This window comes from Phenylobacterium sp. (assembly GCF_965284355.1).
In the GTDB taxonomy this organism is placed as follows: Bacteria; Pseudomonadota; Alphaproteobacteria; order Caulobacterales; family Caulobacteraceae; genus Phenylobacterium.
The window spans coordinates 3536811-3590634 of sequence record NZ_OZ260078.1; the positions used below are offsets into that span (position 1 = coordinate 3536811).

The following is a 53824-nucleotide window of genomic DNA, read 5'->3' on the forward strand; positions in this document are numbered from 1 at the left end:
TCGCAGTTCGGCATGCGCTCCACCGCGAAGGAGGTGGCCGCCGGCCACGACCTGACCGGCGTCAACGCCATCGTCACCGGCGCCGCCTCGGGCATCGGGGTCGAGACGGCCCGGGCGCTGGCCGTGGCCGGAGCCGACGTGCTGCTGGCCGTGCGCAACACCGACGCCGGGCAGGCGGTGGCCGACGACATTAATCGGGCCGGCAAGGGCGTCGCCACCGTCGGCAAGCTCGACCTGTCGGATCTGGCCTCGGTGGGGTCGTTCGCGACGTCGTGGGGCGACCGGCCGCTCAACATCCTGATCAACAACGCCGGCGTCATGGCCTGTCCGCTGGGCTACACCGCGCAGGATCTCGAGACCCAGGTCGGCACCAACCACTTCGGCCACTTCCTGCTGGGTCTGCTGCTGGCTCGGGCGCTGATGAACGGGGCCGACGAGGGCCGGGCGAGCCGGCTGGTGTCGCTGTCGTCCATCGGCCACCGCCGCGGCGGAGTGGTGTTCGAGGACATCCACTATCGCAACCGCCCCTACGACAAGTGGGAGTCCTACGGCCAGTCGAAGACGGCCAACGCCTTGTTCGCCGTGGGCTTCCATGACCGGTTCGCCGACCTGGGGATCACGGCCAACGCGGTCATGCCGGGCGGCATCCGCACGCCGCTGCAGCGCCACCTGACCGACGACGAGATGCGCGCGTTCGGCTGGATCGACGAGCAGGGCCGCGTGAACGACCGCTTCAAGACCCCCGAACAGGGCGCAGCCACCAGCGTCTGGGCCGCGCTGGCGCCCGAACTGGAGGGCGTGGGCGGCCTCTATCTGGAGAACTGCAACCAGGCCCTGCCGTGGACCGAGGCCAACCCCTTCGAAGGCGTCCTGCCGCACGCGCTGGACCCCGAGGCGGCCGAGCGGCTTTGGGCTGTGTCGGAAGAGACGACGGGCGCGCGGCTGTAGCCGCCCCGGCGGCGAGCGCCTAGAACTGTGACATGAGCGTGAACGTGGAAAAGCGGGTGAAGGTGCGGGTGGCGACGCCGGCGGACATTCCGCTGATCGTGTCGTTCGTCCGCGAGCTGGCGGAGTACGAGCGGCTGCTGCACGAGGTCGAGATGACCGAGGCGGACGCGCGCCGCGACCTCTTCGGCGAGAACCCGCGCTGCTTCTGCGACATCGCCGAGCACGGGGGCAAGCCCGTCGGCTTCGCGCTCTGGTTCTACAGCTACTCCACCTTCCGCGGGCGGGCCGGAATCTATCTGGAGGACCTGTTCGTGCGCGAGGAGGCCCGTGGGCTCGGGGCCGGCAAGGCGCTGCTGCGGCGGCTGGCCGAGCGCTGCGTCGACGCCGACCTCGGCCGGCTGGAGTGGGCGGTGCTCAACTGGAACACGCCCTCGATCGAATTCTACGACAGCCTGGGCGCTACGCGGAAAGACGACTGGACGGTCCGGCGGCTGGACGGCGAGGCGCTGCGGCGTCTCGCGGGCGCTTGAGCGCCCCGCCAAAGACCGTCATCCACGCCTCGCCCGAGGCGGCCGAAGCGCTGCGCGAGACGGTTCGCACCGTGGATGTCGCGACCCTGGGCCCGCATCGCGAGCGGGCCGAGATGAAGCATGTGCCGGGGCTGGTGAAGCTGCTGTCCGACCCCAGGGTGGCCGGGCCCATCTACGACCTTCCCCGGCCGATCACCGAGGACAGCGTCACCCGCTGGGTGGCCGAGAGCCAGGCTCAGGCGCTGGCCGGCGAGGCGCTGCTCATCGTCTCGCTGGACGAGGCGGGCGAGGTCGCCGGCTACTCGAAGATCACCGTTTGGCCCGAGCACCTGTCGGCAGAGCTTGCCGGGGCGGTCCGCGCCGACCTGCAGAACAGCGGACGCGGCGGGGCGGGCATGGCGCACAGCTTCGGCTGGATCTTCGAGACCCTGGGCGTCGAGCTGATGTGCCTGACCGCGGCGCTGGACAACGTCCGCGTCCAGAAGGGCATCGACGCGGCGGGCTTCGTGCGCATGGGCGAGCGCGACGCCGTCCGCGCCGACGGGACGGTGCGGAAGTCCGTGTACTGGGAGATGACGCGGGAACAGTGGCGCCAGCGGCATCGGCTGTAGGCCGCTCGCCAACTCGCCGATCGTCATGGTCGGGCTCGTCCCGGCTACAACGTTCAGATGTGGGTGCGTTGAAGTGCTAGGCCGCCCAAGCGGCCGCGAACCTGCGCAGCAGGGCGAGCGCGGCGCTGTCGGCCATGCCCTGCGTGGCGGTCAGGCGGACGAAAAGGTGGCCGGCGGCGCGGCGGCCGCGGGCCGGCAGGCCTTCGCCATCCACGCGCACTAGGCCGCGCTCGGCGGCCTTGCGGTCGATCCAGACGCTGCGTCGGCCGATAGGCGTGTCCAGGCTGATGCGGCCGCCCTTCTTCAGCACGGCCGGGGCGACCTTGACGGTCATCCAGAGATCGTCGCCGCGTACGATCACGCCGTCCTGGGCGCGGATGTAGACGCAGAGTTCGGCGCCGCCGGCCCGGACCTTGTCGCCCGAGCGCAGGCCGGGCGGCAGGGTGATGCGGATCAGCTTCCCGTCGGGCATCCGGTGGTCGACCTCGCCGCCCTCGAGCGCCAGCAGCGGCGAGATCTCGAGGTCGGGGTCGGGGTCGGGCTTGGGCCGCGCGGGCGTGGCGGTGAAGCGGTCGTCCAGCGGATCCTGCAGGCGATGGAAGGCGTCCACCACCTGGCGGAAGGCGCCCTCGTCGCCGCCGGCGTCGGGATGGGCGCGCTTGGCGGCTTCGCGAAACGCCTGGCGGACCTCCGCGGGGGTGGCGGCGGAGGTCACGCCCAGCACCTCACGGGCGTACTTCAGGCTCATTTCGGCGGCGGCCGGAGTCATGAGCCGGAACGTTATGGTGAACGCCGTCAACGCTCCGTTAAGGCGCGAAGGCAGGGCGCGTAACCCGAGCCCTCCTCACCCGTAGGGGGAGGGGGACCGCCCGAAGGGTGGTGGAGGGGGCGCGAGATCAGGGCTCAGCGGGTGGGCCTCTCCCCTTCCACCATGCTGCGCATGGTCCCCCTCCCCCTACGGGTGAGGAGGGTGCGGAATGCGGCGGGCCGGGCTATATGCCGAGCGTGACCGATCAGACCCCCATCCCCCCGTCGCCCAGCGAGGACGATTACGTCCGCCAGGTGGTGTCCGCCGAGCCGCCGCCGCTGCTCAGCGAGACCGACCCCATCGCCCTGTTCCAGGAATGGTTCGCCGAGGCGGTGGCGAAGGAGATGAACGACGCCAACGCCATGGCGCTGTCGACCGTCGACGCCGACGGGATGCCGGACGTGCGCATGGTGCTGCTCAAGGCGGCCGACGCGGATGGGTTCGTGTTCTACACCAACCTGGAAAGCGCCAAGGGCTCCGAGCTGGCGGCCAACCCCAAGGCGGCGCTGCTGTTCCACTGGAAGTCGCTGCGCCGGCAGGTGCGGGTGCGCGGCGTCGTGACCCGGACCACCGACGAGGAAGCCGACGCCTATTTCGCCACCCGGGCGCGTCCGGCGCAGATCGGGGCCTGGGCCAGCGCCCAGTCGCGGACCTTGCCGGACCGGCTGGCGCTGGAGAAGAAGATCGCCGAGGTCGGCCTGCGCTTCGGCCTGGGCAAGGTGACGCGTCCGCCGCACTGGTCGGGCTTCCGCGTCGTGCCGCAGTCGATCGAGTTCTGGCGCGACCGGCCCTTCCGCCTGCACGAACGCCTGCTGTTCGAGACGGCCGAGGATGGGCGCGGGGGCGCGGGCTGGACCACCCGCCGGCTGTTTCCTTGAGCTGGAGCGCGCCTGCCGGTCTCGAGGCCGAGCTGATCGCGTGGTTCGCCGGCCGATCCGAACGGACAATCGACACCGCCTGCGCGCACGTCTTCCTGGCGCCCGAGGCCGCGTGGAAGATCAAGCGCCACGCCGACCTGGGCTATGCCGACTTCTCGACCGTCGAGCGTCGCAAGTGGGCGCTGGATCGCGAGCTGGAGTTCAACAAGGCCGCGGCGCCCGACATCTATCGCGCCGTGCGGGCGGTGACGCGTGAGGCGGACGGCAGTCTGGCGATCGACGGCGCCGGCCCGCCCGTCGAGCACGTGCTGGAGATGCGCCGGTTCGATGAGACCCAGGTGCTTTCGGCCCGGCCCGAAGCGGTGGACGGCGACGTGGCCGAGCAGCTGGGGCGCACGATCGCGGGGTTCCATGCCACCGCGCCGCTGCGGCCTGCGGGCGGGCTGACGGCGCTGGCGTTCACCGTGGGCTCGAACGCGCAGTTGCTGCGCGAGACCTGCGAGGGCCTGGATCAGGACCGGGTCGAGGTGATGATCGCGCTGACCGAGGAAGAGCTGGAGCGACAATCGCCGCTCCTGGCGCACCGGGCGGCGAGCGGCTTTTCGCGGCGGTGCCACGGCGACCTGCACCTGGGCAACATCCTGATGGAGGGCGGCCGGCCCGTCCTCTTCGACTGCATCGAGTTCAACGACCTGCTGTCGGACCTGGACGTGCAGTACGACCTGGCGTTCCTGCTGATGGACCTGGACTTCCGTGGGCGGCGCGATGCGGCCGTGCGGGCGCTGTCGGGCTACATGGACGAGGCCGCGCGGCGCTTCCCGGCCGAGATCTGGCACGGCCTGGCGACGATGCCGCTGATGCTGTCGGTGCGGGCCGGCGTGCGCGCCCACGTGTCGGCCCACTCGGGCGATCCGGCGACCGCGCGGGCCTATGTCGAGGCGGCGATCACCCACCTGTCGCCGCCGCCGCCGGTGCTGGCGGCGGTGGGCGGACTGTCGGGGTCGGGCAAGTCGCGGTTCTCGCGCGTGATCGCCCCGGCGCTGGGCGCCTCGCCGGGCGCGGTGATCCTGCGGACGGACGAGGTGCGCAAGCGGCTGCTGGATGTGGCGCCGACCGAGCGCCTGCCGCCCGAGGGCTATGCGCCCGAGGTCCATGCGCGGACCTACGACGCCCTGTTCGACAACGCCCGGACGATGCTGCAGGCGGGCCGGGCGGTGGTGCTGGACGCCACCTTCATCGACCCGGCGCTGCGGGCGCGGGCCGAGGCGCTGGCGGCGGAATGCGCGGTCCCGTTCCACGCCGCCTGGCTGGATGCGCCGCTGGAGGTGCTCGAAGCCCGTGTCGCCGGCCGCCAGGGCGACGCGTCGGATGCGACGGTGGACGTCCTGCACGAACAGGCGGCACGCCTGAAGACCCAGACGATGGCCTGGCCGATGGTCAGCACCGCGGCGCCCAAGGAAGCGGCGGCTCGGGCGTGGCTGGCGGCGCTAAGTTGAGGCTTTCGTTGCGGAACCGGCATCCGCTGGCTAAGCGTGCGCGGTAAGTAACAAGCGATAAGACGGGAGCGGATACGCCATGCTTGGCCTCATGCAGAACTGGCCGTTGACGGTCGACAAGATCCTCGACCACGCCAAGGCCTGGCACGGGGACCGCGAGATCGTCAGCCGCTCGGTGGAAGGGCCGATCGTGCGCTCGACCTACGCCCAGTCGCACGAGCGCGCGAAGCGCCTCTCGAACGCGCTGAAGAGCCTGGGTGTCCAGCACGGCGACCGCGTCGCCACCCTGGCCTGGAACACCGCCCGTCACCTTGAGGTCTGGTACGGCATCATGGGCATCGGCGCGGTGTGCCACACCCTGAACCCGCGCCTGTTCGCCGAGCAGCTCTGCTACATCGTCAACCACGCCGAAGACCGCATCATCTTCACCGACCTGACGTTCCTGCCGATCCTGGCCGAGAACGCCGCCAAGATGACGAGCGTGAAGCACTTCGTGGTGCTGACCGACCGCGAGGGGATGAAGGGCGTCAGCCTGCCGAACGCCCTCTGCTACGAGGACCTCATCGAGCAGCATTCGCCGGACGTGACCTGGGGCGGCTTCGATGAGACCTCGCCGGCCGCGCTCTGCTACACCTCGGGCACGACGGGCAATCCAAAGGGCGTGCTCTACTCGCACCGCTCGAACTTCATCCACACGCTGGCGACGATGAGCGTCGACGTGCTGGGCATCTCGGGCATGGACACCGTGCTGCCGGTGGTCCCGATGTTCCACGCCAACGCCTGGGGCCTGGCGCTGAGCTGCCCTGCGGCGGGCGCGAAGATGGTGATGCCGGGCCAGAAGCTGGACGGCGCTTCGATCCACGAGCTGCTGGAGACCGAACGCGTCACCTTCTCGGCCGCTGTGCCGACGGTCTGGCAGATGCTGCTGGCGCACCTGCGCGACACCAGGGGCAGCCTCACCACGCTCAAGCGTGTGGTCATCGGCGGCTCGGCGGTTCCCGAAGCGATCGTGCGCGGCTTCCGCGACGAGTTCGGCGTGGACGTGACCCACGCCTGGGGCATGACCGAGACGTCGCCGCTGGGCACCATCGCCCAGCCGTCGGGCGCCATGCTGGACCTGAGCCCGGAACAGCTGCTCCAGGCCAAGCTGAAGCAGGGCCGCACGCCGTTCACGATGGAGATGAAGATCACCGACGACGCCGGCAATGTGCTGCCGCACGACGGGACCACGTTCGGGCGCCTCAAGGTGAAGGGGCCCTATGTGGTGGGCCAGTACTTCAAGGGCGAGGGCGGCGAGATCCTGGACGAGACCGGCTTCTTCGACACCGGCGACGTGGCCACGATCGACGCTACGGGCTTCATGCAGATCACCGACCGCGCCAAGGACGTGATCAAGTCGGGCGGCGAGTGGATCAGCTCGATCGAGATCGAGAACATCGCCATGGGCCACCCGAAGGCCGCGAACGCCGCCGTGATCGGAGCGCCGCATCCGAAGTGGGACGAGCGGCCCGTGCTGCTGGTCAAGCTGCGCGACGGGGTCGAGGGCACCAAGGAGGAGTTCCTGGCCTTCCTGGAGGGCAAGATCGCCAAGTGGTGGACGCCGGACGACGTGGTCTTCGTCGACGACATCCCGCTGGGCGCCACGGGCAAGATCGACAAGAAGCTGATCCGCGACCGGATGAAGGACTACGTGCTGCCGACCGCGCGGACTCCCGTCGGGGCTTGATGGCGCCGCATTGATGTCCGAGTTCCGCGGGGCCCCGGCGGGTCCGCTCTGCGTCTACTTCCATGGCTGTCCGGGCGCGCCCGCCGAGTGCGCCTGGTTCGATGACGCCGCGCGCGAGGCGGGTGTCCGGCTGGTCGGCATCGACCGGACTGCCGTCGCGCCGGTGGCGGCGGGCGGGGCCTACTTCGAGGCGCTGGCCGCCGAGGTCGACCGGCTGGCCGCCGGCGCGCCGGTGCGCCTGATGGGCTTCTCGCTCGGCGCGTTCGTCGCCGTTCAGGTGGCGATCCGGCTGAAGACGCCGATCGCAGGAATCGATCTCGTCTCGCCCGCGGGCCCGCTGGATGCGGGGGACTTCCTGGACAGCATGGCGGGCGGCGCCGTCTTCCGGCTGGCGATGCGCTCGCCCGGCCTGTTCCGTGCGGTCACCTGGGCGCAGGGCGTGGCCGTCGGCCTCGCGCCGACCGCGGTCCTGCGCGGGCTGTTCGCCAGCGTCCGCGGCGCCGAGGCCGAACGCGCCGCGCGGCCCGACTTCCAGGCGGCGTTGGCCAGCTTCCTGGCCTGGTCCTATGGCCCCGCCCGCGCCGGGTACATCCGGGACATCGCGGCCTACGTCCGGCCCTGGGCGGCCGACCTCGAGCGGGTTTCCGCGCCGGTGCGCATCTGGCAGGGCGAGGACGACGGCTGGGCGCCGCCCGCCCTGGCCGCAAGCCTTGCCGCGGGCCTGCGCGAAACGCCCGCGGTCACGCTGTTCCCCGGCCTCGGGCACTATTCGACGCTGTTCGAAGCCGCGCCGATCGCGCTGCGCGAGGCGCCCCGGGGCTAACCCACCAGGCCCTTGCGGCGGCCCCAGGCCAGGAACAGGTCGAGCCAGCGCGACACCGGCATCTCGGGCGGCCGCCGGAGCGCGAAGCCGTGGCCGCCCTCCTCGAACAGCAGGGTTTCGACGGGCACGCCGCGGGCCTTGAGGGCCACGGCCATCTCGGTGGCGTTCTCGAAGCTGAGGCGCTCGTCGTCCATCGCCTGGACGATGAACGCGGGCGGGGTCTGGGCGTTCACCGCGAGCGGGATTGGCGGGAAGGTCGGCGACGGCGGCGGGCGCGTGCCGTCTGGATTGCGCGGCTGCACTCCCAGCGCGGCGTAGACCAGCACCATGTAGTCGGGCCGGGCCGAGGCGTCGTCGGCGGTGTCGACCGCGCCATAGGTCGGGCGCGAGAAGTCATTGCCCAGGCGGCCCACCATTTCGCCGCCGGTGGAAAAGCCCATGGCGCCCAGCTTCACGCGCGGCCCCACCGCGGCCCGCATCAGGCGCATGGCGCGCTGGGTGTCCTGGCGTGCGACGCCAAGCCCCATCTTCCAGTCCTCGGCGGGCAGGCGATAGGTGAGGACGCCGGCGACGAAGCCGTCAGCCGCCAGGCGCTGGGCCGGCTCGATCCCCTCCCGGTCGATCATCACCTGGCGGTAGCCGCCGCCGGGGACGATCAGCATGGCGCCCTTGGCCGGGCCCGCCGGCCGCCAGATCTCCAGCACAGGGTCGGTGACGCCCACGATCCCGCGGTCGCTGCGACCGCCCGGCATCTCGGTAAAGACGCTCTCCTGGCGCAGCCCCGCCGGCCGCTCGCCGCCGGGCACGCCGCGCGGCCACAGCCGGATCTTCTCCGGAGCCGGCGCCTGCGCCCGGGCCGCGCCCGCGGCGGCGGCGAGCACGCCGGCCAGGATCAGATCGCGTTTGGTCGGCATCAGGCGAATCTCCCCGTGGCGCGCAGCTTTGCCGCCTGGCGGCGCATCCGTCCACGCGGCCCTCCCAAGCGGAGCGTTAAGCCACCCCGCCGCTTAGCGGAGGGGAATGGTCAAGGTTAAGTTTCTCCTAACGGGTGAGTTCCGTTGCGCGGCGGCGCGCGGATGGCGTCTGTCGCGATGCACCTAGGGGGTTCTCATGACTTTCAAACACACCATGCTCGCGGCCGCCGCCGTGATCGGCCTGTCGGCGAGCGCTGCGCAAGCGGCCGACTATCTGCCGTTCGGCGTCCAGAACGACGTCCTCACCTCGACCGTGACCAGCGGGGGCTGGTCGGAGTGCTTCTCGCAGACCTACGGCACGTACGGCACGTCGCTCTCGAGCGCCCTGGGCGGCTGCGGCGGCGGCAGGCTGATGCTGGCGGCCCGCCTGACCGGCAGCGACACGCTGCTGCTGCTGGGCCAGGCCGATCGCGCCGACGTGCTCTTCGACACCGGCTTCGGCAACGACACGCACAACGCCAACGGCATCGAGTGGTACTATAACTCGAGCTACTCCTGGGGCTTCGCGAACGGCGGCGACACGGTCAATCGGACCAGCTGCGACGCCTCGGGCGTGTTCGACAGCAACACCTCCGGCTCGAACCAGCGCCTGTGCTGGCACACGAGCAGCGGCAATCTCGACGGTGGCTGGCGCGCCGGCAATCTGACCGGCCTGAACGGCAGCCAGGACGTGGAGCGCGTGATCTTCTCGTTCCAGGGCGGCGGCGGCGCCGTTCCGGAGCCCGCGACCTGGGCCCTGATGATCGGCGGCTTCGGCCTGGCCGGCTCGGCCCTGCGCCGTCGCCGCACGGCGTCGGTCGCGGCCTGATCCCGACCTTCGCTTAGACGACAATGCCTCGCCGCCGGCCCTTGGCCGGCGGCGATTGCTTTTGAGGGCTGCCTGCGGATGGATGACGGCGCAGGGAGGCGTTCGTGATTCAGCTCAGACCGGCCGTCGAGGCCGAGTATCCCGACATCATCGCCCTGACCAACCGGGCGTTCCGCGAGCCGGCGGGCCAGGCGGCGTGGAAGGTCGAGACCCTGGTCGGCGGGCGGCGGATCACCGAGTCGCTGCTGCGCGAGGATCTGGCCGCGCCGGGCGTCCAGCTGCTGATCTGGCGCGATGAGGGCGGGGGCCACATGGGCCACGTGCGACTGGACGCCGGGCCGGACGGCGCGTGGTATCTGGCGATGCTGACCGTGCGGCCCGACCGGCAGGACGGCGGGCTGGGGCGGGCGCTCCTGGCCGCGGCTGAAGAGTATGCCCTCGCCCGCGGCGGGCGGCGCATGCGGATGACCGTGGTGCACCAGCGGCCCGAACTGATCGCCTGGTACCAGCGGCGCGGCTATGTGCTGACCGGCGAGACGCAGCCCTTCCCCTATGGCGACGACCGCTTCGGCGCGCCCAATCGCGACGACCTGTACTTCGACGTGCTGGAGAAGACGCTGGCTTAGGCCGAGCGCCTGTCGGATACGCCGCGTCGATCGTAGGTGAAGCCGCCTTCGCCGTGGCCGCCGATCGAGTCCCAGCGGGCCTCCTCGGCCTTGTGCAGGTACTGCTCGGCCACCAGCCAGGCTTTGACGGGCTGCAGCGTCGCCAGGGCGCCGCCGAACAGCGCCGGGAAGACGGTGGCGAACTGCAGCCAGATCGGCGGCTGGAAGGCGACGACCGACCAGGCCCAGACGGCCATCACCGCGATGCTGACGCCGCTCATGACGAAGAAGGCGGGGCCATCGGCGGGGTCGGCGAACCCGTAGTCCAGGCCACAGCGGTCGCAGCGGTCGGCGATCTTGAGGAAGCTGCGGAACAGCTTGCCCTCGCCGCAGCGCGGACAGCGGCAGCGGAGGCCGGCCTGGAGCGAGGTGGGGCTTTCAGCGGGGTGGTGGCTGGCGGTCATCGACTTGCCTCCATACAATCTACGTATTGAGTGCATACAATATATGAGTAATGTATGCTTTCGACGCGAGACTCGCAATGGCCGTCATTCCTGAGCACCCGACCGCACGCTGGCTGGCGCGCCTCCCGACCGGGGGCGGACCACTGTACGTGCGGCTCGCCGAGGCGCTGGCGGCGGCGGTGCGCGAGGGGGAACTACAGGCCGGAGACCAGCTTCCGCCGCAACGGACCGTGGCCGATCTGCTGGGCGTCGACCTCACCACCGTGACGCGGGCTTACGCGGCGGCCCGTGCGCGCGGGTTGATCGAGGGTGCGGTGGGCCGGGGCACCTTCGTGCGCTCAGCCGCGGCGGCCGACGAGGCGGGGCGGGTGGACCTGTCGATGCTGCTGCCGCCTCCGCCGCAGGGGATGTCGCTGGCCGGTCTGCTGAAGGAGACCACGGCGGCCATCCTGGACCGCACCGACGCCGCCCGGCTCATGGCCTACCATCCGGGCGGCGGCAGTCTGGGTCAGCGGATCGCCGGCGCGGCGTGGCTGGCGCCGGTGCTGGGCGAGGTGGCGGCCGAGCGGGTGCTGGTGGCCCCGGGCGCCCAGGCGGCGCTGGCGGCGGTGCTGGCGCTCGCGCCCAAGGGGGGAGCGGTGGTGACCGAGCCGCTGGTCTATCCGGGCGTCCTGACCCTCGCGCGCCAGCTGGGCCTGCGGGTGATCGCCTGTCCGGCCGACGCCGGCGGGATGGACCCAGAGGCGCTGGCGCGGCTGTGCGCGCAGGAGAAGCCGGCGGCGGTCTACCTGACGCCGACCACCCATAACCCCACCGCCGTGACCATGGACGCCGACCGCCGCCGGGCCCTGGCCGAGGCCGCGCGGGCCGCTGGGATCTGGATCGTCGAGGACGACCCCTACGCCCGCCTGTTCGATGCGCCGCATCCGGCCCTGGCCAGCCTGGCGCCCGAACGGACGTTCCACATCGCCACCCTGTCGAAGTGCCTGTCGCCCGGCCTGCGCATCGCCTACCTGGTCCCGCCGAAAGGGCCGATGGCTGGCCCCACGGCCGAGAGCCTGCGCGCCGTGGGCCAGATGCCGGCGCCGCTGATGACCGCCGTGGTCACCGCCTGGATCCGCGAGGGCGCGGCCGAGAAGCTGCTGGCCGCCGTCCGCCGCGAAGCCCGCGCCCGCCGCGCGCTCGCCGCCGAGGTGCTGGCGGGGGCGAAGGGCGCCGCCGAGGGCGTCCACGTCTGGCTGGACCTGCCGCCCGCCTGGGACGCCGCCCGCGTCCACCGCCTGGCCGTCGAGCGGGGCCTGTCCCTCGTCACCGCCGACGCTTTCGCGGCGGGGCCGGAGCATCCCAACGGCCTTCGCATCGCCCTGGGCGGCCCAGCCAAGCAGGCGGTTCTGAGGCAGGCGTTGGAGAGTGTGGCGGGGCTGGTGGGCCAGTCTTCCAGCCCGCAGATCACGGTTTAACGTCCTTCTCCCCTTGCGGGAGAAGGTGTCGCGCGAAGCGTGACGGATGAGGGGTTGTGCTGGCCTGTTCGGCCGTGTGCGCCGCAGGCGTCCGACTTTCGCAGGGCCTTCAAGCGGCATCGTATTTCACGTCAGCGCGACCCCTCATCCGGCCGCCTTCGGCGCCCACCTTCTCCCGCAAGGGGAGAAGGGAAGGCTACCCTGCCAGCCGGTACGTCGCGTCCGGGCCGTCGCCGTCGGCGGTAAGCTGGCCCTTGCGGACCAGGTGCTCCATCCCGGCCAGCATCGACCGCGCCGCCGCCGGGTGCAGGCGTGAGTCGACGTCGGCGTAGAGGCGGGGGACCAGTTCGCGGATCTTCGCGGGGCCCGACTTCAGCGCGCCCAGGATCTGGTCCAGGCGCTCCTGGCGGTGGTCGATGTAGGCCTGGATGAAGGCGTCGACGTCGCGGATGGGCGGGCCATGGGTGGGCCACAGGACGTCGAACCGGCGGCCGCGGATGTCGTCGAGGCTGGCCAGGTAGTCGGTCATGTCGCCGTCGGGTGGGGTGATCACCGTGGTCGACCAGCCCATGATGTGGTCGCCCGAGAAGCAGGCGTTTTCCTCGCGCAGGGTGAAGCAGATGTGGTTCGAGGTGTGGCCGGGGGTGGCGATGGCTTCCATGGTCCAGCCGGGGCCGGAAATCACCTGGCCGCCGCCGCACAGGCTGACGTCGGGCTGGAACGACAGGTCGTGGCCGGCCTCCATCTTGGGACCGTCGTCGTCCTCGTCATGGCCCGCCACCGCGCAGCCGTAGATCGTGGCGCCCGTCGCCGCCTTGAGCGCGCCCGCCAACGGCGAGTGGTCGGAGTGGTGGTGGGTGATCAGGATGTGGGTGACGGTCTCGCCCGCCACCGCCTGCAGGATCGCCTGCAGATGGACCGGATCGTCCGGGCCGGGATCGATGACCGCGACCTCGCCCTTGCCCACGATGTAGGTGCCGGTGCCCTTGAAGGTGAACGGACCCGGATTGTTGGCCGTCACCCGCCGGATCAGCGGCGAGACCTGGTCGCAGCGGCCGTACTCGATGTCGATGTCGCGAACGTAGGGGATGCTCATCCGCCCAGGACTCCCGAGAGGTCGTAGCCGGCGGCGCGGCCCAGGCCGATCAGTTCGGCGGGAGCCTTCGCGCCGGACGTCGCCTGCGCCAGCGACCAGGTGACGATCGAGCGGGTGCCCGAGCGGCAGAAGGCCAGGATCGGACCCTCGGCCGTGGCCAGCAGGGCGCGGGTCTGTTCCACCTGGTCGGGGGTCGGCCCCCCGCGCACCGGGATATGGTGGTAGGCGAGGCCGGCGGCCTTTGCGGCGGCTTCCATATCGGCGCTGGACGGCTGGGCGGCGTCTTCGCCATCGGGTCGGTTGTTGATGACGGTCTTGAAGCCCAGGCGGGCGGCCTCGGCCACGTCGGCCAGGCTGATCTGCGGGGCCGTGGTGAACTCGTCGGTGACGCGTCGGAAGTCGCTCATGGGATACTCGTGCGGGGACAAGGGGGCTTCGTTGACATCATCGGGGGTGGGTGGAACCTTCGCAAGGTCCGGTCCGGCGTTCGCCCTTCCGGAGCCCGCTTTCGGAGGCTGTTCCCGCGCCATGCTCCGCTTCATCGGCCGGCGCCTTCTGGTTGCGATCCCCACGCTGTTCCTGGTGATCACCGCCGCGTTCTTCATGATGCGCGCCGCGCCGGGCAGTCCCTTCGAGAGCGACCGCAAGCTGTTGCCCGAGATCGAGGCCAATGTCCTGGCGCAGTACGGCATGGATAAGCCGCTGGCCGAGCAGTACGCCGACTATCTGGGCGGGGTCGTGACGGGCGACCTGGGGCCTTCGCTGAAGTACCGCGACAAGTCGGTGCTCGATATCCTGCAGGAGAACTACAAGGTCTCGCTGACCTTGGGCCTCTCGGCCATCGTCATCGCCTCGATCGTGGGCGTCAGTCTGGGGGTGATGGCGGCGCTCCGACAGAACGGGACGACGGACCATGTGGTCATGGCGGTGGCGATCCTGGGCGTCTGCATCCCCACCTTCGTGACCGCGCCGCTGCTGGTGCTGGCCATCGCGTCCAAGCTGGGCTGGCTGCCGACGGCGGGGTGGAACGACGGGGCGCTGGCCAACATGGTGCTGCCGGTCACGGTGTTGGCGCTGCCGCAGATCGCGATCATCTCGCGGCTGACCCGGGCGGGCATGATCGAGGTGCTGCACGCCAACTACATCCGCACCGCCCGCGCCAAGGGGTTGCCCGAGGGGCTGATCGTGCGCAAGCACGCCCTGCGCGCCGCGCTGCTGCCGCTGGTCAGCTATCTGGGCCCGGCCTGCGCCGGCCTGATCACCGGCTCGCTGGTGGTGGAGAAGATCTTCAACCTGCCGGGCCTGGGGAAGTTTTTCGTCATCAGCGCCCTGCAGCGCGACTACACCGTCGTGATGGGCATGGTGATCGTCTACGCCGCCCTGATCCTGGTGCTTAACCTGGTGGCCGATCTGCTGTTGGCGATGCTGGACCCGCGGGTGAGGCTGGCATGACGCTGCTCGCGCCCGACGCTTCCGACCGCATGAACCTCGCCGCCGTGAAGGGCCGCAGCCTCTGGGACGACGCGGGTCGCAGGCTGATGCGCAACAAGGCGGCCGTGGCCAGCATGGTCACCCTGGGCGTGCTGGTGCTGGCGGCCGTGGTCGGGCCGTTCCTGTCGCCGTTCGCCTATGACCAGGTGGACAAGGAGGACGTGTGGATGGCGCCGCTGACGGCGGGCCATCTGCTGGGTTCGGACGCTCTCGGGCGCGACCTGCTGGTGCGGCTGCTGGTGGGCCTGCGGGTGTCCCTCGCCATCGGCGTCGTGGCCACGCTGGTGTCGCTGGTGATCGGCGTGACGTGGGGCGCCGTGGCCGGCTACCTCGGCGGTAAGGTGGACGAGGTGATGATGCGCTTCGTCGACGTCCTTTACTCGCTGCCCTTCATCTTCTTCGTGATCCTGCTGACGGTGACCTTCGGGTCCAACATCGTGCTGATCTTCGTCGCCATCGGCGCGGTCGAGTGGCTGACCATGAGCCGGATCGTGCGGGGCCAGACGCTGACGCTGAAGAACAAGGAGTTCATCGAGGCCGCCCGCGCGGCGGGGCTGGGGCGAGCGGCGATCATCGCGCGTCATATCGTCCCGAACCTGCTGGGACCCGTGGTTGTCTACGTGACGCTGACGATACCGGCGGTCATTCTGGCCGAGAGCTTCCTGAGCTTCCTGGGACTGGGGGTGCAGCCGCCGATGGCGTCGCTGGGCGCCCTGATCGCCGGCGGGGCCTCGGACATGGAGCTCGCGCCTTGGCTGCTCGTGTTTCCGTCTCTGGTGATGGTGTTGACCCTGATGTGCTTCAACTTCATCGGCGATGGGCTAAGAGACGCCATCGATCCGAAGGACAGGTGATGACGGCCGGGGGGCTTGAGACATCGCCGGAGCAGTTCCTGGCCGACGCCGTGGCGGCGATGCGGCGCGGGGACTCCCGGGCCGCGCTCGACAGCGTGAGGCGGGCCGAGCTGGCCGCGCCGCACGATCCGCATGTGCGGATGCAGAAGGCGTTGGTCTATCGGGCCAGCGGCGCGCTGCCCGCGGCCCTGGCGGCTCTGGATGAGGCGCTGGCCCTCGATCCCTACAATTTCCTGGCGCTGCTCTCGAAGGGCGCCGTGGTCGAGCGTTTGTCGGGCGAGCGGGTGGCCGCGCGGATCTATGAGAACGCGCTGAAGCTGGCGCCGGCCGACGACAAGCTGCCGCCCAATCTGCTGACCCCGCTGGCGCGCGCCCGCGCGGTGGTCGACAAGACCCGCCAGGCGTTGGCGGCGCACCTGGCGTCCCAGGTGGGGGATATCTCTGGCGCCGGCGGCGAGCTGGCTCAGCGGCGGCTGGAAGAGGCGATCGGCGTCTACGCTGGCGTCCGCAAGGTCTACCAGCACGAGCCGCTGCTGCTGCACTATCCGCGGCTGCCGGCCATTCCGTTCTATCCGCGCGAGCTGTTTCCGTGGCTGCCCGAACTGGAGGCCGCGACGCCGGCGATCCAGGCTGAGCTCTCCGCGCTGCTGGCCTCGCGGATGGACGATTTCGCGCCCTACATGCAGATCCCGGCCGAGGCGCCGGTGAACCAGTGGGAAGAGCTGAACCACTCCCGCCGGTGGAGCTCGCTGTTCCTCTGGAAGGACGGTGAGCGTCAGGACGCGGTCTGCGAGGCCTGCCCTCGCACCGCGGCGCTGCTGGACAGACTGCCGATGGCCAACCAGCCGGGCTTTGCGCCGACCGCGATGTTCTCGGCGCTGGAGGCCCACACGCAGATCCCGCCGCACACGGGCTCGACCAACGTGCGCCTGCTCTGCCACCTGCCGCTGGTGCTGCCCGGCCCGGCGCGGTTCCGGGTGGGCAACGAGACGCGGGCGTGGAAGCTGGGCCAGGCCTGGGTCTTCGACGACACCATCGAGCACGAGGCCTGGAACGACGCCGACGAACTGCGCGTGATCCTGATCTTCGACGTCTGGAACCCGTATCTGGAGCCGGGCGAGAAGGAGCGGATCAACGCGATGATGGCGGCGAGGAACGCCTTCTACTCGGGGTGATTTCCCTCCCCATCAAGGGCGGAAACGACACTATTCCACGCGCCGCACGCGGAAGGCGCCGCCGTTGTTGATCGACATCAGGAAGCTGCCCATCGCCGCCTGGCGGATCTTCACAGGCATGCCCGGCTTGGGCGTGCGGTGCAGCTCGTTGTTGTCGATCTGGGTCCAGATCGCGCCGTCCTTCAGGCGGATCGTCCACTTGCCGGCGCCGTTGACGCTGGCCACCGCGACCTCGCCGGCGACGTTCTCCAGTTCTTCCTGCGTCTCGCCCTTCTCGAAGAGCGAGATAGACGGCATCGAGAAGCCGAAGGCCTGGCGGCGCACCTTGCGGGCCTGCTCGCGGTCGACGACCACGATGTCGCCCTTGGCCTCGGCCTGGTCGAGGGTGGCGGCGGTCTTGTCGTAGCAGGCGAGGCGGGCGGCGCCGTCGGCGATCTTCCGGCAGTCGGCCAGCTCCTGGAAGATCTGGGCGCGACCCTCAGGCTTGGGCTGGGCCAGCGCGGCCGGCGGGGCGGCGACTGCGGCGAAAAGCAGGCTGAGCGCGAGAACGCTGCGCGGCATCATCATGGCGGGTCTCGGTGATCCAGGGGCGATTCCTTTCGCAGGCCGTCGCGCCGCGCGCAACGACGACAAACGGCCATTCCGAGGCGTTCACGGCTGCGCGTCGAGACGAATCGAGTGCAAGCGCTTTGCGACGAACGGTGCGTGAGCTGTCACAATCCCGGAAGAAACCTTCCCCGCTTTCCCCCGGCGCCCAGCAATCTGTGACCAGAATGCGACAGGTCGGCGCCCGAAACATTGCTTGCAGCTAATGTCCGTTGACCGACACTGGTTGTGGTTCGTAACTCCGCCGTAACCGGAGACCCACCGTCTTCGGGACCGATCTCTTTTTGTGGGGAGCGGCCGCCCCTCGAGGCAGGACCGCTGGAGGATCTAAACCGTGAAATTCAAGCCCATGCGGGAACGCCTGTTGGCGTCTTCTATGATTTGCGGCGTGGCCATGCTGGCCTCGACGCAAGCGCTGGCCCAGACCGCGTCCGAGGAAATCTCGGAAGTCGTCGTCACCGGTACGCGCATTCCGTCGCCGAACCTGGAGTCGGTGAGCCCGGTGACCGCGGTGACCGCCGCTGAAATCAAGGCGACCGGCGTCACGCGCGTCGAAGACATGATCAACAGCCTGCCGCAGGCCTTCGCGGCCCAGGGCTCGGCTCTGTCGAACGGTTCGACCGGTACGGCGACCGTCAGCCTCCGTGGTCTGGGCGCGACCCGCACGCAGGTCCTGATCGACGGCCGTCGCCTGATGCCCGGCACGCCGAACACCCTCGGCGGCGCTCTGGCCGCCGACATCAACTTCATCCCTTCGGCCCTGATCCAGCGCGTTGACGTGCTGACGGGCGGCGCCTCGGCCGTGTACGGCGCCGACGCCGTGGGCGGCGTCGTGAACTTCATCATGATGCGCAACTTCGAAGGCGTGCGCGTCGATGCCCAGTACGGCATCTATCAGCACGACAACGGCAACGGCGTCGCCGACGCCGTGAGCGCCGCGCGGGCCCGCGCGTCGACCAAGGAATTCTTCAATCTGCCGAAGGACAACGTCCGCGACGGTGAATCCAGCCAGGTGACCCTGGTGATGGGTGTCAACTCGCCGGACGGCAAGGGCAATGTGACCGCCTACGCCGGCTACCGTCACGTCGAGCCCATCCTGCAGGGCAACCGCGACTTCTCGGCCTGTACGCTGAACTCGGGCGCCGACTTCGTCTCCGCCGGCTGCGGTGGTTCGGGCACGGCCTTCCCGGCCCGCGTCGGCAACTTCATCGTCGACTTCAACGGCGGCTCGGCGTTCATCCCGCGCGTCGCCAGCCGCGACATCTACAACTTCGGTCCGTCGAACTACTACCAGCGGCCTGACGACCGCTACGTGCTGGGCGCGTTCGCCGAGTACGAAGTGACCGAATGGGCCAAGGCGTACATGGACGTGATGTTCATGGACGACACCTCGACCTATCAGATCGCGCCGGGCGGCATCTTCGCCGGCACGTTCTCGATCAACTGCGCCAACCCGCTCCTGTCGGCGGCCCAGCGCGGCCAGCTCAGCGCCACGGCGGCCACGGGCGGCGGCACCTGCGCCAGCAACCCGGCCGGCACGTTCACGGGCATCGTCGCCCGCCGGAACATCGAAGGCGGCGGCCGTCAGGGCAAGACGCAGCACCAGCAGTACCGCTACGTCCTCGGCGTGAAGGGCGACCTGAACGACAACTGGTCGTACGACTTCGCGATGCAGTACGGCCGCGTCTCGTTCAACCAGGTCCAGACCGGCTTCTTCCGGACCTCGGCCATCAACCAGGCCCTGAACGTTGTCTCCACCCCGAACGGTCCGCAGTGCGCGAACCCGGCCGGCGGCTGCGTGCCCTACAACATCTTCAGCCTGGGCGGCGTGACCCGCGCGGCGCTGGACTTCCTGGAAACGCCCTCCACGCAGAACGGTAACCTGTTCGAGCGCATCGTGAACTTCAACATCGGCGGTGACCTCACCGAGTACGGTGTGAAGACGCCTTGGGCCAACGACGGCGTGGGCGTCTCGATCGGCGCCGAGTACCGTCGCGAGCAGCTGGACTTCGCGGCCGACTTCATTTCGTCCTCGGGCGACCTGAACGGCTCGGGCGGCGCCAACCCGCCGGTCAACGGCTCGTTCGACGTCTATGAAGTGTTCGCTGAAACCCGCATTCCGCTGGTCCAGGACGCGCCCTTCGCCAAGTCGCTGACCGCCGAACTGGCGTTCCGCTACTCGGACTACTCGACGGTCGGCACCACCGAGACCTACAAGATCGCTGGTGACTGGGAGCCGGTCGATGGCGTCCGCGTCCGCGGCGGCTACAACCGCGCCGTCCGCGCCCCGCACGTCCTCGAGCTCTACTCGCCGCGGAACGTGACCCTGGACGGCACCCGCGACCCGTGCGCCGGCCTGACGGCCGCGAACCCGCTGGTCGCGCGCTGCGCCGCCCTGTTCAACCTGACCACGGCGCAAGTGCTGGCCATCGAGGCGAACCCCGCCGCGCAGTACAACGGCCTGATCGGCGGCAACCCGAACGTGGATCCGGAAATCGCCGACACCTACACCGTCGGCGTGGTGCTGCAGCCGTCGTTCCTGCCCGGCCTGAACGTGTCGCTCGACTACTTCGACATCACCGTGAAGGGCTTCCTGGGCGGCTACGGCGCCGACAACATCATCGACCGCTGCGTCCAGCAGCAGGACGCGGCGTTCTGCGCCCTCGTCCGCCGCGACGCCCAAGGCTCGCTGTGGCTGTCGCCGCAGGGCTATGTTGAAGACACCACCTTCAACACCGGCAAGCTCGCGACCACGGGCGTCGACGTGAACCTCGGCTACCGTACGGACCTCGACTCGCTGGGCATGGAAGGCATGGGCAGCCTGTCGGCCAACTTCGTCGGCACCTGGCTCGACTCCCTGAAGTTCGCGACCCTGCCGGGCGATCCGCTGACCGACTGCGCCGGCAAGTACGGCACCGTCTGCTCGGCCACCGCCGGCCTGACCTCGCCGAACCCCGAATGGCGTCACAAGGCCCGTCTGACCTGGGCCACGCCGCTCGAGTACGGCGACTGGTTCAAGGACTTCTCGGTGTCGGTGCAGTGGCGCCACTTCTCCAGCGTCGACCTGGACGACCCGACGGGTCCGGCCAGCGACCTGAAGCTGGCCTCGCGCGACTACTTCGACCTCACGGCGTCGTGGACGGTGCGGGACAACCTCAACTTCCGCGCCGGCGTGAACAACGTGTTCGACAAGGATCCGCCGCTGACGGGTTCGTCGAACTGCCCGACCGGGCCCTGCAACGGCAACACCTGGCCGCAAGTGTACGACGCGTTCGGCCGGTACCTGTTCGTCGGTCTGACCGCCGACTTCTAAGTCGACGGTTCAGAGACAAGCCTAAGGGAAGGGCGGCGGAGCAATCCGCCGCCCTTTTCCTTTGGTCCCCCGCACCTCGACCACGCCATGACGCCCGTTGCCCGGCGGGTTCGGCGCGTTTGTCGATACGGACGCGCGTTGCACCGTCTCTGCTGCTAGGCTAACCGCCGGATTTTGTGGGCAGAGGGTCGGCGCGTTGAGCGAGTGGAAAGTCGGGCAGATCAAGATCAAGTCGGGGTACACGCCCGCCCCGTCGGCGACCGCACGCGCCGCCGCGAGCCCCTCCGCGCCGGGTGTCCGCGACGCCGCCGCCGACCGCCAGATGCTGCAGGCCATCAACGCCGCCGCTCAGTCAGGCGACTTCGTGCGGGCTTCCGACATGGCCGAAGCCGCCCTCCGGGACGGGCTTGAGCACCCAATGGTGCTGAACCTGGCGGCGCTGAAGTACGAGGACGAGAACCGCTTCGACGAGGCGCTGGCGGTGCTGCAGCGCGCCATCCAGATCGCCCCGCAGGACCTGGGCGCCCGCAACGCCGCGGGCCTCGTCCTCACGCGTCTTGAGCGCTATCGCGAGGCGCTGGCGATGTTCGACAGCGTCGTCGAGATCATGCCCGAGTTCGCCGGCGCCCACTGCGCCCGGGGCGCCACCCTGGAGGCCCTGGGCCGCCTGAAGGACGCCGAGGCCGCCCACCGCCGCGCCCTGGAGCTGGAGCCGGAGAACCTGGGCGCCATGCAAGGCTGCGCCAACCTGCTGAGCCGCCGGGGCGCCCACGCCGAGGCCCGGCCGCTGGCCGAGGCCGTGCTGAAGGCCGAGCCCAACTTCCCGGACGCCGTGATGGTGCTGGCCGCCGCCGACGCGGCCGAGGGCCACGCCGAGCGCGCCCAGGCTCGCCTGGAGATGCTGGCCGGCGACGAGCGGCTGACCCCACACCAGCGGGCCCTGGCCTATGGCCAACTGGGCGACGTGCTCGACAGCCAGAACCTCGTGCCCGAGGCGTTCAAGGCCTACGAGGCCTGCAACACGGGCCTCGCCCAGGCCTACGCCCCGCTATACGCCCGCGGCGACAACGCGCTGCAGTTCGCCCGCGCGATGCTGGCTGAGATGGACGCCATCCCCGCCGCCGCCTGGAACACCGCGCCCGGCCCGGCCCCGACCGACGGTCCCCGGACCCATGTGTTCCTGCTGGGCTTTCCCCGCTCGGGCACGACGCTCTTGGAGCAGGTGCTGGCCAGTCACCCCGACGTCGAGGCTCTGGAGGAGCGGGAGACGCTGTCCGAGGCCCAGCGCGCCTTCCAGACGCGCCCCGACGACGTCGCGCGCCTGGCCCAGGCCTCCGAGGCTGAGCTGGCGCCCCTGCGCGAGGCCTACTGGGCCCGCGTGCGCGCCGAGGGCGGGAACCCCTCGGGCAAGGTCTTCGTCGACAAGCACCCGCTGCACACCTTCCGTCTGCCGCTGATCCAGAAGCTGTTCCCGGAGGCGAAGATCCTGTTCGCCCGGCGCGACCCCCGCGATGTGGTGCTGTCGTGCTATCGCCGTCGCTTCGCCATGAGCCACTCGGCCTATCAACTGCTGACCCTGCCGGGCGCGGCGGCCTACTACGACGCGGCCATGAGCCTGGCCGAGAAGCTGCAGCCAGCGATCGCCGCCCACACCCTGGTCGTGCGCCACGAGGGCCTGATCGAGGACTTCGACAAGGCCGTGAGCGAGGTCTGCGACTTCCTGGGCCTGGCCTGGTCGGACTCCATGCGCGACTTCGCCGACAAGGCTCGGGATCGCGCGGTGGCCACGCCCAGCGGCGCCCAGCTGTCGCGCGGCCTTTCGGCCGAGGGCGTCGGCGCGTGGCGACGCTATCGCGACCAGATGGCGGCCACGACGCCGGCCCTGGCGCCCTGGGCGGCGAAGTTCGGGTACGCCGCCGAATGACCCTGACCCGCCGCCGCGCCGCTCAGACGCTGTTGCTGGGCGGCCTGGCCACGGCGTGCGCGACACCGCCCCGGCGCGAGCCGGTCATCTCGATCAACCTCGCCGACGCCCAGGCGTCGCCCGATCCCGATGCGACCCACCTGGAGACGGCCTTCGACGAGGCCAAGCGGATGACGGTGCCGGTGAAGCTGGGGGCCCGGGGACCGTTCCAGTTCGTGGTCGACACCGGCGCCAACCGCACGGTCGTCGGCGTCGAGACGGCCGCGCTCTGCAGCCTCGCCGCCGACGGGACCACGCCGGTCCACGGGATCGTCGGAACCCAGCCGGCGCCGCTGGTGAAGGTCCCGCGCTTGCGGGTGGGGCAGGTGCAGTCGTCCAACCTCAGCCTGCCGGTGCTGCCCAGGGCCAGCCTGGGCGCCGACGGCCTGCTGGGCATCGACGTCCTGAAGGGCCGCCGCATGCGGCTCTCGTTCGTGCGCAACACCTTCGAGATCGGCCCCTCGGGGCCTGGCGCCTCGGTTAACATGTTGGGCGGCGGAGGCGGCACGCGCATTCCCAAGCGCACGGATGGGATCGTCGTCCCGGCGCAATACCGCTCGGGCCAGCTGGTGATCTTCGACGCCGACGTCGACGGCATCCCGGTGCGGGCGTTCCTGGACTCGGGCGCGCAGATCACCTGCGGCAACGAGGCCCTGCGCGACACCCTGATCCGCCAGCGTCCCGGCTACGACAAGCGCATGCGCGACACCCAGCTGATCAGCGCCACGGGCCAGACCTCGCCGGCGCAGCTGGCCGCGCTGCCGCGGCTGCGGCTGGGCGGGATGGGGCTGAACAACATCCGCGCCGCGTTCGCGCCGCTGCACATCTTCAACCTGTGGAACCTGAACGACCGGCCCGCCATGCTGGTGGGCGTGGACGTGCTGCGGAACTTCGACGAGGTCATCCTGGACTTCGGCCGCCGCGAGGTCACCTTCATCCACGAACGGCGGCAGGCGCCGGGTTAGGCTTCCCTCCCCATCAAGGGAGGGAGGGCGCCAGCACCGTCGCCTTGCCCTCGCTGCGCAGGCGCGCTTCGGCCAGCTGGTCCAGCAGCTTCTGGGCGCGCGGATCGCCGAAGACCCAGGCGGCGGCCGCCAGGCTGCGGGCCGAGCTCGCCTGGACGCCCAGGGCCCGCTGCAGGCTCTCGAACGCGCCGGCCGACGGGGTCATGCGGCGCAGGGGAATGTCGCCCTCCAGCTTCGCCAGCTGCTTGGCCTTCTCCACCGCCTGGTAGAAGCCGCCGACCTCATCGACGAGCCCCAGCCCCTTGGCCTGCGCGCCGGTCCAGACGCGGCCCTTGGCGATCTCGGCCACCCGCTCGGGCGGCAGTTTGCGGCCGGTGGCGACGCGGCTCAGGAAGTTGGCGTAGATGCGGTCCATCCAGCCGCCGAAGGCCGCGCGCTGGGTTTCCGAGAACGGCTGGCCCAGGCCGAACGCGCCGGCATAGTCGCCGCCGACGCCCGTGCCCCGCACGTCCACCCCCAGCTTGGCCAGCGCCGGGCCCACCGCGAACTTGCCGCCATAGACGCCGATCGAACCGGTCAGGGTGGTGGGCTGGGCCACGATCGCCGAGGCCTCGGACGAGATCCAGTAGCCGCCCGAGGCGGCGTAGGTGCTCATCGAGATCACCACCGGCTTGCCCTTGGCCTTGGCGAACCTCACGGCGTCCAGGATCTGCTCAGACGCGGTGTCCGAGCCGCCGGGCGAATTCACCCGCAGCACGATAGCCTTCACGGAGTCGGCCTTGGCCGCGCGCAGGATCGCGCCCGCCAGCTCGTCGGAATAGATGGTCGAGCCGCCCGTGAACGGGTTGCCGCCATGATCCTCGCCGGTGACGATGGGGCCCTCGGCCTCGATGACCGCGATGGTGTCGCCGGTCAGAGGCTGGTCGCGGCGCGGGTCGACGTAGTCGTCGAAGTCGACGGTCTTGGCGTCCTTGCCCGCCTTGTCGAGGATCGCCTGCTCGACCTCGCGCACCTGGCCCACCCGGTCGATCAGCTTCAGGCGCAGGGCGTCCTCGGCCACGTAGGGGCCCGCTTCCAGCGCCGTGCGCAGGCCCGCGGCGTCGGCCTTCCGGTCGGCAGCCGCCGTGGCGAGGTTGGACTGATAGACCGAGCCCATCCAAGACAGCGTCGCTTCCTTGTGGGGCGCGGTGTAGTCGCTGAAGAGGTAGCCGTTGACGGCGTTCTTGAACTCGCGCCGCTGCTCGTACTGCGGCACGACGCCGTACTTGTCGAAGAAGCGCTTGAAGAACAGGTCCTCGGTGGCGACGCCGGTCACCTGCAGCGAGGCGCCGGGCTGCATCCAGAACTGGTCGGCGGCCGAGCCCAGCATGTAGGTCGCGGTCACGAACCCCGAGGGATAGATGCCCTGGCTGTGGGCGTAGATCGGCTTGCCGGCGGCGCGGAAGCGCCTGAAGGCCTGTCGCAGCTCATCGGCCATGCCCGGCTCGACCCCGCCCTCGGGCAGGCGCACCAGCACGCCCTTGATCCGCTCGTCGTCCTCGGCCCGGCGCAGGGTCTCGATGATCGACATCACCGAGGCCGAGTTGCGGGCCAGGCCCCAGAGCGGATTGTTCGGCGACTGGTCCGACAGCGGCGCGCGCAGGTCGAGCTCCAGCACGGTGTGAGCCGGCATCGGCGCGGGCGCCGTGGCCGACAGCGCCATCCCGATCAGCAGCATCGGCACGCCGACCATGAAGACGACCAGCCCCGCAAAGACCCCGGCCGCGGTGATGAGGAACTGCTTCATGGTCTCCAGGGGTCGTATGCGCCGCGCCGTCCGCGCGCTGTCGCATACATATGTGTCGGCGGCAAAGTCCGCGCACGGGGGCGGACGAAAAAGCGCGGCGGGAGGACGTGGAAGGCGACCCCGTGGCGCCCGGAAGGAACCGGTCTTCTAGGGAAAAGGAAGATGGTCGTGGGCGTAGTCGCTCAAGACTTCGGCTCGGACACGTGGATGCAGTTAAGTCCGGTGAATTGCTTAGGAAGCCGCTTGCTTTCTGTCCGCCTGCTCCTGCAGCCAGCGCTGCATGCACCTGCCCTCAGTTACCAGCGTTGGAATTGCCCGCTTCGGTACAGGCTCATCGAAGAGAGCCAGGGCTTCCTGAATCGCTCCAAGTCGAAAGAGGGTCATCGCCAGGGCGGTCAGGTTCGGTTTGCTCCAGGCGCCGATTGTACCTCTCCAGTACCATATCGACGCCTCGTCCTCGAGCGACTGAACCCGTTCGAACCATGGGATGCCGTAAGTCAGTACGGATTCAGCAACTTCGCCAGGACCATCAGGATTGTTTTTCCACCACCGATCGTAGCCGTCGATCAACTGGCCAATCCGCTGCCCGGCCTGTCGAATCCCTAGTCTTGTTTCGCAGTCAACGGCCCTCAGCATCCGTTCTGTTTCAACGTTCTTTGCAAACAGATTGATCGTCACGCTGCCGTCGATCCAGCTCTTCTGCAGGTTCACCCAGTCCTGGATTTCGCCACGCAGCCGATACCAGTCCTTCGCGTTGCCTTCGCGGGTAAACTCCAGCGGCGCCAGCGCCCGATCAAGCGCCTTGGTGTAGGACAGACGTGTCATATGAACGGCTTCGGATTGTAGAAGATCGGACGGGTTTTCACCCCCGTCGCCTCATAATTCTTGACTGCCCGAGCGGCCGCTGCGCGTCCAGATGGCGTATTTGACTTCAACTCCATCTGGAAGGGTTCAGGCTCCTTCCCTAGGGTTCGAACGCGCGCGGGTGTGCGTACGTCGGGCTTCAGAATTCGACCACCCGCCACCGGCACGGTCGGCTCGGGATCCCATCCTGGCTTCTGTGCGACACGCTCCCGCAATGCTGCGTGCGCGCGACGCCCGGCGCGCGTGGCCCAGTTGTCGCCCACGCGCAGATAGGGGTCGGCCCGCTGCAGCACGAGTGGCGCCTCCCGAGCCACTGCCGGCGCAAGACGGCCCGCGATGTACGCTGCGCCCTCTAGTCCTGCGACCGCCACAACGGGCGCCAGTGCTGGGACCGCCATCCACGCGTTGTCCCGGCTAATGGCGCGCTCAGTCTTCTTGAAAGCGGCCTGCTGCTTGCGAAGATCCGCTATGTCAGCGTCGGAACCCCGGTACATCCGGTCTGCCAGGGGCGCGACTGCACCGGTTCCTGTGGGCTCGGGTGCCCGCGCGATAGCGCCGCTGCGCTTCTCCAGCCCCTCCGCCTGCCGTTCGTTGTAAGTGCGTTGTTGAGCCGCCATCCTTGCGTAGGGCTGCGCAAGCGTATCAGGCACGCTGCGAGGTTGATCGCCGCGAGCGTATGAGCCAGTTCCGGCCAAGATCTCTCCAATCGCTGAATGATGGCTGCGGCGCGCGCAGCGTCGACGGCAGCGACCGAGTCGCTGCGACAGGAAGACTTCGACTGGTCGGACTTGGTGCGGGCCTTGTCCGCTCACTGGCGGGTGGCGACGGGCACTGATCGACACGCACCATCATTCCACGAACAAGGAGGCGAGTCAAGAACAAATAGAGAACAAGCTTTGATGGGCGATAGCTACCGAATTGATTCCGGTTGTGTCGCGAGACCTGCGGTGGCGCGAATCGCGGGGTCAGCCGAGATGAGGAGCCGCCCGCTGCCCGTCCACGCGACGGGCGGCCATGAGGCCGCGGGAGGGATCTGGAACTCTCGGGAAAGGAAGATGGTCGGAGTGGCAGGATTTGAACCTGCGACCCCTGCGTCCCGAACGCAGTGCTCTACCAGACTGAGCCACACTCCGACTTGGAGGCGCGCTTATAGAGGAGGGTCCGCCGGGCTGCAAGCGGGCCATTTGCGGCCTTTTATCAGAGGCGTTGCATCGCCCGGCGCGCTGCGCTATTTCCCCCGCTCCCGAGGGCGCGGCCCCTCCGGTGACCGTTCCTGCTGGGGAATGGTGTAATGGTAACACTGCGGTTTTTGGTACCGTCATTCTAGGTTCGAGTCCTAGTTCCCCAGCCACGGCCTTCCGCGCTGCTCCCGGCGGCGCGATGGGATTGCAGGACTACCGCGCCCCGTTGCTGCGACAGCCTGTCACCCGGGAATCTACTTAAGCAATCGTCCCGAATTTCCCTGACCCGAATCAGTGTGGTTCTTGGTCGGCGTTAACCATAGTGAACGCCGGCTGAAGACGGCCTTCGGATGATTTCGGGACCTGGCGCTGGGGGCGTCGGGACGGCCTGAGATCGTCGACGGCCCCGCCTTGCCCGGTGTTCTCCGAGAGAGTGGGGCGCGCGTGGGCGGCAAGGTACTCATCATCGACGACGACCCGGCGCTGCTGCGCCTGATGTCGATGGCGTTCCAGCAGGCGGGCTTCAACGCCATTTCGGCGGACAACGGCCGCAGCGGGATCCGCATGGCCGGCGCCCACCGCCCCGACCTGGTGGTCACCGATATCGTGATGCCCGACATCGAAGGCATCGGCGCCATCCGCGTCATCAAGCAGTCCGCCCGCCCGCCGAAAGTCATCGCGATCTCGGGGGCCGGTCGCGCCCGCGGCGCCGACTATCTGGGCTGGGCCCGCCATCTCGGCGCGGACGCCGTCCTCGCCAAGCCGTTCCGGATGTCCGAGCTCATGAAGATCTCGAAGTCCGTCATCGCCAACGAAAACCACGACGTCACAGACCTGGGAGCCTGACCGATGCACATCCTTCTCGTCGAGGACAACATCTCCACCGCCAAGAGCGTGCAGCTGAACCTGTCGAACGCGGGCCACAACGTGACCCACACGACGTCGGGCGGGGAGAGCGTCGAGCTGGTCGAGCTCTACGACTACGACGCCGTCCTGATGGACATCGACCTGGAAGACATCTCCGGCATCGAGGCGCTGCGCGAACTGCGCCTGCGCAAGGACGCCACGCCCGTGATCATCCTGTCGGGGACCACCGATGTCGACGTGAAGATCCAGGCCCTGGCCGCCGGCGCCGACGACTACATGACCAAGCCTTTCCACAAGGAGGAGCTGATGGCCCGGATCACGGCCGTGGTGCGCCGTTCGCGCGGCCATGTGGACTCGATCATCCGCACCGGCCCGATCGCGCTGAACCTCAACACCCGCAGCGCCGAGGTGGCGGGCCGGCAGATCCACCTGACGCCCAGCGAGTACAAGATGCTGGAGCTGCTCTCGCTCCGGAAGAACACGGTCCTCACCAAGGAAGCCTGCCTCAACCACCTGTACAACGGCCTCTCCGAGCCCGAGCCCAAGATCATCGACGTCTTCATCTGCAAGCTGCGGAAGAAGATCGCGGGGGCGGCCGGCGGCGACAGCCAGATCGAGACCGTGTGGGGCGGCGGCTACATGCTGCGTGACGCCAAAGCCGCGCAGCTGGCGGCTTGAGGCACACCACCGTTTCCAGGGCTTCGGACGGCCGCACGGGCTCCCGCGCGGCCGTTTCCATGCACATGCTGGGTCGGGAAATTCGTCACTATGTAGAAGTACTTAGGTGTTCGTCTCAGGGTGAACGCCACCCCCGCTTGTGGTTCTATCTTAACCACAATCTGATCACGGTTGGGACGTGATGACGATCAGGGCGAAAGCGGCGGAAGAGCGTGGGGGCGAGGGGCAGCGCCAGGCGGCGCGGCGCAGGTCCCGCGCTCAGGGTGGGCTCCGGGCGCCGGGCGGCGCCGAGGCCGAGCGCAGGCTGGATGCGGTGCATCGCCAGACCAGCGTCCTGGCCCACGACTTCAACAACCTGCTGAACGTGATCATGGCCGCCAACGAGGCGTTGGCCGCACGCCTGCCTCCGGGCTCCGATGCGTTCGAGCTGGCCCAGATCGGCCTGGACGCGGCCGAGAAGGGCGCCGAGCTGCTCGAGCGCATCCGGTCGCTGAGCGCGCCCCTGACGGCCGAGCCCGACCTGGTCGACGGCGCTGAGGCCATGGTGGCCGTGAGCCGGATGGCCAACGTCTCGACTCCGGAGAGCGTGACGGTGGTCGCCATGGCCATGCCCGGGCCGCTGACCTGTCGCGCCGACCGGGCGGGGTTGGAATCGGCGCTGCTGAACCTTTGCGTCAACGCTGGCCACGCCATGCCCACGGGCGGCGCGATCCTGGTGTCGGCGACGGTGGCGATTCTCACCGCCGAGGCGGCTGGCGACCTGGGCCTGGACAGCGGCGCCTGGGCCGCCTTCGCGGTCAAGGATCCGGGCGTCGGGATGTCGCCGCAGACGCTGGCCCGGGCGACCCAGCCCTACTTCACGACGCGCGAGGGGCAGGGCGGCACCGGCCTCGGCCTGGCGAGCGTCAGGGCGTTCGCGGAGGCCGCCGGCGGCGCGCTGCAACTGGTTTCCGCCGAAGGCCGCGGCACGACGGCCACGATCTATCTGCCGATCGCCCAGAGCCTGTCTGGTTCAGATGGAATCATCTGAACCGGATGAACAGGCTCGATCTCTTTGATTTAGAGCGCGTTTCGGGGCGAAACCGGCGTCCACTTTCGCCCAACGCGCTCTAGGTTAGGCGGCGCCGGCCGAGATGGTCGAGCGGATCAGGTCCGACAGGCTCTCGGCCCGCATCTTCGACATCACATTGGCGCGATAGATTTCGACCGTGCGCGGGCTGATCGCCAGGGTGGAAGCGATCACTTTGTTCGAAGCGCCGCCGACGATCAGGTCCAGCACCTGGCGCTCGCGCCCGGTCAGGCTCTCGAGGCGGCGCATCACGCGCGAGCGCGCAGCGTTGGCGTCGACCGCGGCGTCGTTTTCCTCGATGCAGCCCCGCACGGCGCGCAGCAGCTGCTCGGCCTCGTAGGGCTTTTCGATGAAGTCGGTCGCCCCGGCCTTCATGGCGTCGACCGCACGGCTGACGTCGGCGTGGCCCGTGATGACAATCACCGGTAGCAGGCAGCCCACGGCCTTGAGCTCGCGGATCAGCTCGATGCCGTCCATGCTGGGCATGCGCAGATCGGTCACGACGCAGCCGCGCAGGGCGGTGTCGAACTGGGCCAGGAAGTCGTGCGCCGAGGCGAAGCCGCGCGTGCTCAGCCCATCGGACTTGAGCAGCATGACGAGCGAATCCCGCGCCGCGTCGTCATCATCGACGACGAACACTGTGCGTTCGCCCGCTGTCGCCACCATCATCACCCGCTCGCGCCAGAACAAAACTGAAGGCGGCGCCGCCCAGGCGGCTGGGTTCGACCCAGATCCGTCCCTTGTGATTTTCGACTATAGCACTCGATATTGAGAGGCCTAGCCCCATGCCTTCGGGCTTTGTGCTGGCCAAGGGCTGAAAAAGCCTGTCGGTGACCGAGGCGTCAACGCCCGGACCACTGTCCTCGACAGTCGTCGCGAGCTGATCGTCGCCGACAAGTCGCGTGGATATGTTGATCTGGCGGTTCGGGTACTTGGTGACCGCTTCGATAGCGTTGCGAGCAAGGTTAACCACAAGCTGTTGAATCTGGATACGGTCGGCGATCACGGTGTCCGGGCCCTTGAACAGGTCGTAGACAACCCGTGCATTTGCCTCGCGCGCCATCAGCGAGATGATGAAGTCGACCTCGCCGATGATCGCCGACAGGCTCTCGGGCTTCTGCAGCGTACCGCCCCGCGTCGCTAGGTCACGCATCGTGCGGATGATTTCGCCGGCCCGCACCGCCTGGTCTCCGGCGCGCGCGACCGCGTCGATCAGGTCGTCGTCATCCAGCTCCATCCGGGCAATCAGATTGCGGGCGGCCCGCAGGTAGTTGGCGACCGCGGACAACGGTTGGTTGAGCTCGTGCGCGAGCACCGAGGCCATCTCGCCCATCGAATTGGCCGCCCACACCTGGGTCAGCTGGGCGCGCAGTTCCTCGGACCGGCGCTCGGCCTCCTGGGCCGAGGTCAGGTCGCGGATCACCATGGTCAGCAGGCGCCGGCCGGCGACCACCACCTCTCCGACCCGCAGCTCCATCGGGAACGCCTCGCCGTCCTTCCGCAGGCCGGTGACCTGGCGATAGCTGCCGCTGACGTCCTCGGCGGTGGGGCCCGACAGCGCGCCATCCTCGCCGGGCGGCATCATGCGGCTGAACTTGGCGCCCACCACCTCGGCGGAGGTCCAGCCGAACAGGCGCTCGGCGGCGTGGTTGAAACTCTGGATCGCGCCGTCGTCGTCGATCAGGACGAGGGCGTCGGCGACGATGCTGAGGCTGGCCTGCAGCAGCTCCTCGCGTTCCGCCTGATCGGCCAGCAGCTCAGCGGCGGCGTTGCGCTCGCCGACCAGCTGGCGAAGGCCCCAGGCCGTCAGGCCCCCAAGCAACAGGAATGCGCCCGCGCGAAGCCCATCCTGCGTGGCGAAGCCGTCTACACTGTCCAGGGCGATGCCGCCCGCCGCCATGAGGAGGGTCGCGGTCAACGCTGCGCCCGGCCCGCCCGCAAGACCGCAGGCCAGCATCGCCGGCGCACAAAGCAGATAGACCGAGTGGCCGAGGATCGGGCGCAGGATGAACACCGCAGCCAGCAAGGCTGCGGACACGCCGATCGCCAGGAGCTGTCCCCGAAGTACGCCGAGGCCAAAACCCAGATTCGCCACGCCGGTTGTGCGATTTCCCGTCCACAACCCAGGCATGTATTCTACATTCCCACCGGCCCCGAACCGGCGGCGAAGTTGTGCAGAACTTCTCCAACGCTAGCAATTACGTACAAACCCATAAGGGTGGCCGCCCTAGGGATTCTCGCCTTTCAGGCGAATGTCTCATCCTTCGTTCAACTGTCGGGGCGAAGTCTCCGTCAACGATCCGACAGCCGGACGCCCGGCGTGTCCGGCGCGGTCTCATCTCCGCCGTTCAGCGCCTTCTGCATCCAGACGATGTCGACCCAGCGGCCGTGCTTGAAGCCGAAGCTCTTGCCGACGCCGGCGTCCACGAACCCCAGCGACCGATGCAGCCCGATCGAGGCGGCGTTGCCGCTGTCGCCGATCACGGCCACAAGCTGCCGGACGCCGATGGCCTCGCACGCGGCGATCACCGCCGACAGCACGGCCCGGCCCACGCCTTTGCCGATGGCCTCGGGGGCGATGTAGACGCTGTCTTCCAGGGTGTAGCGATAGGCCTGCCGCGGCCGGAACGGCCCGGCGTAGGCGAAGCCCAGTACCTCTCCGCCGTCTTCGGCGACGAGATAGGGCAGGCCTCGCGCGGCGACGGCTGCGCGGCGGGTCTCCATCTCGGCGGGCGAGGGCGGCTCCTCCTCGAAGGTGCCGAAGCCGTGCAGCACATGGTGGCCATAGATCGCCGCCAAGGCCTCCGCGTCGTCCGCCGTCGCCGCCCGTACGATCATGCCGCCTTCCAGGTTCCTTCGATGGCCCAGACGGCGAAAGCGTAGTCGAGGGCGATCTCCTTGAGGAAGTCGAACCGGCCCGAGGCGCCCCCGTGGCCGGCCTCCATGTTGATCTTGAGCAGGATGGGGGCATCGCCTGTCGTGTGCTCGCGCAGCTTGGCGACCCACTTCTGCGGCTCCCAGTAGGTGACCCGGGGGTCCGAGAGGCCGCCGGTGGCCAGGATCGGCGGGTAGGCTTTCGCCGCCACCTGGTCGTAGGGGCTGTAGCTGGCGATCAGGTCGTAGGCGGCGGGGTCCTCGATCGGGTTGCCCCATTCGGGCCACTCGGGCGGCGTCAGGGGCAGCGAGGTGTCGCTCATGGTGTTCAGCACGTCCACGAACGGCACGGCGGCGATGATCGCGCCCCACAGGTCGGGCCGCAGGTTGGCCACGGCCCCCATGAGCATCCCGCCGGCCGATCCGCCGTAGGCCGCGATCCGCCCCTTCGACGCATAGCCCTCGGCGACCAAATGCTCGGCGCAGGCGATGAGGTCGGTGAAGGTGTTGGGCTTCTTCTCCTTGCGTCCGTCCAGGAACCAGCCCCAGCCCTTGTCCGACCCGCCGCGGATGTGCGCCGTGGCCCAGATCCATCCGCGGTCCACGAGGCTCAGGTTGCGGATCGAGAAGCTGGGCTCCATCGCGTGGCCGTAGGAGCCGTAGCCGTACAGCAGGACGGGCGCAGAGCCGTCCTGCGGCGTGTCCTTCAGCATCAGCAGGGTGACGGGGACCTCCTGACCGTCCGACGCCTTGGCGAACAGGCGCCGCGCCACATAGCGCAACGGGTCATGGCCGGACGGCACCTCCTGGGTCTTGCGCAGGGTCCGCTCGCGGGTGGCCATGTCGTAGTCGAAGGTCTGCCGGGGCGTGGTCGGCGACTGGTAGACGAACCGCGTGGTCGTCGTGTCGTACTCGTAGCCGCCTTCGAGGTCCAGGGCGTAGGCCTCCTCGTCGAACGCCACGATGTGCTCAGCGCCGTCCCGGGCCATGACCACCAGGGTGTCCAGCGCATTTACCCGCTCGGCGCGGACCAGATGGTTCGCAAACGCGGCGAAGCCCGCGACGTAGTGGCCGGGGCGATGCGGGATCCAGTCCCGCCAGGTGTACCGGGACGGAACCGCCGCTTCCGAAACACACAGCTTGAAGTCCACTGCACCGTCCGCGTTGGTGCGGATCACCCAGCGGTCGGTCCAATGCTCGATGGCGTACTTCACGCCCACCTGCCGCGGCTCGGCCACGACCGGCTGACCGGTCGGATCGGCGGCCGGGATCAGCCAGAGCTCGGTGGTCTCCTGGTTGCCCACATGGATCAGGATATGGCTGTCGTCGGCGGTGACGCCGACGCCCAGGAACATGCCGTCGTCGGCCTCTTCGTAGACCAGCACGTCCTCGCCGCCCCCATCGAGGCCCGGGCGCGCCGCCCTGCGGAAGACCTTGGCCGGGCGGGCGTTCTCGTCGCGCCAGATCCAGAACAGCCACTGGCTGTCGGGCGAGAAGCAGAAGTCGCCGTAGGCGCTCTCGATGGGCGGGCCCACCTCTTGGCCGGTCGCCAGGTCCTTCACGCGTACCTGGTAGTACTCCGAGCCCTGTTCATCGACGGCCCAGGCGTAGAGCTTGTGGTCGGGGCTGTGGTGGGCGCCGCCGACGCTGAAGTAGGCCTTGCCCTGGCTCAGCGCCTGCTCGTCCAGCAGCACCTCCTCGCCGGTCTCGGCGCCGCGCGGTCGCCGGCCATGCACCGGGTGCTCGGCGCCCAGGTCGTAGCGGACGTAGTAGTCGAACGGGCCGTCGGGGGCGGGGACGGAGGAGTCGTCCTCCTTGATGCGCCCCTTCATCTCGGCGAACAGCTGGGCCTGCAGGGCCTCTGTCTCGGCCAGTACGGCCTTGGTGTAGGCGTTCTCGGCGTCGAGATGTTCGCGCACGTCGGCGCGCAGCGCCTTCGGGTCACGCAGCACCTGCTGCCAGTTCTCGTCCTTCATCCAGGCGTAGTCGTCGGTGCGGACGCGGCCCAGCTGCTCGATGCGGTGGGGGATCTTCTGGGCGACGGGAGGCTTGGGCAGGGTCATGCCCGCTAGATGCGTCGCCCGCCCGCCGCTGTCATCCCCCACGTCCCCGCGACGTCCACGAAGGCGTGATCCTGCCAGCGGTTGCCCATCTTGGCTCGCTCCATGACTGTGGCGTCCGTGGGCGTCGGGCCCGCGAACGCCTGGACGTGAAGCTTTCCTGTGTGTTTTCCGAGGGGTGTGCGCTTTCGCGCGCGGCGTTCGGGCGCAGGGGATTATGGCGACTTGTAGGCGGACGCAGTTCGGTGATTCACTCTTTATGCATCGAGATCGCGCATCAAAGACGCGAAGGGTTTTTCGAGTTTAGGGGCCCGGCATGGTCATGGACCTTGCGGTTGAGCTGATCCACGCGACTGTCCAGCTGGAGCAACCTCTGGGCGACGGCACACGCACGGTCGGGACCGGCTTCCTCATCTCCTCGCCCGGGCCCGACGGCAAGCCGCGCACGGTCCTGATCACCGCCAACCACGTCTTCGACAAGATGGCGCTGGGCGAGGCTCGCATCGGCTATCGCGTGGCCAACGCCGACGGCTCGTGGTCGTACGCGCCCAAGCCGATCAAGATCCGCGACAAGGACGGCGCGGCCCTCTGGACCCACCACCCGACCCGCGACGTGGCGGCCATGGTCATCAAGGCCCCGCCCGAATTCGCCAAGGCGGCGATCCCGGTGGGCTATCTGGCCAAGGATGACACCTTCGACGCCTATCAGGTGAACGCCGGCAACGAGATGATGGCGCTGGGCTTCCCGCGCGGCCTTTCGGCGAACTCGGCGGGCTTTCCGATCCTGCGGTCCGGCCGCGTGGCCAGCTATCCGCTGGGCCCGGCGGCGGCTTTCCCGACGTTCCTGCTCGATTTCTCGGTCTTCCCGGGCAATTCCGGCGGGCCGGTATTCATCAGCCGCCAGCAGAACCCTACCACGCTGACGCCGGTGAGCGACAAGGCCCCGGAACAGGGCTTCATCGCGGGCCTCCTGACCCAGCAGGTCGAGCTGAACTCCGAACGCCTGGAAATCGGCATCGTCACGCACGCCCGGTACATCCGCGAAACGATCGATCTGGTGGGCTCGCCGCTGGCGCCCTCCAGCGTGGCGGAAGCCGAACCGCCGACGCCCCCGGCCGTCCAGGGCGCCCGCACCGCCGCAGCGGAAGAAGCGGCGCGGGACTAGCCGCGCCGCGCAACCTTAGCCGCCGTAGACGACAGAAATCGTCTCGGCGATGCAGGCGGGCTTCGACTCGCCTTCGATCTCGATGGTGCACTCGTTCTTGATCTGCATGCCGCCGGCCTTGGGCTCGGCGCCGATCAGCTTCTGGCGCATGCGCACGCGCTTGCCGACGCGCACCATGTTGACGAAACGCACCTTGTCCGAGCCGTAGTTGATGCCGCGGGTGACGCCCTTCACCGGCAGCATGCCGGCGCCCAGGAACGGGATGAGCGAGAGCGTCAGGTAGCCGTGGGCGATCGGGCCGCCGATTTCCCGGGTCGCGCGCTCGACGTCCACATGGATCCACTGGTGGTCGCCGGTCGCCTCGGCGAACTGGTTCACACGCTCCTGGGTGATCTCGACCCAGTCCGACACGCCCACTTCCTGGCCCACCATGCCGGGCAGGTCTTTGATCTCGACCGGGTTCATTCGTCTCGCTCCTCGCGCTTGAAACTGGAGCATGTCGTCTAACATCTGTTTGGATCGGGGCAAGGCGGACGCGAGGTCAGATGGTCGACGACATCACGATCCGGCGCGCCCGTGCGGACGAGGCCAAGGCGCTGACCCAGCTCGCGCTGCGGGCCAAGGCGTCGTGGGGCTACGACGCGGCGTTCATGGAGGCCTGCCGCGAGGAGCTCACCCTGACGCCCGCGAAGATGGCTGGCTGGCAGGTGTGGGTGGCTGAGGCGGGCGAGGCGATCGCCGGGATGATCGCACTCAACCTGGAGCGGGGCGCCGAGGTCGAGGACTTCTTCGTGGAGCCGGCGTTTCAGGGCCGCGGCGTGGGCAGGGCCTTGATGGCGACATTGCAGGCCGCCGCCTGCGACGCCGGCGCCGCATCGCTTGAGGTCGACGCCGACCCCAACGCTGAGTCGATCTACGCGAAGCTGGGGTTCCAGACCTTCGCCCGCTCGCCATCGGGTTCGATTCCCGGGCGGTGGCTCCCACGGATGCGTATGCAGCTCTGAGGTCGGCAGCGCCCCTCCACGCTTTCGGGTCCGCAGTCCTCGTAGGTCACCGGCCCCACCAAGCGATCATCTCGGGGCGCCCTCAGGGCTAGCGACAGATTGTCGCAAGTAACAGTTGGATGTCGAATGCTTCCCATTGTGAGTAGTGGGGTAATGGTCGCGAAATAGAGTTCGTGGCAACCTATCGGCTGAGATCGAAAGGCGCTGATTTCTCTAATGTAAGTGGTTTAATTTTCCCTAATTGCGACGCCCAGGTTGAGTCGTCGCGCGTGACCGTGTCGGGACGGGATACTGAGCCAGTCAATGCCCAGAAAACGCACAGAGCCTGACGTCCGCGATCTCCCGACGACGGTGAGGCCCGAGCACGTCGCCGCAGCCTACTCGCCCGTCCTGCGATGGTTCCTGGGCGCGACCGCCTGCTACTACGCGATTATTGCCACGGCCCACATCTTCGATGAGGTCGGCTCGACCCGCGTCATCCTGTTCCTGTTGGCGTCGGCCGGCTGCCTGGGGCCGCTCGCGGCGTGGATCTACCTGAAGCGCGCACCGACCCAGACCCTGCGCAGGCTCGAGGTGATCGCCGGCGGCGCGTACGGCCTCTTCATCTCGAATGTGGTCGTGCACGAGCTCCTGGACTTCCGCCCGGAGCCGCTCGTCTACTTCGCGTTCATGGCGATGGTCTTCGGCACGACCGCGCCAACCCTGCGCATGGGCTACATCGCCATCGCCGCGGCGATCGGGGCGATGGCGTTGCTGGGGCAGCGGATGGGCGGCGAGTTCTACGACATGTACGTCTACATCGGCGTGGGCGGCGCCTTCGCCGCGGTCGGCATGACGACCATCCTGCGGGGCGTGGTCATGCGCGAGATCCGGGCGCGGATTCTGTCGGAAGGCCTGCTGATCGAGGCCCGCTCGGCGGCGCGCGCCAAATCGGCATTCCTCGCCACCATCAGCCATGAGATCCGCACGCCCCTCAACGGCGTGCTGGGCATGGCCCAGGCCATGCGTCAGGAGACGCTGTCCGAGCGTCAGTCCGGCCGCCTGCGGGTCTTGCACCACGAGGCCGAGACGTTGCGTGGGATCCTGGACGACATCCTCGACATCGCCAGCGTCGAGGCGAACGATCTGGAGCTGCGCCCCCAGGCGTTCGATCTCCCGACCTTCGCGCAGGGCCTCGAGCGCCTCTACTCGGCGGCCGCGGCCGCAAAGAGCCTGGAGCTGGCGATCGACGTCCGCGACCTCGCCTCGGGCCCCTGCGTGGCCGATGAACGGCGACTGCGCCAGGTGGCGGCCGGCCTCATCTCCAACGCGATCAAGTTCACCCCCGCCGGCACTGTCAGCGTATCGTTTGAAGCCGGAGAGGACGAACTGATCCTGCGCGTCGCCGACACGGGCGTCGGTATTCCGGCCGCCGCCCAGCGGCGCATCTTCGAGCCGTTCACGCAGGTTGACGACAGCCTCACCCGCGAGGCCGGGGGCGCGGGGCTGGGACTGGCCATCTGCCGCCGGCTGGTCGGGCTCATGGGAGGCTCGCTCTCGCTGGACTCCAAGCCCGGCGCCGGCACGCAGATCACCGTCCGGACGCCGATCCGTCGTGGCGCGGTCGACGAGTCGACCGCTCAGGAGAGGGCATCCCACCTGGAGGCGGTGGGACGCGCTCTGATCGTCGACGACAATCCCACGAACCGGCTCGTTCTGCGCACGCTGCTCGAAAGCCTGGGTCTGGACTGCGATCTCGCCGGCAGCGGGCTCGAGGCCGTTAAGGCCTGCGAGGACGGCGCCTGGGACGTCATCCTGATGGACATCCACATGCCGGAGATGGACGGCATGGCCGCCACGCGCGCCATCCGCAAGCGCGAGGCGCGAGAGCGCCATCCACGTACGCCCATCATCGCGGTGACAGCCAGCGTGCTGCCGGAAGACGTTGTCCGCTATGACGCGGCCGGGATGGACGCGGTGGTCTCCAAGCCCATCACGCTGGACGCCCTGGCCGAGGTGGTCGTCAGGGTCCTGTCGACCGACATCCCCGCCGGGTCCGAGGCCATCGGCGGCCGGCAGATCTCGGCGGCCTGACGCCCGCGCTCGCGTCAGACGATCCGCGAGCCTTCCTTGCCCCAGTAGGCGTCCCGGATCAGGCGCTTGTAGAGCTTGCCGGTCGCGTGCCGCGGCAGCTCTTCCATGAAGTCCAGCTTGCGCGGCGCCTTCACGTGGCTGAGGCCAGCGCGGGCGAAGGCCATAAGCTCGTCGCGCAGCGCGTCGCCCGCCTCGGCCCAGTTGGCCGGCTGGATCACCGCCACAACCTGCTCGCCCATCTCCTCGTGCGGCGCGCCCACCACGGCGACGTCGGCGACCTTGGGGTGGCCGATCAGCAGGTTCTCGATCTCCTGCGGATAGATATTCACGCCGCCCGAGATGATCATGAAGCTCTTGCGGTCGGTCAGGTAGAGGAAGCCTTCCTCATCCACCCAGCCCACGTCGCCCAGGGTGGTCCAGCCGTGCTTGTTGGTGCCTTCGGCCACCTTCTCAGGCGCATTATGGTAGCTGAGCGGGGGGCCGTTGGCGAAGTGGACAACGCCCTCGGCGCGCGGCGGCAGGGCCTCGCCATCCTCGCTGCAGATCCGGAGTTCCCCGATCACGGCGCGGCCGACCGAGCCCTTGTGGGTCAGCCAATCCTGGGCGGTGATGTAGCAGAAGCCGTTGCCCTCGGTGCCGGCGTAGTACTCGTAGATGGCGTTGCCCCACCAGGCGATCATCTGCTCCTTCACGGGGATGGGGCAGGGGGCCGCGGCGTGCACCGCCGACTTCATCGACGAGACGTCGTACTTGGCCCGCACCTCCTCCGGCAGCTTCAGCATGCGCACGAAATGGGTCGGCACGAACTGGCCGCAGTCGCACTTGTACTTCTCGATGAGGGCCAGCGCGGTCTCGGGGTCGAACTTCTCCATCACCACGACGGTGCCGCCCGAACGGTGGACGCCCATGGTCCAGCGCAGAGGCGCGGCGTGATAGAGCGGCGCGGGCGACAGGTAGACCGGCGTCTCGGGAAAGCCGAACAACATCTGGGCGATGCTGCCCATGCCCGGGGTCTCGTCGATCGCCAGACCGGTCAGCGGCGGCTTTATGCCCTTCGGCCGCCCGGTGGTGCCCGACGAATACAGCATGTCCGAGCCCGCGGTCTCGTCGGCGATCGGCGTGGTGGGGAAGGCCGAGACGGCCTCCTCCCAGCTGGCGTAGGGCGCCCGCGCCTGGCCGGTCATGTAGAGCTTCACATGCTTCGGCAGCACGCCGGGCAGTTCGTCGGCGACGGGGCCGACGCCGGGCGAGGTGATCAGAACCTGCGCGCCGCAGTCGCCCACGATGTAGTCCACTTCGCCGGCGGTCAGCTTGGACGAGATGCAGGTGTAGTAGAGCCCGCTGCGCTGCGCCGCCCAGGCGATCTCGAAATAGCGCGGGTGGTTGTCCATGAAGATGGCGATCACGTCGCCGACCTTCAGGCCCAGCGACCGGAACAGGTGTGCGCCCTGGTTCGAGCGCTCGTCCAACTGCTTGTACGTCACCGTCTCACCCGACCCGGCCATGATGTAGGCGGCGCGGTCGGGGTGGGTCTTGGCGTGGGTCGTCGGATGCATGCTGTTCACTCCCGCGGACGGTCTGCAGGCCGCCCCTTTTCGCTCGGGAGTAGCGAACCTTGACGTCGGGTGCGTCAAGCGGGCCGGCGCCATTTCCATCGATAAGATGTTCCTTATTTGTTCTTGACTCAGCCTCGCGTCCGCGCTTGGTTCGGTCGAACCAGAGCCGCGAGATCAGAAGGAGCCAGCATGCCGCGTTCGCCACGAGAAGCGCCGCTCCCGCCTCAGATGCAGGGCCGATGGACACTTCCCGACGATCCGTCCTTCGAAGTTCGGATCGAAGGCGGCGAGGTCATCTGGGCGGGGGCTGCCTCGAACTACGACTACAAGGAGACCGAAGAGTCGGAGGGCGCCGTGGCGGTGAGTTTGTGTATCGAGGACGCGGAAGGCGCGGATGAGTTCGGACACGCCAGCATCCTAGGCCTGCTTCACACTCCCGAGGGGCAGCTCCACGTCCACAATCTCGACTTCGCGGAGCAACTTGTCAGGTCCAGCGACTGAGTTGCGCGCGCTGATTTCCATCCAGTGCGACGGCTAGGCGCCCGCCGTTCGGGCGGAATGCCCCAGGGCCTGCCCTGACTTTCGTCAGGCGCAACGCACCGGTCACTTTGTGAGCGGCGGTGCTCGCGGGGCAGCGGGCCAGAGGTCAGGGTTCTGAAATCTATCCTTCAGGAGTCTCCATGGTCGCCCTGTTGCTTGCCGCCCTCTTCCAGAGCGCCGCGCCCGCCGCCACCGCCACGCCGCCCAGCGCGCCGCCCGCGAAGGTCGCACGGCTGGCCTGCCGCAAGGAAACGGTAGTGGGCAGCACCGTGAAGAAGAAGATCTGCCCCCGCAAAGTCGAGGTCGCCGCTCAGGGCGAAACCCCCGAGGCCGCCGAAATGGCCCAGGAGAAGTAGCTTAGGGCGCAGGCGGCGGGCCGGGCGGCGGCGGGAAGGCCAGCGGGTCGATCCCGGCGCCCGGCGAACCGGCCGTCACCGCTGCGTACAGAGCCGTTCCGACCGGGCTGTAGGTGATGACCTCGGTCAACAGCGTCGAGCCGATCAGCACGCCGATACCCCAGAACCAGGCCGGGTGGATCCGCCCGTCGCGCCGCAGGTCGGCGATCATTCCGGCCAGTGGGAACAGCAGCACGGCGACCGTGGTGGCTTCCCATGCCCAGGGCGTGAGCAGCGGCATCGGCAGCAACCGCCCGAACCCCGGCCCCAGCAACAGCGACATGCCACAGAAGTGCAGCCGCCGATGCCAGTCGGTCTGTTTGCGCAGGCGCACCGCCGCCCAAGCCAGGCCAGCGAAGGTGAAGAGCGACACGGGATCGAAGACCAGGAACTGCACCGGCCGGAAGAAGAACGGCACGCCGCCCCGGCGCACCATGGCCACCGTGACCACGAAGCCCAGAACGATCATCAGCACCACCCACCCGGAAGCGATCCAGCCCAGGCGTCGGTGCAGCGCGATCCGATCGGTCGCGGCCAGGACGTTCTGCGTGAGGTAGATGCCGACCCAGCCCATGAAGACGACGGCGTGGGCGTGGACGTACCATGGCGCGGTGAAGCTGGAGCGGCCCATGGCCAGCTGGAGCGAGAAGCCCGCGACGATCACCAGGGTCATGGCGATCGCGCCGCCCAGGAAGAAGCCTTGGTCCCGGCCGGACGACGCCGGCAGCCTGTCCGTGATAGCTGTCATGTTCGCACTCCCCCCCCGGAGCACACGGTAAACCCAAGTGCGCCGTCGAGCCAACCGAGCGCCGCTTAGGATCGACCCTCAGAAGACGCCGACGGCGAGCTGGGCCCAGAGGAGTACGAAGCCGCCCGCGAGCGCGAGGCCCGCCAGCACGCGGTAGGCGGGCCGATGGGTCAGCCTGACGGCCAATTCGAATGCGCCGCAGGCGACGGCGAGCATCACGCCGAAGATGGCGAAGTCGGCCTGATCCCAAACGATCTCGGGTGTGAACTGCATCGCGACGAGCGGAAGCAGCAGCAGGACGGCCGCCGCGCCCCACATCGCGATCCGCCACCGCCCGCGGCCGCGTCGATCGATAGGCTCGTGGTGCGTCATCGCCCGCGCCTCCTCCTCAATTCCCTATCTTGATCTGGCACGGCAACCGCATCCCCGTGATCGGGATCCTGTGGAGTTCTCGTGGAGGCTGGACCCCCTTGACCTCCCATCCGTCAACCTCGCCGAACTGGGGCCAACGCCATCACGAGGAAAGACGACAATGCCGACGTTCGAGACGCTGCTGTATTCGGTGGAGGACAGGATCGCGACGATCACGCTGAACCGGCCCGAGAAGCTGAACGCCTTCAACACGACGATGATGAAGGAGATGATCGCCGCGTTCGATGAGACTGACGCCGACGACAACGTCCGCGTGGTGATCGTGACCGGCGCGGGCCGCGCCTTCTGCGCCGGGGCCGACCTGTCGGCCGGGGCCGAGACCTTCAACTACGACGCCCGCGAGGCTGTCCACCGCGAGGCCCGGATGCGCGACGGCGTCCAGCGCGACGGCGGCGGTCTCCTGACCCTGCGCATCTTCGAGAGCCTCAAGCCGGTGATCTCGGCCTGCAACGGCGCGGCCGTGGGCGTGGGCGTGACCATGCAGCTGGCCATGGACATCCGGCTGGCGTCCGACACCGCCCGCTACGGCTTCGTCTTCGCCCGTCGCGGCCTGAACCCCGAGGCGGCGTCATCCTGGTTCCTGCCGCATCTGGTGGGCGTCCAGACAGCGCTGGAGTGGTGCTACACCGGCCGCATCTTCCCGGCCTCGGAGGCGCACGAGCGCGGCCTGGTCCGCTCGGTCCATGCGCCCGACGACCTGCTGCCGGCCGCCAAGGCCATCGCCCGCGAGATCGCCGACAACACCGCGCCGGTGTCGGTGGCCATCACCCGCCAGCTGATCTGGCGCATGGCCGGAGCCCGCCACCCGATGGAAGCCCACCAGGCCGACAGCCGCGGGATCCAGTCGCGCGGCAAGGCCGGCGACGCGCGCGAGGGCGTGACCTCGTTCCTGGAGAAGCGCCCGCCGAACTATCCCGACAAGGTCTCGAAGGACCTGCCCGACATCTGGGATCACTGGACGCCGCCCGCCTTCAGCTAAGCGCTGCTCCATTTACACTAGCACGGCGCCCCTCGCGGGCGCCGTTTTCGTTTGCGGCGCTTCCCGCTTGTTGCGCTGCGAACACGAAGAGCATGTACAGCCGCCGTCTTACTCGCGCGGCGCGACGAACGGTTGTTTAGCCGACATTCGACTTCTCACTTGCGAATAGCGGTTACCTCGTTGCTCTATTTCCCCGTTGTGCGGGTGAAGCGATCCCGATAATGACGGCGCACTGATCTTGTGAATCACTGGTCGCCATATCCGGCGCCGAACCTTCGGAACCAAAAGAAATGGACGAAAAGACGGAAGTCATCGAGATGACGGCGGACATTGTTTCCGCGTACGTGGGTAACAACACTGTCGCCGCCGCCGACCTGCCGAACCTGATCCAAAGCGTTCACCGCGCGCTCGCCGGCGTCTCGACCGGCGTCGAGACCGTTGAAGCCGCTCCGAAGGAGCCGGCCGTTCCGATCCGCCGCTCGATCACGCCGGACCACCTCGTCTGCCTGGAAGACGGCCGCAAGTTCAAGTCGCTGAAGCGGCACCTGCGCACCAAGTACAACATGAGCCCCGAGGAATACCGCGCGAAGTGGGGTCTTCCGAAGGACTACCCCATGGTCGCGCCGAACTACGCCAAGGCGCGCTCCGACCTCGCCAAGCAGATGGGCCTGGGCCAGGGCGGCCGCCAGGCGCCGAAGAAGAAGCGCTAGGTCCCAGACCGACCCGATCACAGAACGCCCGCCGGACCTCCGGCGGGCGTTTTGCTTTCTACCCCGCTGCGTCGCGGGGGCGTTGGGCGCGGGCATTCGGTGGATTAAGTCCCGCGTTAACCATTTTCGCCTTGCAGCCGATTCGCGGTTCACGGCACATATGATTCGTCATGAATCCAAGCCGTTACGTGGGTATCTGAAGATGGCCGCGCAGATCGCGCCTCCGAATGTCGCGATCCGGGCGCACGAGGAGCTGTTCGCCTACTGGAGCAGCCTTCGCGCCGACGCCACCGTGCCGCCGCGTCGCCGGCTGGACCCGGGCGACATCAAGCGCCTGCTGCCGACCGTCAGCCTGATCGAGGTGCTGCCCGACGCCGACTACCGCGTGCGGCTGGCCGGAACCGGGCTCTACAACGTCTATGGCCGCGAGATCACCGGCTGCCGCCTGGGCGAGGTCTACAACACCGCCGCGGCCGACTACTGGCGGGACGAGCTGGGCCGCGTGGTGAAGAGCCGCAAGCCGGGCGCCGGCGTGCACAACCTGGCCTGGAAGGGCGCCTCGCACCTGTCGCTGATCTGGATCCGCCTGCCGCTGGTCACCCGCGGCGACGAGGTGGACATGATCCTGGGCTATGACGCCGTCGTCGGCCTGGGCCCCGTCCAGAGCGGCATCCGCCCCGCACCCGCCATGGTGGCTTAGGCGCGCCATGCGCCGCCGGACGCTCCTCGCCGCGGCGCTCCCGTTCCTCGCCAGCCCCATCCTCGCCGGCCCGGCCTTCGCCGCGACCCCCGATCCCGCCGAAGAGGCCGCCATCCGGAAGGTCATCGCCGACATGCAGGCCGCGTGGAACCGTGGCGACTTCCGGGGCTACATGGACGGCTTCCTGAACCCGGGCGTGGTCTTCGTCTCCAAGGGCCGCTTCCAGGATGGCTGGCAGGGCACGCTCGACCACTACGTCCGCGACTACGGCGGCGCGTCCGACAAGCGCGGCCAGCTGCGCTTCTACGATATCCGGGTCGAGATGCTGGCGCCTGACGCCGCCCAACTCATCAGCCGCTACGAGCTGATCCGGCCCCAGGCGCCCCAGTACGGGGTCAACACGCGGCTGATGCGCAAGGTGGGCGGCCGCTGGGTCATCGCGCTCAACCACGTGTCGGCGGTCGAGACGCCGCCCTAAGGCTTGGCGGGCGCCGCAGGCGTCGCGGGCGGCGTCGGCTGGTTGCCCTGACGCGCCGCGGCCAGGATGCTGGTCAGCGAATAGTTCCCCTCATGGCAGGCGTACTCGAACATGCGGCCCGGCGCCGGCCCGAAGACCACCTCGGCGCGCCAGGGCCGGCTGTAGGTGGCCGGATCGTCGACCGTGAACGTGTACGAGATCTCTCCGGGGCTCGTGCGCCGGAAGCGCTCGGTCACCTTGGCCTCGCCCGAGATGTAGAAGCCCTCGGCCCGCAGCTGGTCGCCGGGGCGGAAGCGGGTGGTCTCGACGACCAGGGTGTCGCCCTCCCAGCGACCGAAGGACTCGCCATTCCAGCTCGCCGGCAGGTCGGGCGTAGCCGACCCGTTCAGCCGCACCACGCGGGCGTCGTGGTACTTCTCGCCCACGATCACGATGGCGTCCCGGGTCTGCACGATCTCGACGACGTTGGCGTCGGCCTCGGCGATCAGCGGCACGCCGCCCGTGCCCGCCGTCAGGCACCGCTCATTCTGCGGCCGCTCCTCGACGTTGTCATAGCCGCGACGGCGACGGTGCTTGCCCATCCCCAGCCGTTTCAGGGCCTCGTCGCTGTAGGGCAATTGGCCATCGGCGGGATCGACGATCATCGAGCCGCGGATCTCACCGTTGATCCGCATCAGCCCCGACCCCGTCTCCGGGAACTCGGACTGGGCCTGTCCCAGCGGATCATTGGGCACGTTCACCCCGCCGGTCTTGGCCAGGGTGGCCTCCCAGACCTTCGCGTCCTCGGGCGACACGATCAGGCTCTTGAGCTGCTCTGGCCGCTCGAGCTCGGTGTAGCTGGCGCTGCTCCAGACGCCCTCGAGGTCGGGCGCCCCCCAGGGCCTGCGCAGCGCCTTGGGCTTGGGCGCGGCGAGCGCCGGCCCGGCTGCGAATAGTCCCGCAAGAGACGCTACGACGCCGCGCCTGTCGATCATGAGAAACCCCCGGTCTGCGGAGACCATACGCAAGACCGGCGATTTGTGGATGCCCTCAAGCCGACGTCAGGCTGCGCGGGCCAGTTCGGCGTCGCGGCGGATGCGGGCCACCATCGAGGCCAGGCCGTTCGAGCGCTGGGCCGAGAGCGCGCCCGCCAGCCCCAGCTCCGCAAACGCGGCATGGGCGTCGAAGGCCATGATCTCGTCCGGCGCACGGCCCGAATAGAGTCGCAACAGGATGGCGATCAGGCCGCGGACGATGTGGGCGTCGCTGTCGCCCCGGAATCCCAGGGTCCCGTCGTCGCGGGGCTCAGTCACCAGCCACACCTGGCTGGCGCAGCCGCGCACCTTGTAAGGGTCGGTGCGCTCGGCGTCGGAGAGTGGCGCCAGCTCCTTGCCCATCTCGATCACATAGCGATAGCGCTCCTCCCAGTCGCCCAGGAGTTCGAACTCGTCCTTGAGCTCTGAAAGCGCGTCGGAAATGGCCATAGCGAGGCGCAGTTAAGGGGCGCTGCGCCCCGGCGCAACCGTTAGCGGGCCGCGGCCAGCCTGGCGGTGGCCGTCATGCCCTGGCCGGGCGCAGAGGTCAGGCGCAGGCGCCCGCCCATAGCCGTGCAGGTCAGGTCGGCGATGGGCAGGCCCAGGCCGGCGCCCTCGCCCTTGCGGGTCAGCGCGTTCTCGCCCTGCTCGAAGGGCGCCATCAGCCGCCCCAGGTCGTCGGGATCGATGCCGTCGCCGTGGTCGCGGATCACGATGTCGACGTCGCCGCCGTGCGGTTCGGCCGTGACCGTGACCTCGCCGCCCTCCGGCGAGAAGACGATGGCGTTGTGGATCAGCTGGGTCAGCACCGAGCGCAGGCCGCGGCCGTCGGCGGTCACGGCCGGCAGTTGGCCGCGGTCCGTGACGTTCACGCGAACGCTGCGCGTCTCCAACTCCGTATTGAGGGCCATCAGTACGTCGTCCAGCGCCGCGTCCAGCGACTCGGGGCCGACGTCGAAGTCGATCGTGTTGCCTTCCAGGCGCGCGATCTCCAGCACCTGGTTCACCAGCTTCAGGAGCTTCTGGCCGCTCCCGTGGATGATCTCGGCATATTCCTTGTACTGGGGCGTCCCGAGGGGACCGTACAGTTCCGACGTGAGAATCTCGGAGAACCCGAGGATCGAGTTGAGGGGGGTGCGCAGCTCATGGCTGACCATGCGCAGAAACGAGCGGCGCCGCTCGTCGAGCGCGGCGTCGATGCGGGCGCGGGCGCGCCCGTCTGCGCCGTGGGGCCCGTCTGCGCCGCTAGGATGGTCGGCTTCTTGAGCCATGGAACGGCGATACGCCCGGTCTGTTGTTGGGGACAAGGTCGCTTATCCCGCTTACGAAAGCGTTTCGTGACGGGGTGTCGCAGGGCGCGCGCTCGCGCGAATCCTCCAGTGAAGCTAGACTCCGAACGTTCGCCCCTGGGAGACGCCTGAGAATCCGCATGGCCCGGGCCGGTTCGACATCGTCGACAAAGCGCCAAGACGGCGACGCCGCGGGCGGCCTGCTGTGGCACGCCGGCTGGGCGCTGGCGATTGCGCTGACGGCCGGCGGTCTGGCCGCGAACGGCATGCTGGATACGGGGCCGACCTTGCTGGCGCCCACCTTGTTGGCATTGGGCGCAGGCGGCGCCGCGGCGGGCCTGGGCGCGATCCTGTCGCTGTTCGGCGCCCCCGGTCGCGCCGCCGCCGTGTTGGCCTGGGGCCTCGCGGGCGCCGGGGCCTGTCACCTGACCGGCGGGATCGCCGGGCCGCTGGCCGCCTGGTGCCTGGCGCCGGCCGCGGCCGCCACCGCCTTCCGCAACCGCGACCTGCTGGCCCTGGGCGGCGCCGCTGCGCTGGCCGCCGCCGCCGTCTCGGCCCTGGACACCGCGCTGCTGCCGCTGCCGGGCGTCGAGGCCGCCGCCGCGCCGTGGCTCAGCCTGATGGCGCTCAGCACCGTCACCCTGGGCTTCGCCGCCGGCCTCGTGGGCTTTCAGGGCGCCAACCAGCGCGATGTGCGCCGCCGCGAGAAGGCCGACCAGGTCCTCGAACTGCTGCGCCATCAGCCGCTGCTGCTGGCCACCGTGGACCGCAGCGGCCGCGTGCTCGGCGCGGCCGGCGCCGTCATCGCCGACTATGGCCCCCATCAGCTGGAGGGCCGCAGCCTGGGCCACCTGGTGGCCGAGCACGAGCTGCCCGGCCTGGCCGCCGCCCTGCACACCACGGTGCGCGAGGGCCAGGCCAGCCTCTACTGCGCCCCGACCGACGGCGGCGACGGATGGCTGGAGCTCACGCTGAAGGCCAACGCCTCGGGCAATATCGTCGCCGCTATCCGCGACGCCCGCGAACAGTTCGCCCGCGAAAAGCGCCTCGAGGCCGAGCGTGTCACTGCCGAGCAGCAGAACGCCGGCAAGTCGCGCTTCCTGGCCAACATGAGCCACGAGCTGCGCACGCCGCTCAACGCCATCATGGGCTTCTCCGACATCATGCGGCAGCGGCTGTTCGGGCCCCTGGGCGACCGCTACGCCGAGTACGCCGAGCTGATCCACGAGAGCGGCACGCACCTGCTGGAGCTGATCAACGACGTGCTCGACATGTCGAAGATCGAGGCCGAGCGGTTCGAGCTCAGCATCGAGACCTTTGACGCCCGCGACGCCATCGCCGCGGTCCTGCGGCTGATGCGCGGCCAGGCTGACCGGGCGGGCGTCCACCTGCGCGGCGTCCTGCCGATCGCGCCCCTGCAGGCCGACGCCGACCGCCGCGCGGTCAAGCAGATCGCGCTGAACCTGATCTCCAATGCTCTGAAGTTCACGCCCCGCAACGGCTCGGTGACGGTGACCGTCCAGGGCCACGGCGACACGCTGGAACTGATCGTCGCCGACACCGGCGTCGGCATCGCCCAGGACGACCTTGACCGCCTGGGTCGCCCCTTCGAACAGGCCGGCGACGCCGATCAGCGCGCCGCGGGCTCAGGCCTGGGCCTGTCCCTGGTCCGCGCGTTCGCCCGCCTGCACGGCGGCGAGATGACGGTGGAGAGCTCGGTGGGCGAGGGCACCACAGTCACCGTGCGCCTGCCGGTGCTGACCGAAGACGCCATCCCGGAGCCGCGACGGCGGAACGGTTGACGCTGGGGCTCCTCGGCGCGGCGCGGCGTGGGGACCGGGCCCTACTGCGACGCCACCTGCAGGAACGCACGACCGGCGGCGAAGTCGCCCACTTCGACATAGGCGACGCGGGCGCGCTCGCCCGGGAACATGAACTCCACCGCCACGGCCTCGCGGGGATCGAGTTCGGAGAGCGCCTGGGCGGCGCTGGCCGGGAAGCGGAACGCCCAGCCGGCGGCGTAGCCCTTGGGCAGCAGTTCGTCCTCGGCGCCGCTGCGGGCTTCGGCCATGTAAGACCGGGTGGCCGAGGCGGGCGGGATCTTGCGGCTGAGCGGCTGGCGGGTGCGGGCGTCGATGTAGGGGCCCATCGTCCGCGAGCTGTCGCGCATGACCAGCCGGGCCGAGTAGGGCGTCTGCTTGTCTGAGAAGCTGGCCACCGCCACCAGCGCGCTCGCGCCTTCACGACCTGCCAGGCCGAAGATCATGCGGTTCGAACCGAAGTCGGCGCTCTGCGACAGCCGCCAGCGGGCCGTGCGGCCCACGCCGCGGTCGGCGCGCCATTCGGTGAGGTCGCCGCGATAGACCATGCGCTGGACGCGCTGGTAGCCGGCGAAGGCGCTCTGTACGCGGGCGGCCGCGCTGGAGACCTGCGGGCTTCGGCAGTCGATGTACATGGCGCGGCCGCGCGCCTCCTGCTCCATGGCCTTCAGGGTCTTGGAGTCCGAGCCGGCGCGCAGCGCCGCGCCCCGCGCCTGGGCGGCGCCCGCGGCGAGGGCCGCCGACACGCCGGGCGTGAACAGGTTGCAGCGGTCGTCGACCGCGCTCATCACCATACGCTCGAAGAACAGGTCCGCCGGCTGCGCGCCCGCAACCCCTGGCAGCGCGGCCATGGCCGCAACCAGACACCCCATCCACCGAGACGCCGGCCTCGCGCTTCTGCGCGTGCTCTTCATGCGTCTTCTCACCACGGCCTTTGGCGGCCGCCTGACGCGCAGGCTTATCCAAGAGGGGTTGAGCGCCGGTGGACGGACACGGTTAACGTTTTCCACGCGCCACGGGACGCGCTAGGTCGGGGCGATATGCTGCTTTCCACGGACATTTGGGTCGGCGCCCTCATCCGCCGCGTCGAGATCGGCGGCGGCTTTGCGGTGGTGGCGCGCAAGGGCGATCCGCGCGCCGGCGCCGTGCTGGTCAAGGTGCTGAACCGCACCGACGGCAGCGCGCGTCTGCTCTCAGAAGCCACCCGCGGCGACGGCGACCGCGTCTGGATGGAGCCCGCCGCCTCCCGCGACGAGGCCGACCTCGACCGCTACATCGAACGCGCCGTCCGCATCGACCCCGACGTCTGGGTGGTGGAGATCGAAGACCGCGACGGCCGCCACTTCCTGGTGGAGCCGGTGGAGAAGGGGTAGGGCGCTCGCCGCGCGGCTGCCTTCGACCGTTGCGGACGGCGCCTTTGCCGTTCCAAACTCAAGCTATGGCGGCGTTCGCGGATCTGGCTGGGGAACTCTTGATGCGGCACCATCCTGTGGCTGTGTTCGCCGACAGGTATGGCGGGGTCTACAGCGGGGGCCGTTGGTTCGCCGTGTCGATCGCGGATCAACCGTTCGAAGGAGAGATGCGCGCCAATTGGGTCCTGAGTCACGGCCCCTCGGCCAGCGACGTAGAAGCCGCAGACTTCTGGATTGACCCGCCGGCCTGGATCGCGGTCGGAGCCACGCCGCAGGAGGCCGTGTCAGCCCTGGACCAGCACTGCTGAGAGTAGGCCTGCCCTGGCGACAGGCTGGTCAGGTGATGGCCGATCACCTAAACATTCGTTTGAAAAGACTTGGGAGGACCAGATGGCTCGCATGAAGTTCGGCGCGTTTCTCGCCCCGCACCACCCCATCGGCGAGCATCCGATGCTCCAGTTCAAGAACGACATCCGGTTCGCCACGCTGCTGGACGACCTGGGCTACGACGAGTTCTGGGTGGGCGAGCACCACTCGACGGGCTGGGAGATGATCGCCTCGCCCGAGATGTTCCTGGCCGGCGTCGCCCAGCACACGGCGCGCATCAAGCTGGGCACCGGCGTGGTCTCGCTGCCCTACCATCACCCCTTCAATGTCGCCCAGCGGATGGTCCAGCTGGACCACATGAGCGGCGGCCGGGTGATCTTCGGCACCGGCCCCGGCGCGCTGCCGTCCGACGCCTACATGCTGGGCATCGACCCCATGACCCAGCGCGACCGCCAGGACGAGGCGATCGGCGTGCTGAAGCGCCTGTTCGCCGGCGAGCGGGTCACCCATGAGAGCGACTGGTTCACCCTGAAGGACGCCCGCCTGCAGCTGTTCCCGCTGCAGGAGGAACTGCCGATGGTCACGGCCTCGTCGATCAGCCCCTCGGGCATGACCCTGGCCGGCAAGTACGGCATCGGCGTGCTCTCGATCGGCTCGAACTCGGATGCGGGCCTCGCCGCGCTGCCGACCCAGTGGAGCTTCGCCGAGCAGGCCGCCGCCAAGCACAACCAGAAGGTCGACCGCAAGGACTGGCGCGTGCTGATGACCTGGCACATCGCCGAGACCCGCGAGCAGGCCATCGCCGAGTCGGCCAAGGGCCTGATGCACTGGCACAACGAATACACGGTCGGCACGCTGATGCGGCCGGGCGCGGCGGCCTTCAAGACGCCTGAGGAGGCCGTCGAGCAGACCGCCTTCGCCGACGGCGCCGCCGCGGTGATCGGCACGCCCGACGACCTGGTGGCCGCGATCCGCAAGCTGCACGCCTCGGCCGGCGGCTTCGGCACGGTGCTGGGCTTCGTCCACGACTGGGCCAACCGCGAAGCCACCAACCGCAGCTGGGAGCTGGTGGCCCGCTATGTGATCCCCGAGATCCAGGGCCTGCTCGAGGGCTACCGCACCTCGCGCCAGTACGTGGTCGAGCACCGCGACAGCTTCGAGCGCGCCGGCCAGGCCGTGCTGGCCAAGATCATGTCGCACGAGGGCGCGGCCAAGGCGCTGCAGGAGGGCATGCAGGCCGGTGTGGCCATGCGCTCGCCCAACGCGCCCGACCTGAACAAGGCGGCCGAGGCGGCCAAGGCCGGAGAATAACCGCGACGGGGCCGGATCGCGCGTTTCAGGCTATAGCGGCGGGATGCTTCGCCGCCTGTTCTCGAAACCCAGCGCTCCGGCCGCCGCCCCGGCGGTCGATCCCGACCTGACCACCCTGTCGATCCGCAAGTTCGTCGATGAGCCGCCGACGCCGCAGGCCGCCATCGACATCTTCGCCGGGCGCTGGGCGTCCAGCTTCCCCGACCTGGACCCGCCGGTGCGGGCCGGCGACGTGCCCCACTTCACGGTCGACCACCGACCTCGGCAGGCGGCCGCGACCCTGGGCGACGCGCAAGGTCGGCTCGACGGCTATCGCATCCTGGAACTGGGTCCGCTCGAGGGCGGCCACACCTTCCAGCTGGAGGGTCTGGGCGCCGAGGTGACGGCCATCGAGGGCAACGCCGAGGCCTACCTGAAATGCCTTGTGGCCAAGGAGCTCACGGGCATGCGCTCGCGGTTCCTGCTGGGCAACTTCACCAAGCACCTGCAGGGCCAGGACGGCGACGCCTGGGACATGGTCTTCGCCTCGGGCGTGCTCTACCACATGGTCCGGCCGCTGGAGCTGATCGCCCTGATCTGCCGCGCCGCGCCGCGCGCCTACCTCTGGACCCACTACTACGACCCCGACCGCAGCGAAGGCTTCGTGGGTGCGATGGACGAACACGAGGGCGTCACGGCCGAGCACTTCCAGAAGCACTACGGCGACCGCAGCCACGGCCGCTTCTGGGGCGGCCTGGCCGAGGCGCAGCGCTACCTGAAGGCCGACGACATCGTGGCCGCCTTCCGCGCCTTCGGCCACGAGAGGGTCGAGGTGCTGGAGACCAATCTCGAGCACCCCCACGGCCCCTGTTTCACGCTGGCGACGTCGCGGTCGGCGTAACCGAAGCCTAGGCGGCCGC

General features: G+C 69.2%; 55 protein-coding genes and 2 tRNA genes (2 of these 57 only partly in view). 34 read left to right on the forward strand and 23 right to left on the reverse strand.

Annotation, left to right across the window (positions count from 1 at the left end; translation table 11 throughout):
- The 3 genes in view from ACQ66R_RS17460 to ACQ66R_RS17470 are tightly spaced (at most 32 nt apart) and all read left to right on the forward strand, a layout consistent with a single transcriptional unit that may run on beyond the window.
- On the forward strand, positions 1 to 948 hold the 3' portion of the coding sequence (locus ACQ66R_RS17460) for an oxidoreductase (protein ID WP_430423961.1). The gene continues 18 nt to the left of window position 1, outside the view; the window shows 948 of its 966 coding nt (coding positions 19–966); its start codon lies beyond the left edge, outside the window; the stop codon is at positions 946 to 948.
- Positions 949 to 980: 32 nt separating this feature from the next.
- On the forward strand, positions 981 to 1478 hold the full coding sequence (locus ACQ66R_RS17465; RefSeq protein ID WP_430423962.1) for an N-acetyltransferase family protein: 498 nt from the start codon (positions 981 to 983) through the stop codon (positions 1476 to 1478).
- Positions 1475 to 2089, forward strand: a complete 615-nt coding sequence (locus ACQ66R_RS17470) for a GNAT family N-acetyltransferase (protein WP_430423963.1) — start codon at positions 1475 to 1477, stop codon at positions 2087 to 2089. Before ACQ66R_RS17465 ends, ACQ66R_RS17470 begins: the two co-directional genes overlap by 4 nt.
- A 76-nt stretch (positions 2090 to 2165) precedes the next feature.
- Here the strand turns inward: ACQ66R_RS17470 and ACQ66R_RS17475 are convergent, their stop codons facing one another.
- Positions 2166 to 2858 carry a DnaJ domain-containing protein gene (locus ACQ66R_RS17475; protein ID WP_430423964.1) on the reverse strand — a complete coding sequence of 231 codons (693 nt, stop codon included), beginning with the start codon at positions 2856 to 2858 and terminating at the stop codon, positions 2166 to 2168.
- 227 nt (positions 2859 to 3085) lie between these two features.
- Here ACQ66R_RS17475 and pdxH point away from each other — a divergent pair, with 227 nt between their 5' ends.
- From pdxH to ACQ66R_RS17495, 4 genes are all read left to right on the forward strand, one after another.
- A complete protein-coding gene (gene pdxH, locus ACQ66R_RS17480; RefSeq protein ID WP_430423965.1) occupies positions 3086 to 3775 on the forward strand; it encodes a pyridoxamine 5'-phosphate oxidase in 690 nt (229 codons plus the stop codon).
- Complete coding sequence (locus ACQ66R_RS17485; RefSeq protein ID WP_430423966.1) at positions 3772 to 5271, forward strand: AAA family ATPase; 1500 nt, start codon at positions 3772 to 3774, stop codon at positions 5269 to 5271. Before pdxH ends, ACQ66R_RS17485 begins: the two co-directional genes overlap by 4 nt.
- Positions 5272 to 5350: 79 nt before the next feature.
- Complete coding sequence (locus tag ACQ66R_RS17490) at positions 5351 to 6997, forward strand: long-chain-fatty-acid--CoA ligase (protein ID WP_430423967.1); 1647 nt, start codon at positions 5351 to 5353, stop codon at positions 6995 to 6997.
- 13 nt (positions 6998 to 7010) lie between these two features.
- Positions 7011 to 7820 (forward strand): hypothetical protein, encoded by an 810-nt coding sequence (locus tag ACQ66R_RS17495; protein ID WP_430423968.1) that lies wholly within the window; start codon positions 7011 to 7013, stop codon positions 7818 to 7820.
- Here ACQ66R_RS17495 and ACQ66R_RS17500 read toward each other — a convergent pair.
- Positions 7817 to 8734, reverse strand: a complete 918-nt coding sequence (locus ACQ66R_RS17500) for an alpha/beta hydrolase (RefSeq protein ID WP_430423969.1) — start codon at positions 8732 to 8734, stop codon at positions 7817 to 7819. The genes ACQ66R_RS17495 and ACQ66R_RS17500 overlap by 4 nt on opposite strands.
- Positions 8735 to 8930: 196 nt before the next feature.
- Here ACQ66R_RS17500 and ACQ66R_RS17505 point away from each other — a divergent pair, with 196 nt between their 5' ends.
- Together ACQ66R_RS17505 and ACQ66R_RS17510 are read left to right on the forward strand one after the other, a co-directional pair.
- Positions 8931 to 9602, forward strand: coding sequence for a PEPxxWA-CTERM sorting domain-containing protein (locus tag ACQ66R_RS17505; protein ID WP_430423970.1), 672 nt, complete (start codon positions 8931 to 8933; stop codon positions 9600 to 9602).
- Positions 9603 to 9706: 104 nt separating this feature from the next.
- On the forward strand, positions 9707 to 10228 hold the full coding sequence (locus tag ACQ66R_RS17510; protein WP_430423971.1) for a GNAT family N-acetyltransferase: 522 nt from the start codon (positions 9707 to 9709) through the stop codon (positions 10226 to 10228).
- Here ACQ66R_RS17510 and ACQ66R_RS17515 read toward each other — a convergent pair.
- Positions 10225 to 10671, reverse strand: coding sequence for a DUF983 domain-containing protein (locus ACQ66R_RS17515; protein WP_430423972.1), 447 nt, complete (start codon positions 10669 to 10671; stop codon positions 10225 to 10227). The two genes, ACQ66R_RS17510 and ACQ66R_RS17515, sit on opposite strands and share 4 nt — an antisense overlap.
- 77 nt (positions 10672 to 10748) lie before the next feature.
- Here ACQ66R_RS17515 and ACQ66R_RS17520 point away from each other — a divergent pair, with 77 nt between their 5' ends.
- Entirely contained in the window at positions 10749 to 12131 is a 1383-nt protein-coding gene (locus tag ACQ66R_RS17520) for a PLP-dependent aminotransferase family protein (RefSeq protein ID WP_430423973.1), read from the forward strand.
- Between the two features lie 196 nt (positions 12132 to 12327).
- Here ACQ66R_RS17520 and ACQ66R_RS17525 read toward each other — a convergent pair whose 3' ends face one another.
- A complete protein-coding gene (locus tag ACQ66R_RS17525; RefSeq protein ID WP_430423974.1) occupies positions 12328 to 13227 on the reverse strand; it encodes an MBL fold metallo-hydrolase in 900 nt (299 codons plus the stop codon).
- On the reverse strand, positions 13224 to 13634 hold the full coding sequence (locus ACQ66R_RS17530; RefSeq protein ID WP_430423975.1) for a TIGR01244 family sulfur transferase: 411 nt from the start codon (positions 13632 to 13634) through the stop codon (positions 13224 to 13226). The genes ACQ66R_RS17525 and ACQ66R_RS17530 overlap by 4 nt, the downstream gene beginning before the upstream one ends.
- A 121-nt stretch (positions 13635 to 13755) precedes the next feature.
- Between ACQ66R_RS17530 and oppB the strand changes: the two genes are divergently transcribed.
- The 3 genes from oppB to ACQ66R_RS17545 are packed head-to-tail and all read left to right on the forward strand — an operon-like array spanning position 13756 to position 16747.
- Positions 13756 to 14679, forward strand: a complete 924-nt coding sequence (oppB, locus tag ACQ66R_RS17535; protein WP_430423976.1) for an oligopeptide ABC transporter permease OppB — start codon at positions 13756 to 13758, stop codon at positions 14677 to 14679.
- Positions 14676 to 15572: an ABC transporter permease subunit gene (locus tag ACQ66R_RS17540; protein WP_430423977.1), complete on the forward strand. Its 897-nt coding sequence runs from the start codon at positions 14676 to 14678 to the stop codon at positions 15570 to 15572. Before oppB ends, ACQ66R_RS17540 begins: the two co-directional genes overlap by 4 nt.
- Positions 15572 to 16747, forward strand: a complete 1176-nt coding sequence (locus ACQ66R_RS17545) for an aspartyl/asparaginyl beta-hydroxylase domain-containing protein (RefSeq protein WP_430423978.1) — start codon at positions 15572 to 15574, stop codon at positions 16745 to 16747. The genes ACQ66R_RS17540 and ACQ66R_RS17545 overlap by 1 nt, the downstream gene beginning before the upstream one ends.
- 30 nt (positions 16748 to 16777) lie before the next feature.
- On the opposite strand, the gene ACQ66R_RS17550 is transcribed toward ACQ66R_RS17545, so the two are convergent.
- Positions 16778 to 17314, reverse strand: a complete 537-nt coding sequence (locus ACQ66R_RS17550; protein WP_430423979.1) for a hypothetical protein — start codon at positions 17312 to 17314, stop codon at positions 16778 to 16780.
- A gap of 433 nt (positions 17315 to 17747) precedes the next feature.
- Here ACQ66R_RS17550 and ACQ66R_RS17555 point away from each other — a divergent pair, with 433 nt between their 5' ends.
- The 3 genes from ACQ66R_RS17555 to ACQ66R_RS17565 all read left to right on the forward strand — a co-directional run bounded on the left by ACQ66R_RS17555 (position 17748) and on the right by ACQ66R_RS17565 (position 23594).
- Positions 17748 to 20666 carry a TonB-dependent receptor domain-containing protein gene (locus ACQ66R_RS17555; protein WP_430426341.1) on the forward strand — a complete coding sequence of 973 codons (2919 nt, stop codon included), beginning with the start codon at positions 17748 to 17750 and terminating at the stop codon, positions 20664 to 20666.
- Between the two features lie 196 nt (positions 20667 to 20862).
- Entirely contained in the window at positions 20863 to 22590 is a 1728-nt protein-coding gene (locus ACQ66R_RS17560; RefSeq protein ID WP_430423980.1) for a sulfotransferase, read from the forward strand.
- Positions 22587 to 23594: an aspartyl protease family protein gene (locus tag ACQ66R_RS17565; RefSeq protein ID WP_430423981.1), complete on the forward strand. Its 1008-nt coding sequence runs from the start codon at positions 22587 to 22589 to the stop codon at positions 23592 to 23594. Before ACQ66R_RS17560 ends, ACQ66R_RS17565 begins: the two co-directional genes overlap by 4 nt.
- Positions 23595 to 23607: 13 nt before the next feature.
- Here ACQ66R_RS17565 and sppA read toward each other — a convergent pair whose 3' ends face one another.
- The 4 genes from sppA to ACQ66R_RS17585 all read right to left on the reverse strand — a co-directional run bounded on the left by sppA (position 23608) and on the right by ACQ66R_RS17585 (position 27377).
- Positions 23608 to 25380, reverse strand: a complete 1773-nt coding sequence (gene sppA / locus ACQ66R_RS17570; protein WP_430423982.1) for a signal peptide peptidase SppA — start codon at positions 25378 to 25380, stop codon at positions 23608 to 23610.
- Positions 25381 to 25611: 231 nt separating this feature from the next.
- Positions 25612 to 26205: a DUF4304 domain-containing protein gene (locus ACQ66R_RS17575; protein ID WP_430423983.1), complete on the reverse strand. Its 594-nt coding sequence runs from the start codon at positions 26203 to 26205 to the stop codon at positions 25612 to 25614.
- A complete protein-coding gene (locus ACQ66R_RS17580) occupies positions 26202 to 26861 on the reverse strand; it encodes a hypothetical protein (RefSeq protein WP_430423984.1) in 660 nt (219 codons plus the stop codon). Before ACQ66R_RS17580 ends, ACQ66R_RS17575 begins: the two co-directional genes overlap by 4 nt.
- A 439-nt stretch (positions 26862 to 27300) precedes the next feature.
- Positions 27301 to 27377: transfer RNA gene (locus ACQ66R_RS17585), tRNA-Pro, on the reverse strand.
- Between the two features lie 144 nt (positions 27378 to 27521).
- Here ACQ66R_RS17585 and ACQ66R_RS17590 point away from each other — a divergent pair.
- The 4 genes from ACQ66R_RS17590 to ACQ66R_RS17605 all read left to right on the forward strand — a co-directional run bounded on the left by ACQ66R_RS17590 (position 27522) and on the right by ACQ66R_RS17605 (position 30000).
- Positions 27522 to 27595: transfer RNA gene (locus ACQ66R_RS17590), tRNA-Gln, on the forward strand.
- A gap of 274 nt (positions 27596 to 27869) precedes the next feature.
- On the forward strand, positions 27870 to 28271 hold the full coding sequence (locus ACQ66R_RS17595; protein WP_430423985.1) for a response regulator transcription factor: 402 nt from the start codon (positions 27870 to 27872) through the stop codon (positions 28269 to 28271).
- A 3-nt stretch (positions 28272 to 28274) separates the two neighbouring features.
- Entirely contained in the window at positions 28275 to 28970 is a 696-nt protein-coding gene (locus ACQ66R_RS17600; RefSeq protein WP_430423986.1) for a response regulator transcription factor, read from the forward strand.
- A 181-nt stretch (positions 28971 to 29151) separates the two neighbouring features.
- A complete protein-coding gene (locus tag ACQ66R_RS17605) occupies positions 29152 to 30000 on the forward strand; it encodes a sensor histidine kinase (RefSeq protein WP_430423987.1) in 849 nt (282 codons plus the stop codon).
- Positions 30001 to 30084: 84 nt separating this feature from the next.
- On the opposite strand, the gene ACQ66R_RS17610 is transcribed toward ACQ66R_RS17605, so the two are convergent.
- The 4 genes from ACQ66R_RS17610 to ACQ66R_RS17625 all read right to left on the reverse strand — a co-directional run bounded on the left by ACQ66R_RS17610 (position 30085) and on the right by ACQ66R_RS17625 (position 34976).
- Positions 30085 to 30633, reverse strand: coding sequence for a response regulator transcription factor (locus ACQ66R_RS17610; RefSeq protein WP_430423988.1), 549 nt, complete (start codon positions 30631 to 30633; stop codon positions 30085 to 30087).
- A 28-nt stretch (positions 30634 to 30661) separates the two neighbouring features.
- Entirely contained in the window at positions 30662 to 32134 is a 1473-nt protein-coding gene (locus ACQ66R_RS17615; RefSeq protein WP_430423989.1) for a two-component system sensor histidine kinase NtrB, read from the reverse strand.
- Between the two features lie 197 nt (positions 32135 to 32331).
- The gene (locus ACQ66R_RS17620; RefSeq protein WP_430423990.1) at positions 32332 to 32877 is read right to left on the reverse strand and encodes an N-acetyltransferase family protein; all 546 of its coding nucleotides are present in this window, start codon (positions 32875 to 32877) and stop codon (positions 32332 to 32334) included.
- Positions 32874 to 34976, reverse strand: coding sequence for a S9 family peptidase (locus ACQ66R_RS17625; protein ID WP_430423991.1), 2103 nt, complete (start codon positions 34974 to 34976; stop codon positions 32874 to 32876). The genes ACQ66R_RS17620 and ACQ66R_RS17625 overlap by 4 nt, the downstream gene beginning before the upstream one ends.
- 313 nt (positions 34977 to 35289) lie before the next feature.
- On the opposite strand from ACQ66R_RS17625, the gene ACQ66R_RS17630 reads away from it, so the two are divergent.
- Positions 35290 to 36138, forward strand: coding sequence for a trypsin-like serine peptidase (locus ACQ66R_RS17630; RefSeq protein WP_430423992.1), 849 nt, complete (start codon positions 35290 to 35292; stop codon positions 36136 to 36138).
- A gap of 15 nt (positions 36139 to 36153) precedes the next feature.
- On the opposite strand, the gene ACQ66R_RS17635 is transcribed toward ACQ66R_RS17630, so the two are convergent.
- Positions 36154 to 36603, reverse strand: a complete 450-nt coding sequence (locus tag ACQ66R_RS17635; RefSeq protein ID WP_430423993.1) for a MaoC family dehydratase — start codon at positions 36601 to 36603, stop codon at positions 36154 to 36156.
- 80 nt (positions 36604 to 36683) lie between these two features.
- Between ACQ66R_RS17635 and ACQ66R_RS17640 the strand changes: the two genes are divergently transcribed.
- Both ACQ66R_RS17640 and ACQ66R_RS17645 read left to right on the forward strand, forming a co-directional pair.
- Complete coding sequence (locus ACQ66R_RS17640) at positions 36684 to 37142, forward strand: N-acetyltransferase family protein (RefSeq protein WP_430423994.1); 459 nt, start codon at positions 36684 to 36686, stop codon at positions 37140 to 37142.
- Between the two features lie 303 nt (positions 37143 to 37445).
- The gene (locus tag ACQ66R_RS17645) at positions 37446 to 39215 is read left to right on the forward strand and encodes an ATP-binding protein (RefSeq protein WP_430423995.1); all 1770 of its coding nucleotides are present in this window, start codon (positions 37446 to 37448) and stop codon (positions 39213 to 39215) included.
- 14 nt (positions 39216 to 39229) lie between these two features.
- Here the strand turns inward: ACQ66R_RS17645 and ACQ66R_RS17650 are convergent, their stop codons facing one another.
- On the reverse strand, positions 39230 to 40771 hold the full coding sequence (locus tag ACQ66R_RS17650) for an acyl-CoA synthetase (RefSeq protein ID WP_430423996.1): 1542 nt from the start codon (positions 40769 to 40771) through the stop codon (positions 39230 to 39232).
- 189 nt (positions 40772 to 40960) lie between these two features.
- Between ACQ66R_RS17650 and ACQ66R_RS17655 the strand changes: the two genes are divergently transcribed.
- Positions 40961 to 41272: a hypothetical protein gene (locus ACQ66R_RS17655; protein ID WP_430423997.1), complete on the forward strand. Its 312-nt coding sequence runs from the start codon at positions 40961 to 40963 to the stop codon at positions 41270 to 41272.
- Between the two features lie 179 nt (positions 41273 to 41451).
- Entirely contained in the window at positions 41452 to 41667 is a 216-nt protein-coding gene (locus tag ACQ66R_RS17660; RefSeq protein ID WP_430423998.1) for a hypothetical protein, read from the forward strand.
- Between the two features lies 1 nt (position 41668).
- On the opposite strand, the gene ACQ66R_RS17665 is transcribed toward ACQ66R_RS17660, so the two are convergent.
- Both ACQ66R_RS17665 and ACQ66R_RS17670 read right to left on the reverse strand, forming a co-directional pair.
- Positions 41669 to 42454 carry a hypothetical protein gene (locus ACQ66R_RS17665; protein ID WP_430423999.1) on the reverse strand — a complete coding sequence of 262 codons (786 nt, stop codon included), beginning with the start codon at positions 42452 to 42454 and terminating at the stop codon, positions 41669 to 41671.
- Positions 42455 to 42532: 78 nt separating this feature from the next.
- Positions 42533 to 42826, reverse strand: coding sequence for a hypothetical protein (locus ACQ66R_RS17670; RefSeq protein WP_430424000.1), 294 nt, complete (start codon positions 42824 to 42826; stop codon positions 42533 to 42535).
- Positions 42827 to 42986: 160 nt separating this feature from the next.
- On the opposite strand from ACQ66R_RS17670, the gene ACQ66R_RS17675 reads away from it, so the two are divergent.
- The 4 genes from ACQ66R_RS17675 to ACQ66R_RS17690 all read left to right on the forward strand — a co-directional run bounded on the left by ACQ66R_RS17675 (position 42987) and on the right by ACQ66R_RS17690 (position 45753).
- Positions 42987 to 43865: a crotonase/enoyl-CoA hydratase family protein gene (locus ACQ66R_RS17675; protein ID WP_430424001.1), complete on the forward strand. Its 879-nt coding sequence runs from the start codon at positions 42987 to 42989 to the stop codon at positions 43863 to 43865.
- A 290-nt stretch (positions 43866 to 44155) separates the two neighbouring features.
- Positions 44156 to 44575, forward strand: coding sequence for a MucR family transcriptional regulator (locus tag ACQ66R_RS17680; RefSeq protein ID WP_430424002.1), 420 nt, complete (start codon positions 44156 to 44158; stop codon positions 44573 to 44575).
- Between the two features lie 202 nt (positions 44576 to 44777).
- Entirely contained in the window at positions 44778 to 45275 is a 498-nt protein-coding gene (locus tag ACQ66R_RS17685; protein ID WP_430424003.1) for a PAS domain-containing protein, read from the forward strand.
- A gap of 7 nt (positions 45276 to 45282) precedes the next feature.
- A complete protein-coding gene (locus ACQ66R_RS17690; protein ID WP_430424004.1) occupies positions 45283 to 45753 on the forward strand; it encodes a YybH family protein in 471 nt (156 codons plus the stop codon).
- Here the strand turns inward: ACQ66R_RS17690 and ACQ66R_RS17695 are convergent.
- The 3 genes from ACQ66R_RS17695 to ACQ66R_RS17705 all read right to left on the reverse strand — a co-directional run bounded on the left by ACQ66R_RS17695 (position 45750) and on the right by ACQ66R_RS17705 (position 48037).
- Entirely contained in the window at positions 45750 to 46727 is a 978-nt protein-coding gene (locus tag ACQ66R_RS17695; protein WP_430424005.1) for a hypothetical protein, read from the reverse strand. The genes ACQ66R_RS17690 and ACQ66R_RS17695 overlap by 4 nt on opposite strands.
- A 66-nt stretch (positions 46728 to 46793) precedes the next feature.
- Complete coding sequence (locus tag ACQ66R_RS17700; RefSeq protein WP_430424006.1) at positions 46794 to 47216, reverse strand: SufE family protein; 423 nt, start codon at positions 47214 to 47216, stop codon at positions 46794 to 46796.
- A 41-nt stretch (positions 47217 to 47257) separates the two neighbouring features.
- A complete protein-coding gene (locus tag ACQ66R_RS17705; RefSeq protein WP_430424007.1) occupies positions 47258 to 48037 on the reverse strand; it encodes a sensor histidine kinase in 780 nt (259 codons plus the stop codon).
- A gap of 158 nt (positions 48038 to 48195) precedes the next feature.
- Here ACQ66R_RS17705 and ACQ66R_RS17710 point away from each other — a divergent pair, with 158 nt between their 5' ends.
- A complete protein-coding gene (locus ACQ66R_RS17710; RefSeq protein ID WP_430424008.1) occupies positions 48196 to 49857 on the forward strand; it encodes a sensor histidine kinase in 1662 nt (553 codons plus the stop codon).
- 41 nt (positions 49858 to 49898) lie between these two features.
- On the opposite strand, the gene ACQ66R_RS17715 is transcribed toward ACQ66R_RS17710, so the two are convergent.
- On the reverse strand, positions 49899 to 50726 hold the full coding sequence (locus ACQ66R_RS17715) for a hypothetical protein (protein ID WP_430424009.1): 828 nt from the start codon (positions 50724 to 50726) through the stop codon (positions 49899 to 49901).
- A 189-nt stretch (positions 50727 to 50915) separates the two neighbouring features.
- On the opposite strand from ACQ66R_RS17715, the gene ACQ66R_RS17720 reads away from it, so the two are divergent.
- The 4 genes from ACQ66R_RS17720 to ACQ66R_RS17735 all read left to right on the forward strand — a co-directional run bounded on the left by ACQ66R_RS17720 (position 50916) and on the right by ACQ66R_RS17735 (position 53805).
- The gene (locus tag ACQ66R_RS17720; protein WP_430424010.1) at positions 50916 to 51248 is read left to right on the forward strand and encodes a DUF1491 family protein; all 333 of its coding nucleotides are present in this window, start codon (positions 50916 to 50918) and stop codon (positions 51246 to 51248) included.
- 101 nt (positions 51249 to 51349) lie between these two features.
- Positions 51350 to 51595, forward strand: a complete 246-nt coding sequence (locus ACQ66R_RS17725; protein ID WP_430424011.1) for a hypothetical protein — start codon at positions 51350 to 51352, stop codon at positions 51593 to 51595.
- Between the two features lie 82 nt (positions 51596 to 51677).
- The gene (locus ACQ66R_RS17730) at positions 51678 to 52925 is read left to right on the forward strand and encodes an LLM class flavin-dependent oxidoreductase (protein WP_430424012.1); all 1248 of its coding nucleotides are present in this window, start codon (positions 51678 to 51680) and stop codon (positions 52923 to 52925) included.
- Between the two features lie 43 nt (positions 52926 to 52968).
- Positions 52969 to 53805, forward strand: coding sequence for a class I SAM-dependent methyltransferase (locus tag ACQ66R_RS17735; protein ID WP_430424014.1), 837 nt, complete (start codon positions 52969 to 52971; stop codon positions 53803 to 53805).
- Between the two features lie 7 nt (positions 53806 to 53812).
- On the opposite strand, the gene ACQ66R_RS17740 is transcribed toward ACQ66R_RS17735, so the two are convergent.
- On the reverse strand, positions 53813 to 53824 hold the final stretch of the coding sequence (locus tag ACQ66R_RS17740) for a hypothetical protein (protein ID WP_430424016.1). The gene runs 237 nt beyond the window's last position; only the last 12 of its 249 coding nucleotides appear in the window; the start codon falls outside the window, past its right edge — the gene reads right to left on this strand; the stop codon is at positions 53813 to 53815.

Excerpts from the sequence above, each read along its gene's own strand:
- ACQ66R_RS17465 (WP_430423962.1), top strand. The coding sequence starts at position 981 with ATGAGCGTGAACGTGGAAAAGCGGGTGAAGGTGCGGGTGGCGACGCCG.
- ACQ66R_RS17475 (WP_430423964.1), bottom strand. The coding sequence starts at position 2,858 with ATGACTCCGGCCGCCGCCGAAATGAGCCTGAAGTACGCCCGTGAGGTG.
- pdxH (WP_430423965.1), top strand. The coding sequence starts at position 3,086 with ATGCCGAGCGTGACCGATCAGACCCCCATCCCCCCGTCGCCCAGCGAG.
- ACQ66R_RS17490 (WP_430423967.1), top strand. The coding sequence starts at position 5,351 with ATGCTTGGCCTCATGCAGAACTGGCCGTTGACGGTCGACAAGATCCTC.
- ACQ66R_RS17495 (WP_430423968.1), top strand. The coding sequence starts at position 7,011 with ATGTCCGAGTTCCGCGGGGCCCCGGCGGGTCCGCTCTGCGTCTACTTC.
- ACQ66R_RS17500 (WP_430423969.1), bottom strand. The coding sequence starts at position 8,734 with ATGCCGACCAAACGCGATCTGATCCTGGCCGGCGTGCTCGCCGCCGCC.
- ACQ66R_RS17505 (WP_430423970.1), top strand. The coding sequence starts at position 8,931 with ATGACTTTCAAACACACCATGCTCGCGGCCGCCGCCGTGATCGGCCTG.
- ACQ66R_RS17515 (WP_430423972.1), bottom strand. The coding sequence starts at position 10,671 with ATGACCGCCAGCCACCACCCCGCTGAAAGCCCCACCTCGCTCCAGGCC.
- ACQ66R_RS17520 (WP_430423973.1), top strand. The coding sequence starts at position 10,749 with ATGGCCGTCATTCCTGAGCACCCGACCGCACGCTGGCTGGCGCGCCTC.
- ACQ66R_RS17525 (WP_430423974.1), bottom strand. The coding sequence starts at position 13,227 with ATGAGCATCCCCTACGTTCGCGACATCGACATCGAGTACGGCCGCTGC.
- ACQ66R_RS17530 (WP_430423975.1), bottom strand. The coding sequence starts at position 13,634 with ATGAGCGACTTCCGACGCGTCACCGACGAGTTCACCACGGCCCCGCAG.
- oppB (WP_430423976.1), top strand. The coding sequence starts at position 13,756 with ATGCTCCGCTTCATCGGCCGGCGCCTTCTGGTTGCGATCCCCACGCTG.
- ACQ66R_RS17540 (WP_430423977.1), top strand. The coding sequence starts at position 14,676 with ATGACGCTGCTCGCGCCCGACGCTTCCGACCGCATGAACCTCGCCGCC.
- ACQ66R_RS17545 (WP_430423978.1), top strand. The coding sequence starts at position 15,572 with ATGACGGCCGGGGGGCTTGAGACATCGCCGGAGCAGTTCCTGGCCGAC.
- ACQ66R_RS17550 (WP_430423979.1), bottom strand. The coding sequence starts at position 17,314 with ATGATGATGCCGCGCAGCGTTCTCGCGCTCAGCCTGCTTTTCGCCGCA.
- ACQ66R_RS17555 (WP_430426341.1), top strand. The coding sequence starts at position 17,748 with ATGCTGGCCTCGACGCAAGCGCTGGCCCAGACCGCGTCCGAGGAAATC.
- ACQ66R_RS17565 (WP_430423981.1), top strand. The coding sequence starts at position 22,587 with ATGACCCTGACCCGCCGCCGCGCCGCTCAGACGCTGTTGCTGGGCGGC.
- sppA (WP_430423982.1), bottom strand. The coding sequence starts at position 25,380 with ATGAAGCAGTTCCTCATCACCGCGGCCGGGGTCTTTGCGGGGCTGGTC.
- ACQ66R_RS17575 (WP_430423983.1), bottom strand. The coding sequence starts at position 26,205 with ATGACACGTCTGTCCTACACCAAGGCGCTTGATCGGGCGCTGGCGCCG.
- ACQ66R_RS17580 (WP_430423984.1), bottom strand. The coding sequence starts at position 26,861 with ATGGCGGCTCAACAACGCACTTACAACGAACGGCAGGCGGAGGGGCTG.
- ACQ66R_RS17600 (WP_430423986.1), top strand. The coding sequence starts at position 28,275 with ATGCACATCCTTCTCGTCGAGGACAACATCTCCACCGCCAAGAGCGTG.
- ACQ66R_RS17605 (WP_430423987.1), top strand. The coding sequence starts at position 29,152 with ATGACGATCAGGGCGAAAGCGGCGGAAGAGCGTGGGGGCGAGGGGCAG.
- ACQ66R_RS17610 (WP_430423988.1), bottom strand. The coding sequence starts at position 30,633 with ATGCTGCTCAAGTCCGATGGGCTGAGCACGCGCGGCTTCGCCTCGGCG.
- ACQ66R_RS17620 (WP_430423990.1), bottom strand. The coding sequence starts at position 32,877 with ATGATCGTACGGGCGGCGACGGCGGACGACGCGGAGGCCTTGGCGGCG.
- ACQ66R_RS17625 (WP_430423991.1), bottom strand. The coding sequence starts at position 34,976 with ATGACCCTGCCCAAGCCTCCCGTCGCCCAGAAGATCCCCCACCGCATC.
- ACQ66R_RS17630 (WP_430423992.1), top strand. The coding sequence starts at position 35,290 with ATGGTCATGGACCTTGCGGTTGAGCTGATCCACGCGACTGTCCAGCTG.
- ACQ66R_RS17635 (WP_430423993.1), bottom strand. The coding sequence starts at position 36,603 with ATGAACCCGGTCGAGATCAAAGACCTGCCCGGCATGGTGGGCCAGGAA.
- ACQ66R_RS17640 (WP_430423994.1), top strand. The coding sequence starts at position 36,684 with ATGGTCGACGACATCACGATCCGGCGCGCCCGTGCGGACGAGGCCAAG.
- ACQ66R_RS17645 (WP_430423995.1), top strand. The coding sequence starts at position 37,446 with ATGCCCAGAAAACGCACAGAGCCTGACGTCCGCGATCTCCCGACGACG.
- ACQ66R_RS17650 (WP_430423996.1), bottom strand. The coding sequence starts at position 40,771 with ATGCATCCGACGACCCACGCCAAGACCCACCCCGACCGCGCCGCCTAC.
- ACQ66R_RS17655 (WP_430423997.1), top strand. The coding sequence starts at position 40,961 with ATGCCGCGTTCGCCACGAGAAGCGCCGCTCCCGCCTCAGATGCAGGGC.
- ACQ66R_RS17660 (WP_430423998.1), top strand. The coding sequence starts at position 41,452 with ATGGTCGCCCTGTTGCTTGCCGCCCTCTTCCAGAGCGCCGCGCCCGCC.
- ACQ66R_RS17665 (WP_430423999.1), bottom strand. The coding sequence starts at position 42,454 with ATGACAGCTATCACGGACAGGCTGCCGGCGTCGTCCGGCCGGGACCAA.
- ACQ66R_RS17670 (WP_430424000.1), bottom strand. The coding sequence starts at position 42,826 with ATGACGCACCACGAGCCTATCGATCGACGCGGCCGCGGGCGGTGGCGG.
- ACQ66R_RS17675 (WP_430424001.1), top strand. The coding sequence starts at position 42,987 with ATGCCGACGTTCGAGACGCTGCTGTATTCGGTGGAGGACAGGATCGCG.
- ACQ66R_RS17680 (WP_430424002.1), top strand. The coding sequence starts at position 44,156 with ATGGACGAAAAGACGGAAGTCATCGAGATGACGGCGGACATTGTTTCC.
- ACQ66R_RS17685 (WP_430424003.1), top strand. The coding sequence starts at position 44,778 with ATGGCCGCGCAGATCGCGCCTCCGAATGTCGCGATCCGGGCGCACGAG.
- ACQ66R_RS17690 (WP_430424004.1), top strand. The coding sequence starts at position 45,283 with ATGCGCCGCCGGACGCTCCTCGCCGCGGCGCTCCCGTTCCTCGCCAGC.
- ACQ66R_RS17695 (WP_430424005.1), bottom strand. The coding sequence starts at position 46,727 with ATGATCGACAGGCGCGGCGTCGTAGCGTCTCTTGCGGGACTATTCGCA.
- ACQ66R_RS17700 (WP_430424006.1), bottom strand. The coding sequence starts at position 47,216 with ATGGCCATTTCCGACGCGCTTTCAGAGCTCAAGGACGAGTTCGAACTC.
- ACQ66R_RS17705 (WP_430424007.1), bottom strand. The coding sequence starts at position 48,037 with ATGGCTCAAGAAGCCGACCATCCTAGCGGCGCAGACGGGCCCCACGGC.
- ACQ66R_RS17710 (WP_430424008.1), top strand. The coding sequence starts at position 48,196 with ATGGCCCGGGCCGGTTCGACATCGTCGACAAAGCGCCAAGACGGCGAC.
- ACQ66R_RS17715 (WP_430424009.1), bottom strand. The coding sequence starts at position 50,726 with ATGGCCGCGCTGCCAGGGGTTGCGGGCGCGCAGCCGGCGGACCTGTTC.
- ACQ66R_RS17720 (WP_430424010.1), top strand. The coding sequence starts at position 50,916 with ATGCTGCTTTCCACGGACATTTGGGTCGGCGCCCTCATCCGCCGCGTC.
- ACQ66R_RS17725 (WP_430424011.1), top strand. The coding sequence starts at position 51,350 with ATGCGGCACCATCCTGTGGCTGTGTTCGCCGACAGGTATGGCGGGGTC.
- ACQ66R_RS17730 (WP_430424012.1), top strand. The coding sequence starts at position 51,678 with ATGGCTCGCATGAAGTTCGGCGCGTTTCTCGCCCCGCACCACCCCATC.
- ACQ66R_RS17735 (WP_430424014.1), top strand. The coding sequence starts at position 52,969 with ATGCTTCGCCGCCTGTTCTCGAAACCCAGCGCTCCGGCCGCCGCCCCG.